The organism is Oligoflexia bacterium (assembly GCA_034439615.1).
Lineage (GTDB): Bacteria > Bdellovibrionota > Bdellovibrionia > JABDDW01 > JABDDW01 > JAWXAT01.
The window spans coordinates 1-57,671 of the sequence record JAWXAT010000050.1 but is presented as its reverse complement, the minus strand read 5'-3'; the positions used below and the strand labels follow the sequence as shown (position 1 = coordinate 57,671).

General features: G+C 38.4%; 57 protein-coding genes (1 of these 57 running past the window's edge). 24 read left to right on the top strand and 33 right to left on the bottom strand.

Annotated features, from left to right (window positions below):
- The 3 genes in view from SGI74_12400 to SGI74_12390 are tightly spaced (at most 14 nt apart) and all read left to right on the top strand, a layout consistent with a single transcriptional unit that may run on beyond the window.
- Positions 1-632: the 3' portion of a CoA transferase subunit A gene (locus SGI74_12400; GenBank protein ID MDZ4678297.1), read on the top strand. It extends 70 nt beyond the left edge of the window; the window shows 632 of its 702 coding nt (coding positions 71-702); its start codon lies off the left edge, out of view; it ends in the stop codon at positions 630-632.
- Position 633: 1 nt separating this feature from the next.
- Positions 634-1,290: a CoA transferase subunit B gene (locus SGI74_12395; GenBank protein MDZ4678296.1), complete on the top strand. Its 657-nt coding sequence runs from the start codon at positions 634-636 to the stop codon at positions 1,288-1,290.
- Between the two features lie 14 nt (positions 1,291-1,304).
- Positions 1,305-2,297 (top strand): Crp/Fnr family transcriptional regulator, encoded by a 993-nt coding sequence (locus SGI74_12390; protein MDZ4678295.1) that lies wholly within the window; start codon positions 1,305-1,307, stop codon positions 2,295-2,297.
- 5 nt (positions 2,298-2,302) lie between these two features.
- Here the strand turns inward: SGI74_12390 and SGI74_12385 are convergent, their stop codons facing one another.
- Positions 2,303-3,706 carry a hypothetical protein gene (locus SGI74_12385; protein ID MDZ4678294.1) on the bottom strand — a complete coding sequence of 468 codons (1,404 nt, stop codon included), beginning with the start codon at positions 3,704-3,706 and terminating at the stop codon, positions 2,303-2,305.
- A 114-nt stretch (positions 3,707-3,820) separates the two neighbouring features.
- The gene (locus SGI74_12380; protein MDZ4678293.1) at positions 3,821-4,441 is read right to left on the bottom strand and encodes a hypothetical protein; all 621 of its coding nucleotides are present in this window, start codon (positions 4,439-4,441) and stop codon (positions 3,821-3,823) included.
- Positions 4,442-4,500: 59 nt separating this feature from the next.
- On the opposite strand from SGI74_12380, the gene SGI74_12375 reads away from it, so the two are divergent.
- Entirely contained in the window at positions 4,501-5,076 is a 576-nt protein-coding gene (locus tag SGI74_12375; protein ID MDZ4678292.1) for a hypothetical protein, read from the top strand.
- 33 nt (positions 5,077-5,109) lie between these two features.
- The gene (locus SGI74_12370) at positions 5,110-5,790 is read left to right on the top strand and encodes a hypothetical protein (GenBank protein MDZ4678291.1); all 681 of its coding nucleotides are present in this window, start codon (positions 5,110-5,112) and stop codon (positions 5,788-5,790) included.
- Between the two features lie 6 nt (positions 5,791-5,796).
- Here the strand turns inward: SGI74_12370 and pyk are convergent, their stop codons facing one another.
- The 9 genes from pyk to argS form a co-directional block, all read right to left on the bottom strand.
- Positions 5,797-7,272, bottom strand: coding sequence for a pyruvate kinase (gene pyk, locus SGI74_12365; protein MDZ4678290.1), 1,476 nt, complete (start codon positions 7,270-7,272; stop codon positions 5,797-5,799).
- A gap of 51 nt (positions 7,273-7,323) precedes the next feature.
- Complete coding sequence (locus SGI74_12360; protein ID MDZ4678289.1) at positions 7,324-8,964, bottom strand: hypothetical protein; 1,641 nt, start codon at positions 8,962-8,964, stop codon at positions 7,324-7,326.
- Between the two features lie 159 nt (positions 8,965-9,123).
- A complete protein-coding gene (locus tag SGI74_12355) occupies positions 9,124-10,140 on the bottom strand; it encodes a thioredoxin domain-containing protein (GenBank protein ID MDZ4678288.1) in 1,017 nt (338 codons plus the stop codon).
- A gap of 63 nt (positions 10,141-10,203) precedes the next feature.
- A complete protein-coding gene (locus tag SGI74_12350; protein ID MDZ4678287.1) occupies positions 10,204-13,224 on the bottom strand; it encodes a hypothetical protein in 3,021 nt (1,006 codons plus the stop codon).
- Positions 13,224-14,462, bottom strand: coding sequence for a hypothetical protein (locus SGI74_12345; protein MDZ4678286.1), 1,239 nt, complete (start codon positions 14,460-14,462; stop codon positions 13,224-13,226). Before SGI74_12345 ends, SGI74_12350 begins: the two co-directional genes overlap by 1 nt.
- A 206-nt stretch (positions 14,463-14,668) precedes the next feature.
- On the bottom strand, positions 14,669-15,511 hold the full coding sequence (locus SGI74_12340; protein MDZ4678285.1) for a hypothetical protein: 843 nt from the start codon (positions 15,509-15,511) through the stop codon (positions 14,669-14,671).
- Positions 15,512-15,581: 70 nt separating this feature from the next.
- Positions 15,582-16,415: a hypothetical protein gene (locus tag SGI74_12335; GenBank protein MDZ4678284.1), complete on the bottom strand. Its 834-nt coding sequence runs from the start codon at positions 16,413-16,415 to the stop codon at positions 15,582-15,584.
- Positions 16,412-17,092, bottom strand: coding sequence for a tetratricopeptide repeat protein (locus SGI74_12330; protein MDZ4678283.1), 681 nt, complete (start codon positions 17,090-17,092; stop codon positions 16,412-16,414). Before SGI74_12330 ends, SGI74_12335 begins: the two co-directional genes overlap by 4 nt.
- 96 nt (positions 17,093-17,188) lie before the next feature.
- Positions 17,189-19,000 (bottom strand): arginine--tRNA ligase, encoded by a 1,812-nt coding sequence (gene argS, locus SGI74_12325; GenBank protein ID MDZ4678282.1) that lies wholly within the window; start codon positions 18,998-19,000, stop codon positions 17,189-17,191.
- 160 nt (positions 19,001-19,160) lie between these two features.
- Between argS and SGI74_12320 the strand changes: the two genes are divergently transcribed.
- On the top strand, positions 19,161-19,433 hold the full coding sequence (locus SGI74_12320) for an HU family DNA-binding protein (protein MDZ4678281.1): 273 nt from the start codon (positions 19,161-19,163) through the stop codon (positions 19,431-19,433).
- A 55-nt stretch (positions 19,434-19,488) separates the two neighbouring features.
- Here the strand turns inward: SGI74_12320 and SGI74_12315 are convergent, their stop codons facing one another.
- A complete protein-coding gene (locus SGI74_12315; GenBank protein MDZ4678280.1) occupies positions 19,489-21,078 on the bottom strand; it encodes a GYF domain-containing protein in 1,590 nt (529 codons plus the stop codon).
- 2 nt (positions 21,079-21,080) lie between these two features.
- Positions 21,081-22,679: a ChaN family lipoprotein gene (locus tag SGI74_12310; protein MDZ4678279.1), complete on the bottom strand. Its 1,599-nt coding sequence runs from the start codon at positions 22,677-22,679 to the stop codon at positions 21,081-21,083.
- 134 nt (positions 22,680-22,813) lie between these two features.
- Between SGI74_12310 and SGI74_12305 the strand changes: the two genes are divergently transcribed.
- Positions 22,814-24,004: a vitamin K epoxide reductase family protein gene (locus tag SGI74_12305; protein ID MDZ4678278.1), complete on the top strand. Its 1,191-nt coding sequence runs from the start codon at positions 22,814-22,816 to the stop codon at positions 24,002-24,004.
- 5 nt (positions 24,005-24,009) lie between these two features.
- On the opposite strand, the gene SGI74_12300 is transcribed toward SGI74_12305, so the two are convergent.
- Positions 24,010-24,537, bottom strand: coding sequence for a hypothetical protein (locus tag SGI74_12300; GenBank protein ID MDZ4678277.1), 528 nt, complete (start codon positions 24,535-24,537; stop codon positions 24,010-24,012).
- 177 nt (positions 24,538-24,714) lie between these two features.
- Between SGI74_12300 and SGI74_12295 the strand changes: the two genes are divergently transcribed.
- A complete protein-coding gene (locus SGI74_12295) occupies positions 24,715-25,848 on the top strand; it encodes a hypothetical protein (GenBank protein ID MDZ4678276.1) in 1,134 nt (377 codons plus the stop codon).
- Here the strand turns inward: SGI74_12295 and SGI74_12290 are convergent, their stop codons facing one another.
- The gene (locus SGI74_12290) at positions 25,849-26,196 is read right to left on the bottom strand and encodes an STAS domain-containing protein (protein ID MDZ4678275.1); all 348 of its coding nucleotides are present in this window, start codon (positions 26,194-26,196) and stop codon (positions 25,849-25,851) included.
- A 96-nt stretch (positions 26,197-26,292) separates the two neighbouring features.
- On the opposite strand from SGI74_12290, the gene rsmI reads away from it, so the two are divergent.
- The 3 genes from rsmI (at position 26,293) to lptD (ending at position 30,354) form a co-directional block, all read left to right on the top strand.
- Positions 26,293-27,183 (top strand): 16S rRNA (cytidine(1402)-2'-O)-methyltransferase, encoded by an 891-nt coding sequence (gene rsmI, locus SGI74_12285; protein ID MDZ4678274.1) that lies wholly within the window; start codon positions 26,293-26,295, stop codon positions 27,181-27,183.
- Positions 27,184-27,272: 89 nt separating this feature from the next.
- Positions 27,273-28,040, top strand: a complete 768-nt coding sequence (locus tag SGI74_12280) for a 3',5'-cyclic-nucleotide phosphodiesterase (protein ID MDZ4678273.1) — start codon at positions 27,273-27,275, stop codon at positions 28,038-28,040.
- Between the two features lie 31 nt (positions 28,041-28,071).
- Positions 28,072-30,354, top strand: coding sequence for an LPS assembly protein LptD (lptD, locus tag SGI74_12275; GenBank protein MDZ4678272.1), 2,283 nt, complete (start codon positions 28,072-28,074; stop codon positions 30,352-30,354).
- A 2-nt stretch (positions 30,355-30,356) separates the two neighbouring features.
- Here lptD and SGI74_12270 read toward each other — a convergent pair whose 3' ends face one another.
- The 9 genes from SGI74_12270 to ffh form a co-directional block, all read right to left on the bottom strand.
- Complete coding sequence (locus SGI74_12270; protein ID MDZ4678271.1) at positions 30,357-30,830, bottom strand: hypothetical protein; 474 nt, start codon at positions 30,828-30,830, stop codon at positions 30,357-30,359.
- 17 nt (positions 30,831-30,847) lie between these two features.
- On the bottom strand, positions 30,848-31,255 hold the full coding sequence (locus SGI74_12265) for a YraN family protein (protein ID MDZ4678270.1): 408 nt from the start codon (positions 31,253-31,255) through the stop codon (positions 30,848-30,850).
- Positions 31,203-31,832: a ribonuclease HII gene (locus SGI74_12260; protein ID MDZ4678269.1), complete on the bottom strand. Its 630-nt coding sequence runs from the start codon at positions 31,830-31,832 to the stop codon at positions 31,203-31,205. Before SGI74_12260 ends, SGI74_12265 begins: the two co-directional genes overlap by 53 nt.
- A gap of 31 nt (positions 31,833-31,863) precedes the next feature.
- A complete protein-coding gene (gene rplS / locus SGI74_12255) occupies positions 31,864-32,250 on the bottom strand; it encodes a 50S ribosomal protein L19 (protein MDZ4678268.1) in 387 nt (128 codons plus the stop codon).
- Between the two features lie 45 nt (positions 32,251-32,295).
- Positions 32,296-33,585 carry a tRNA (guanosine(37)-N1)-methyltransferase TrmD gene (gene trmD / locus SGI74_12250; GenBank protein MDZ4678267.1) on the bottom strand — a complete coding sequence of 430 codons (1,290 nt, stop codon included), beginning with the start codon at positions 33,583-33,585 and terminating at the stop codon, positions 32,296-32,298.
- Positions 33,572-34,123 (bottom strand): ribosome maturation factor RimM, encoded by a 552-nt coding sequence (gene rimM / locus SGI74_12245; GenBank protein ID MDZ4678266.1) that lies wholly within the window; start codon positions 34,121-34,123, stop codon positions 33,572-33,574. The genes trmD and rimM overlap by 14 nt, the downstream gene beginning before the upstream one ends.
- Positions 34,107-34,352: a KH domain-containing protein gene (locus SGI74_12240; protein MDZ4678265.1), complete on the bottom strand. Its 246-nt coding sequence runs from the start codon at positions 34,350-34,352 to the stop codon at positions 34,107-34,109. The genes rimM and SGI74_12240 overlap by 17 nt, the downstream gene beginning before the upstream one ends.
- Before the next feature lie 3 nt (positions 34,353-34,355).
- Positions 34,356-34,613, bottom strand: coding sequence for a 30S ribosomal protein S16 (gene rpsP, locus SGI74_12235; protein MDZ4678264.1), 258 nt, complete (start codon positions 34,611-34,613; stop codon positions 34,356-34,358).
- A 108-nt stretch (positions 34,614-34,721) separates the two neighbouring features.
- Positions 34,722-36,071 (bottom strand): signal recognition particle protein, encoded by a 1,350-nt coding sequence (gene ffh, locus SGI74_12230; protein MDZ4678263.1) that lies wholly within the window; start codon positions 36,069-36,071, stop codon positions 34,722-34,724.
- Between the two features lie 220 nt (positions 36,072-36,291).
- On the opposite strand from ffh, the gene gspC reads away from it, so the two are divergent.
- The 12 genes from gspC to gspN all read left to right on the top strand — a co-directional run bounded on the left by gspC (position 36,292) and on the right by gspN (position 49,573).
- Positions 36,292-37,290: a type II secretion system protein GspC gene (gspC, locus tag SGI74_12225; protein ID MDZ4678262.1), complete on the top strand. Its 999-nt coding sequence runs from the start codon at positions 36,292-36,294 to the stop codon at positions 37,288-37,290.
- A 17-nt stretch (positions 37,291-37,307) separates the two neighbouring features.
- Positions 37,308-39,671, top strand: a complete 2,364-nt coding sequence (gene gspD / locus SGI74_12220) for a type II secretion system secretin GspD (GenBank protein ID MDZ4678261.1) — start codon at positions 37,308-37,310, stop codon at positions 39,669-39,671.
- Between the two features lie 6 nt (positions 39,672-39,677).
- Complete coding sequence (gspE, locus tag SGI74_12215; protein MDZ4678260.1) at positions 39,678-41,366, top strand: type II secretion system ATPase GspE; 1,689 nt, start codon at positions 39,678-39,680, stop codon at positions 41,364-41,366.
- Positions 41,366-42,580: a type II secretion system inner membrane protein GspF gene (gene gspF / locus SGI74_12210; protein ID MDZ4678259.1), complete on the top strand. Its 1,215-nt coding sequence runs from the start codon at positions 41,366-41,368 to the stop codon at positions 42,578-42,580. Before gspE ends, gspF begins: the two co-directional genes overlap by 1 nt.
- A 134-nt stretch (positions 42,581-42,714) precedes the next feature.
- Positions 42,715-43,140: a type II secretion system major pseudopilin GspG gene (gspG, locus tag SGI74_12205; protein ID MDZ4678258.1), complete on the top strand. Its 426-nt coding sequence runs from the start codon at positions 42,715-42,717 to the stop codon at positions 43,138-43,140.
- Complete coding sequence (locus SGI74_12200) at positions 43,106-43,729, top strand: prepilin-type N-terminal cleavage/methylation domain-containing protein (protein ID MDZ4678257.1); 624 nt, start codon at positions 43,106-43,108, stop codon at positions 43,727-43,729. The genes gspG and SGI74_12200 overlap by 35 nt, the downstream gene beginning before the upstream one ends.
- Positions 43,726-44,214: a prepilin-type N-terminal cleavage/methylation domain-containing protein gene (locus SGI74_12195; GenBank protein MDZ4678256.1), complete on the top strand. Its 489-nt coding sequence runs from the start codon at positions 43,726-43,728 to the stop codon at positions 44,212-44,214. The genes SGI74_12200 and SGI74_12195 overlap by 4 nt, the downstream gene beginning before the upstream one ends.
- Positions 44,204-45,022 (top strand): type II secretion system protein GspJ, encoded by an 819-nt coding sequence (locus SGI74_12190; protein ID MDZ4678255.1) that lies wholly within the window; start codon positions 44,204-44,206, stop codon positions 45,020-45,022. The genes SGI74_12195 and SGI74_12190 overlap by 11 nt, the downstream gene beginning before the upstream one ends.
- On the top strand, positions 45,019-46,233 hold the full coding sequence (locus SGI74_12185; protein MDZ4678254.1) for a type II secretion system protein GspK: 1,215 nt from the start codon (positions 45,019-45,021) through the stop codon (positions 46,231-46,233). The genes SGI74_12190 and SGI74_12185 overlap by 4 nt, the downstream gene beginning before the upstream one ends.
- Positions 46,234-46,248: 15 nt before the next feature.
- Positions 46,249-47,907 carry a pilus assembly protein PilM gene (gene pilM / locus SGI74_12180; GenBank protein ID MDZ4678253.1) on the top strand — a complete coding sequence of 553 codons (1,659 nt, stop codon included), beginning with the start codon at positions 46,249-46,251 and terminating at the stop codon, positions 47,905-47,907.
- Entirely contained in the window at positions 47,907-48,602 is a 696-nt protein-coding gene (locus tag SGI74_12175; protein MDZ4678252.1) for a hypothetical protein, read from the top strand. Before pilM ends, SGI74_12175 begins: the two co-directional genes overlap by 1 nt.
- 35 nt (positions 48,603-48,637) lie before the next feature.
- Positions 48,638-49,573: a type II secretion system protein GspN gene (gspN, locus tag SGI74_12170; protein MDZ4678251.1), complete on the top strand. Its 936-nt coding sequence runs from the start codon at positions 48,638-48,640 to the stop codon at positions 49,571-49,573.
- A 20-nt stretch (positions 49,574-49,593) separates the two neighbouring features.
- Here the strand turns inward: gspN and SGI74_12165 are convergent, their stop codons facing one another.
- Positions 49,594-50,124 (bottom strand): flagellar basal body-associated FliL family protein, encoded by a 531-nt coding sequence (locus tag SGI74_12165; protein ID MDZ4678250.1) that lies wholly within the window; start codon positions 50,122-50,124, stop codon positions 49,594-49,596.
- Positions 50,125-50,294: 170 nt separating this feature from the next.
- Between SGI74_12165 and SGI74_12160 the strand changes: the two genes are divergently transcribed.
- Positions 50,295-51,278, top strand: a complete 984-nt coding sequence (locus tag SGI74_12160; GenBank protein MDZ4678249.1) for a L,D-transpeptidase family protein — start codon at positions 50,295-50,297, stop codon at positions 51,276-51,278.
- A 2-nt stretch (positions 51,279-51,280) separates the two neighbouring features.
- Here the strand turns inward: SGI74_12160 and SGI74_12155 are convergent, their stop codons facing one another.
- The 8 genes from SGI74_12155 to SGI74_12120 all read right to left on the bottom strand — a co-directional run bounded on the left by SGI74_12155 (position 51,281) and on the right by SGI74_12120 (position 56,955).
- Positions 51,281-51,766, bottom strand: coding sequence for a single-stranded DNA-binding protein (locus tag SGI74_12155; protein MDZ4678248.1), 486 nt, complete (start codon positions 51,764-51,766; stop codon positions 51,281-51,283).
- Positions 51,767-51,874: 108 nt separating this feature from the next.
- A complete protein-coding gene (locus SGI74_12150; protein ID MDZ4678247.1) occupies positions 51,875-52,207 on the bottom strand; it encodes a hypothetical protein in 333 nt (110 codons plus the stop codon).
- A gap of 2 nt (positions 52,208-52,209) precedes the next feature.
- Complete coding sequence (locus SGI74_12145; protein ID MDZ4678246.1) at positions 52,210-52,410, bottom strand: hypothetical protein; 201 nt, start codon at positions 52,408-52,410, stop codon at positions 52,210-52,212.
- A gap of 13 nt (positions 52,411-52,423) precedes the next feature.
- Complete coding sequence (locus tag SGI74_12140) at positions 52,424-53,200, bottom strand: rhomboid family intramembrane serine protease (GenBank protein ID MDZ4678245.1); 777 nt, start codon at positions 53,198-53,200, stop codon at positions 52,424-52,426.
- A 5-nt stretch (positions 53,201-53,205) separates the two neighbouring features.
- Positions 53,206-53,622: a methylmalonyl-CoA epimerase gene (mce, locus tag SGI74_12135; protein ID MDZ4678244.1), complete on the bottom strand. Its 417-nt coding sequence runs from the start codon at positions 53,620-53,622 to the stop codon at positions 53,206-53,208.
- Positions 53,619-54,107: an HIT domain-containing protein gene (locus tag SGI74_12130; protein ID MDZ4678243.1), complete on the bottom strand. Its 489-nt coding sequence runs from the start codon at positions 54,105-54,107 to the stop codon at positions 53,619-53,621. Before SGI74_12130 ends, mce begins: the two co-directional genes overlap by 4 nt.
- Before the next feature lie 6 nt (positions 54,108-54,113).
- Positions 54,114-55,028, bottom strand: coding sequence for a signal peptide peptidase SppA (gene sppA / locus SGI74_12125; protein MDZ4678242.1), 915 nt, complete (start codon positions 55,026-55,028; stop codon positions 54,114-54,116).
- A gap of 112 nt (positions 55,029-55,140) precedes the next feature.
- Positions 55,141-56,955, bottom strand: a complete 1,815-nt coding sequence (locus tag SGI74_12120) for a 30S ribosomal protein S1 (protein ID MDZ4678241.1) — start codon at positions 56,953-56,955, stop codon at positions 55,141-55,143.
- Between the last annotated feature and the right edge of the window lie 716 nt (positions 56,956-57,671).

Below are 57,671 nucleotides of genomic sequence, written 5' to 3'. Positions count from 1 at the left end.
GCGGAGGTTTTGGTCTTTGTGGAATTCCTGAAAATCTAATCGCTGCTCTTAAACGCAATGGTTCAAAAAATCTTACCTGTGTATCAAATAATGCAGGGGTTGTTGATTTTGGCTTGGGCTTGGTGATGTCAAATAAGCAAATCAAAAAAATGATCTCAAGTTACGTTGGTGAAAATGCATTATTTGAAAAACAATATCTCGCAGGTGAACTTGAGGTTGAATTTAACCCTCAAGGAACTCTCGCTGAACGTATTCGTGCCGGAGGTGCTGGGATTCCAGCTTTTTATACACCCACCGGCGTAGGTACTCTTGTCGCTCAAGGAAAAGATCATAAAGAATTTGATGGTCGCACTTATGTTTTAGAACGTGCTTTAAAAGCTGACTATGCATTTGTGAAAGCTTGGAAAAGTGATGAATACGGAAATCTGATTTATCGAAAAACAACTCGCAATTTTAATCCGATGATGGCGACCGCTGCGCGCATTACAATTGCAGAAGTTGAAGAAATTGTTGCTGTGGGTGAATTAGATCCAGATCAAATTCATACACCTGGCGTTTATGTCAAACGGATCATCAAGGGTGAAAATTATGAAAGACGCATTGAAAATCGCACAGTGCTAGAGAGGAATTAAAATGCTCACACGTGATCAATTGGTAAAACGAATTGCCCAAGAAATCCAAGACGGATTTACCGTAAATCTAGGGATTGGCATCCCTACTCTTGTTGCCAATCATATTTCAAAAGACCAAGATGTAGTTTTGCAGTCTGAAAATGGAATTTTAGGAATGGGTCCATTTCCTACAGAATCTCAAATTGATGCTGATCTTATCAATGCAGGTAAACAAACAGTTACGACTATACCTGGGGCTAGTTTTTTTTCATCCGCTGATTCTTTTGCCATGATTCGTGGCGGACACGTTGATTTAACTGTCCTTGGGGCTATGCAGGTTGATGAAACTGGATCTCTGGCTAACTGGATGATACCTGGGAAAATGGTCAAAGGCATGGGCGGCGCTATGGATCTCGTTGCCGGTGCAAAACGAGTTATTATTGCAATGCAACATTGCGACAGTAAATCAGGAGAAAAGAAGGTCTTAAAGAAATGCACACTACCTCTAACTGGCATTGGAGTGGTAAACTTAATTGTGACTGATTTAGCGGTAATTGAGGTTACAAAACAAGGGCTAGTACTAAAAGAACATGCTCCTGATGTAACAGTTGCGCAAGTTCAAGAATTAACTGAGGCAAAACTTATTATCGCAAAAGATATTCGCCCAGTAAAAATTTAAAGCGTAAAGGCACCATGGCATCACATCTAAAGCAGCTTAAGCAGGGCGAGATCCTGTTCAAAGAGGGCGATGCTCCTGACAGCATGTATGTTGTCAAAAAAGGCCGTCTCATTGTTTTCAAACCCAAAGGTACATCTGAAATAGAACTTGCTGAAGTAAGAGCAGGTCAAATGATTGGAGAAATGGCTTTCTTTGATCAAAAACCTCGTTCAGCTTCAATCAAGGCAGCAGTTGATTCTGAAGTAATAGAACTCCCCTTCAAGGCACTACAATCGCAATTTGATCAGTTTCCTGAATGGCTCAAAGCGATGACAAAAACAATTAATGATCATTTGCGCGAAGCCAATAAACGAATTAAAAATCTTGAACAAGTTCAAAACACAGGTGCTAAAGCAAACTCACTTACGCCCTATCAGGCCAATAAACTTTGTGCAATTTTGATGTTTGTTTCACATAAATGGGGAACTCCCGTTGAAGGTGGAGGCATTGATGTAAAGCCGGGGCAACTTCGAAAATTTACAATTCAAGTTTTTCAAGAAGCCACAAGCAAAATGCAAGTACTCATGGGAATTTTGCAAGGCATGGGTATGCTCAAACAAGAAGATTTGGGTGAAGGAAAACAAAGAATCACACTTTTACAACCCGAAGCTCTCTACGGATTTGTAGAATGGTTTAATGATTATCTTTTTACCGAAGAATCAAAACGCGTCACTGTTACAAATGACGAACTTCGAATCTTTAGAGCTGTTATTCATTTTGCGAAGAAAAAACAGCCTGACGATAAAGGCCAAACAAAAATCAGTCTTGTCGAAATGCAAAATGAATCAATGAAAGAGTTAAGTTATCTCGTAGGTATTAATGATGTGAATGGACTTGTTCAAAAACAATTGGTTTCAGATAAAATTTCTGAAAAAGACGGTACATATATAAAACTTGATCTTAAAGAATTAGAACGTATTTATCCGTATTGGCAACTTTATTATGCGCTTGGTGTAGATGTAGGTTGAATCCTCTAATTTTTACTTCGATTTCCGTGTGAATATATTAAATCTAACTGCGTCGAACAAGATTCAAATAATATTTCTTTTCTTATCCTGTCACGTATGTTTTTTTCAGCCTCCTTCATATCAATAATGGTTATATTTTCAGAAATTTGGTCTGACGTTGTATCCCATTGTTTATTTATAATCGCGAGTGCTTGAAATAATTTATCCTTTGCCAAATTTTTAGGATCTATTCGCATTGCTGAAAAAAACGCATTAAGTTTTGAATCTGGAAGTTTGGCTTCAATTAAAAACTGACCGATAGCCTCTCCCAATTCGATTGAATAACTTAAATCAAGCCTGGCGTCTTCTGCAATATCTGAAGGGCTTGAGAATGGGTAGCCTTCCCACCCGGCTGAAGGAAGATATGGTCTCCCAAGAATGTGCATAAGATTCATACTATTTCGCCCCTCAACTACCGGGGCAATAGAACTTTCACTATAGAGAAGTTCAAATACTGGTTTTGTAACCGATCCAACTGTGACAATTAAAATCTCACCTCTTTTTATTTCTTTTAATTTAATAGAGAGTTCTGCATTGAGAATATCCACAACCTTAACTTTTTGGGCAAGTGAGGGTGAACTTCGTAGGTATTTTTTAAGATCGATTTTATCTAATGTTGCTAACGAATTAAAAACAGGAATCACAACACCTTTTGTAAAAAGCTCAGGTGAATTATCCATAGCCCATAAGATCCCTCGGGCATAAGTGAACACCTGTTTTTGGTTCATAAAATGCCCATAAGCAGCAGCTAAATCAATATGCCCAATTTCGCGATAAATAGCGTTGAGACCATCAGTTTTTTTTGCCAATCCAGGGGTATGAGACAGTTGTTCTTTAATAAAAGCTAGTGGATCATTTGAATGTGGCAATTCATATGAGTAGCCCATATTAGCTAAATGTTTTAACGACAAACTTGTGAATTTGCCCGATGGCATAATTTTGATTACAGTTGATGGTTTTGACCATTTAAGAGGCTGTAATGTTAAAAGTGTATCCACCCTCAAATCTGTCGGATACCTATGATTATCATCAGCACCTAGAATTGCTAATTCTACTTTGGGAAACAATTCACTTTCTAACATAAATTTTTGCTTCGCGATAAAAACAATATTTTGATCAATAAATTTTTGTATGCTTTCACCATCCGGATTAAATGGTGGAAATAAAAAACCAAGTTGTTCTTTTGTCTTTTCTGCATACACAATTTCTAATTTTCCTTGATAACCCAATTGTCTAAGACGATTTGCTACTATAGCGCCTGCAGCTTGATGGCCATTGCCAGGAGATGCAGAAATACCAATTCGAATTACAGGTAATTTTTTAATATTCCCGAGCAAATCAATGGGTGTGGCATAGCCTAAAAGCGGCACAAGGATGCTTAAAAAATTGACAATCAAGTAGGTTATATTCCCCTTGATTCGAGTACTTAGCTTCATAACTAAAGTATGAGCAACTCACATGCCATGGCCTCGTTGTGACTGAAGCTAATTCCCTAGATATTTCAATTTCACACTGATAAAGAAATTGAATTTTGAATCACTGCGGGTTGAAACCGCTCTTAATTCATAGTCGTTTAAACTGTACTTATAAAATCGAATAAGCCACTTATCCATGGTTTCAGAAATATTTAATGATTCATTGAGATTTGTTTTAGTTGATGTGATGACTAATGATTGCGGGCCTTTTAACGAAAACTCATAGGTTGTTAAACTAGATTTAATTCTATCATTTGTTGCTAGGCTAAAAGCATTTACGAATTTAGAAACAACTACAGAATTTTCATTTTCCGATAGTTTTGTACCACAGATAACCTGCAGTGCACTAAATTCCGTTTCTTTAAAATGAATGCTCCCTAGTTTATTTTCATAATCTTTTCCGACAAGATAAAACTCTAAGGCACCAAAACTATATTTCCCCATAGGCAATTGAGAATAAGGATATTCAGGAGTCCCAGCAATTATGAGTGGAATTGGATTGTACGCTTCTTCACATTGTTTAACTTGGTTTAAATTAATTCCATTTCCTCTAGTCTCAACGCCATTTTTTACACCACTTTTACAGCCCAACATAAAAACCAAACTAAATAAAATTATGGCGATTCGCATAAACCCTCCGTGGTTATGAATATTAGAGAATTTGTCTCAACTCCTGTCAATCACAAGTCATGTTTAACTGTGGCCCTGATTTTGCTAAATTAAGAAATCCTATGAACTTTTGTCATTATCTCAGCGGTGTAAGAGCTTACGCATCCACTCTTCTTATCTCCATGGTAAGTCTTACTGGTTTGACTAATTGTGCACCACAAAATCTGGGAACACCCCTTACGAATTCACATGGTTATTCACATCAACCATCTTTTGCACTCTCGCTTGTTGATGAAGCAAAAAAGATCGAACATGCAGGAACACAAGATGATTTATGCGAAACAAAAAATAAAGAAACTCGAAATTTTTTAACACATGTAATTATGCAAAAATCTGAGGAAATAAGTCTGTTTATGAAAACTTATGTTCCAAAGCACTATACTAAAAAAACATTTGGTCCAACGTCATTACTAGTACCTAACAAATTTCCAGAACATGAAAAATCTAGCTGGCAAGAAGTTCCAGATAGTTGGAAAGATGCTAAAAATAAATATGATCAGATCAAATTAAAACCTATTGATGCTGATTGGATTTCACTAAATTCAATAGTTCGTAGCCTAATACAAGATGACCACGGTCGACTCGTTGATAAATAGAATTATCTACTCACGCCGAAATGGGAAAAACCCATGAGAAATATATTTCGCATTGCCTATGATTGTTATATTCAAAACTGCCGAAATCCTACATGGAACACTAAAGATTTAGCACTTATAAGCCATTACCTCCCCTATCAAGAATTATTAAAAAAACTCACCAAACTTTCTGGTCAAGACTACGATACGGTCTTAGATCAGTTCGCTGAATTGTTAGGCAGCGATATAAAGGAGAGTTTTGGAGTAAAATACAATCAAACTGTAGTACGAACTAAAAAAAATGAGTACACGCTTTATATCAATTCAGGAGATTTTCTCGGATTTGAATCTGAAATCGATATGATTATTACTCGGCACTTCACAACTGATACTCATAAGCTTAATATTATTTGGAATCAAACACCCCCCGTCCAATTTCTTGTCGAAAAAAACTATACATTAAAGTTTTTTAACGAAATTGGAGAAAGAGCTTTTGTTTCTCGAAATGAGCGAATGGTTAGTTTATTTCCTAATACAAGAACAAGTACGATTAGCCATGAAATAGGCCATGTCTTAGGTTTACCAGATCAATATTATCCTGCTTGGGATCAAACTACGTGCGAATACAAATATTATACTGATTTTGCAAACTTCATGTCAGCAAACAGTTCAGGAGTTATGTTACCAAGACATTGGGAACTTCTCGATGAAACCTACCGAGTTCAGAAGAATTAAAAGAATTTATTTTGGGCGACAGCGTAGAGGCATTTCTTTTGGATTTAATTCAGTGGGTGAAAGATCTTTAATAGTATAGACACGAACACTGTTTGTAGTGCCACGTTCCAAGACCGGTAAACCCATCGTAAAAATGATTTTATCACCCTGTTTACAAACACCATAATCCACAAGTGTTTTCTCTAAAGTTTTCATCACAAGATCAGTATCACTATAGGGCGTGATTGGAATACCCTCAATGCCCCATACTAATTCAAGTCTATTGAGAGTTTCCATAATATGTGTCACAGCGATAATTTTTGCTTTAGGTCTAAAACGAGAAATTAATGTGGCGGTTTTTCCTGAGGTCGTAAGACAAACAATAACAGCAGCATTTAACTTCATAGCAGAAAGACAAGCACTCTCAGCTATTGCCTCAGCTACGGTTAAAAATTCATCGCGTAAATTCATTTGATAGTAATGAACGTCAGTTCTTTCTACTTCTCGAATGATTTCATCCATGGTTTGAACACACTTTACTGGATACTTCCCACTCGCTGTTTCAGCTGAAAGCATCACGGCATCTGTTCCATCTAAAACTGCATTGGCAATATCAGTAACTTCGGCTCGAGTAGGTCTTGGATTCTCAATCATAGAATCAAGCATTTGCGTAGCTGTAATAACAGGTTTACCAAGAGCATTACAAAGTTTGATTATTTTTTTTTGCTTTCCCGGCAATAGACTTTGCCCTACCTCAACAGCTAAATCACCTCTGGCCACCATAACTCCATCTGAAAGAGCTACGATATCTTCAAGATTATCAAGGGCTTCAACTTTTTCAATTTTAGCTATAATTTTTGTTCCCTTGGCTTTTCTTTCAATGATCTCTCTAAGCTGTCTAATATCTTTGCCTTGGCGAACAAAACTCAAAGCTACATAGTCCACACCTTGCGATAATCCAAAATCAAGATCTGCATAATCTTTCTCGGTCATCGCCTCAACACTGAGGCGCGCACCTGGTAAGTTCATACCTTTATTGTTTTTTAATTCCCCACCATAAATAACCTGACAATGAACTTCATCGCCTGATATTTTTTCAACTACAAATTCTAGATTTCCATCATCAAGTAAAATGTGTGTATGAGGTTTAACATCTTTAGGAAGTGTATGAAAATCTGTGGCTAAAACTTTTTCATCACCAATATGATTTCCAACTTTAATTATAATTTTTTGGCCGTCAGCAAGTTGGATGCTTCCGTTTTTAACTTTACCAATTCTAATTTTAGGACCTTGAAGATCTTGCAGCAAAGCGATGGGAGCATTTTCGCTTTGAGAAATGCTACGCAGAGTTTTAATAACGTTTTGATGATCAGCGTGAATACCATGACTAAAATTAAGCCGAGCGACGTTAAGCCCTGCTTCAACTAGTTTCATAAGCATCTCAGGAGATTGAGATGCGGGCCCTATGGTTCCTACTATTTTAGTTCGTCGATCAGCAATCAAGATGCGCCCCTTATTAACAAGAAGTATAAGACCCTAAGTGAGTATGTATACTTATGTTTTCTTAGTGGCAAGATCTTGTCGCTCTACGGCCTGTCTTTTTCTGAGCTGTTCAATTTCACGCTCATAGACTTCTTTGACTTGATTGATACGCTGCTTCATCTTAGCTTCAAATGATTCGCGTTCCATTTGTTGATTTTTAACTTGTGAATTGGTTTGTTCACGAAAAAGTTCATTTTGCTGTCTGAATTTCTTCTCAAATTCATTGCGCATTGTATTAAGTTGTTTTTCATACTTACTGGTTGTATCAATTAATTTTTCTTGATGATCGACACTCTCTTTTACCAATTGATTACGAAGTGTGCCGACATCATTGAGGTGTTGTTTTTGCATGTTATTTCTTTGATTAACTAAAGCTTGCTCTGCATCTTTCTTTTTCAAATCTATTTGATCTTCGTAAAAATCAGTCTGCATAACTGTCTTATCAGCATAAATATCTACTAATTTTTTCTTTTGTTTGTCAGTCTGCATTTTATTTACATCTCGATCACGAGTTACATACCCAATTTCTTCGTCGAAATGTTTTTGGTGATTAATTTTTTGTTCTTCAAGTTTTCGACCATATGACGTATTTATAGATTCGATGAATTTGTCATTTCGGCCTTGAACTTCATCAATCTTTTTTGCATAACCTTCATGGGCCTGTGTAGTAGCTTCTCCCCGTCGCTTTTCTAGCTCTACAATACTTTTTTGAAATTCATTAGTAAGATTCTTTTTTTCTGTTTCTTTTTTGCGATTCATTTCAACTTTATCAGTCGTCAGAGCATTTTTTAAATCATGGTTTTCACGTCGAACACTTCTAACTTCTTTTTCAATTCTACTGTCTACGGTTTCACGAAGATTATCTAAATTATCAACGTATGTCGTATTAAGCTTGGTTGATTGCTTGTCTAATTTTTCATGATCGATACCACGTTGTTGTTGATACCCCTCAGACATCTGATCAAGACTTGCCTGATAACGGGCTCTATCGCCAAGAACAGTGTCCTTAAACCTCTCATCAGCTCGCTGCTTTTGAGATTCCAATCGACCTTTAAGATTTTTCTCATTAACTTCTTTTGAGCGCCTAAGATCTCCAAATTCTCTTTCTTTTTCTTTAATATTTTCACCGATCACCGAACGATAAAAATTTCTTTCCTCTTCAAATTTATCTTGATAGCGATTTGCTTGATTTTTTATAGCTTCTTGAGAACCTTCTCGAGATTTCAACTCCATATCACGTGTAGCAGAATCTTTTTTAGAAAGTTCAGATTCCATAAGCTTTGTAAGTCGAGTGTTATCAGATTCATTCTTCCCTTTAGAACGCTCTAACTCACCTAAAAGGGTCGACTTTGTTGTGCGAAGTTGTTCTTCGTCATCTGCCTTTGTTTTCATAAGTCTTTTACGATTGACTTCTTGAACTTCTTGAATTTCTTTTAGATGATTTTGTTCTTTTGAGGTCAGTGCTTCACGTGAGTCCTTGCGGAGTTCTGTGAGTTGTTCGTCAAAGCCCTCTTTTAAACCTTGAATTGTCTCAACATGTTTTCTTTGAAGTTCAGCAATTTCGCGCCTATGCTTTGCGACAAGAGATTGCTCCTTGTCTTCTTTGGCTTCTCGAATATGCTCATTTCTTTGATTTACAGTATCTACTGCCATGCTTTCTCCTCCATGAGAAAGTAGGTAATACTTAAATATCTCTTGTATAGGTTACCATAATCCCTATACCCACTGCAAAAAAGAGAATCATTATCTCTTAAAAATAAAAACGGGTTAGACGAAAGTCTAACCCGTTTTGCTTATACTATTTTTAATTAATTATTTGCCTAGCTGTTCGTCGATCTCTTCTGAGAAAGCTTCAAGGGGCACCGCACCCCTAACAGGATACCCGTTGACGAAAAAAGTAGGTGTGCTATTCACTCCCACTTTTGTTCCGTCTTCCATATCTTTACGAACCTCAGCGACCTTCTTGCCTGATGAAAGACATTCTTCAAAAACTTTTTGATCAAACTTAAGTTGTGTCGCATATTCTTTTAGACTTTTATCATCAAGTTTACTTTGGTTATCAAAAAGTAAATCGTGATATTCCCAGAATTTACCTTGATCTTGAGCACACAAAGAAGCTTCAGACGCTTTCATGGCCAATGGATGAATACTTTCCAGCGGGAAATGTCTGAAAAAAACACGAACTTTATCACCATATTTTTGTTTAATTTCATCTACGCGTTGTCGCCCTCGCGAACAAAATGGACATTGAAAATCACTAAATTCAACGATTGTGACTTTTGCATTTGCTCCACCAAGTGGTGTTCCATTGCCAGTACTGATATCAACTTTTTCAATGGGCTTAGGAATCTTGAATTGAACGTTTGATTTCACGCGCAATTCACCAGCATATTTTTGTCGAGCTTCATACACACGTTGCATTTTAATGATTTGCGGAATGGATTCTTTTTCTTGTTTGGAAAGTCTTTTTTCTTCAATATTTCTTTGCTTTAAAAACTGTTGAATATCGTCTTTTCCAACTTCTTTATCTCGAAGACTATCAAATTGAGAAAATAATTTATCAACTGATGTGCCTTGTTTTTTTGCTTCTTCCTCAAGAATTGTCTGTTGTATGACCTCTTCTGTTGCACGACGCTTTATTTCGTACTCATTACGCTTAAGTTCGGCTAGATCATTCTTAACTTTTCCGAGGATATCCTTCCCCTTTATTTCTTTTCCATTAACGGTAGCAAAAACGACATTTTCTTCGTCATTGCCTCCGCTTGATTTTTTCACACAGCCAGTGAATGCAAAAGATAATACAATGAGGCTGATGATTCCGAATTTCACAATGTCCTCCTAAAAATGTTTGATTAAAATAACCGTATCAGCATACGCGAGGCTAAAGGCATGTCAAAGTGAAAACTCGAAAACTTGTGAGATTGCAGGCAGCTCTTGAATCCTTCGATCAAAGAAACGATCAAGCCAAAGTCTTTCCATCTTTTCAAGTTGAGTTCGCGCAGCACGAGCATTGGAACTATGAGTCATAAATTTACTAAACAGTATGTTAAATTCATGAGCATTTTTGAGTGCTTTACTTACCGAAGCCAATTTTACTACAGGTGATTGTTTTATATCTTCAGTCATATTGTAAAAACCAAGTTCGCTGTTCCAAAATGTTTTGTTAATGAAAAATAGATTATCTACAGCCCTAAAACGAATCAAATCTGAGTTAAAAAGTTGACCAACGCTTAACAGCGCTTCTTCCATGAGAAGTTGATCATCAAGATTTCGGACTCCTACAATTGATGTGTTTTTTTGAAAATTATAACCTTGAGAAAACCCTCCGTCTTGCATCATCAATTTTGAAAGCGAAAAGGCAGTTAGACCTGTAATAAGGCGTTTAATATCAGATCTTGCAGCGACTAAATGAGGTAAAATCTTAGTGCGAAATTCTTTATTTTGAGATTTTTCAGAATCAGAAGTGACCTGATAAAATTCTGCCAAGGCAATGAGTGATTGAGCAATTGCAGAGGTTTTCACAAGCGTAATTTTTTTTGTATTATCTAAATCCACAAGAACAGCTGCTATTTCATTTGACTGAATATTATTCGCGGTTAATCGATTTAATTCAGCAACACTTAATAATTTATCATCAGACGTTAAGATTCTTGCCATTTGATGCTTAATGTTTTGCAAAATGACATTCGACAAACCAATGGTCATTGCAAAAAGGCTATCTTTATCAAAGACATCAAATGCTAACTCTTCACCCGATTCATCACGAAGTTTTAGTTTCCCCAATTGTTTATCAAAAGTAGTTTTTTCCCATGGTTTTAAATACTTCAAAACATGATTGTATCCGCTAAGCAACTCCATTTGACTGCCAACACTAGCGTAGGAATTCGTGTTTATATCTTTGATCAATTCACTTCGTTCATTTATAGAAAAAAATTCTGGAGTCGCAAATACTCCATCTTGCGGATTGTATGAACTGATATCAAAACCATTTGTCGAATATTGGTTTGAAAAAAGTATCGTAAGCGCTGGTGCTTTTTCACCGTTTAAATGTTTATAGCCCATCAATGAAGCAAGCTTACAAATCATTTGAAAAGCAATTGGCAATGCATTGTCTTTTTCTTGTAAGCTATCTAGCTCCAAAGTCGTAGCAGCCAATGATACGCCTAGTACTTTTGCGCCACTTTGAGAAGTACTTCGCAGATATTCAAATTTTCCAGATTTATAAGAAAATTGTAATCCGCTTTTTTCAAGTAAAGGTAAGTCCTTGCCATCTTTAAAAAACCACAATGGGGCATTTTTATTAACTTGTTCTAAGTAAATCTGCTCAGCCGTACGGCTATCTGGCTTTACCATATCTACGATTTTCTTTCGAAGATGTAACTTGAGCTCTCGACCAACAGGCAATAGCGCGTTGACGACTCTAAGTTGAGCGGTTTTAACTAAGCTTTCTCCAAAGTAAGCCTTAAGACGTGAGATTCCTAATGCGGGATCAGGCTCAACAGCACCAGCGACAAATAATTTAATTTCATTTAATGCATTTTGTCGACTCTCATAGACAAATGGATGCCAAAACTTACTAAGTTTTGGATTTTTAACTAATTCAAGATCTTCAGGTGATTGGTCAGTGAGGCTTTTTCTAATTGCATATGGATACAAAAGTCTCATTTCAAGACCCATCCAACTCGCGATTAACGCATTAAGTTCTACTTCTGGGGCGCTGTCAACTTTGAGTTCTGAATTAAAACGACGTGCAAAAGTTTTAATATGTGATTGAGTTATTAATTTAATAAGCCATTGAGTTTTGATTTGCTCTAGATCTTCCCAGCGCTCTTTATCCACACCCTGTTTATTTTCAAGCATCAATGTCGCTTGTTGAATTGGTGTCATGAATTTATAGTCATCTCTCCTTGTCAAAATATTATATTCTGAATTTGACATTAATTGATTATTAGTGATGAGCGCAAGGAGTTCAGAGTCATTATACGATTCAAATAAATTCTTTAGTTGTTGCGTGAATCGTAGACGTCTATATTTATTCTGCCACAGATCAACAACCACAATGAGAGCATCATTCTCATTTTGAATACTTTCTGTTTTTTCAGCTAAATCAATTCCAAAACTAAGATCTAACAGCAATGCATTTTTCATCTCAGCATCTAATGATTGCAGTAATTCTAAATTAGTAAGTAATCCGCGCATAAATTCTTTAACAGGATAGTAATTCTTCTGAAGATCGTTTTTGTCTTTATCCTTGTCATATACGGAATTATCTCTTAGGTACAACAAGCCCTTCATATCTGGAAGTTCCCGCACTAGTTTTGTAATTTTATTTATTCCAAATTCAGTTTGTGAAGTTTTTTGTATTTCAAGATGTTTAAGAAAATCATCAATTCCGTTGATTATAGAAGTAACAATTAGCGCAGGTGATGATTGAGCAGTTAACCCTGCCTGATTGACCTGCGTTTTTTCGGCTGCATTAATCGCAACTTCTTTTACTTTAATCACAGCAACTTTATAATCATCTAAGGCTTTTTGTGCATAGGGGTATGCAAGCTCTACATAGGGATTTCCTGGCGGATTCGTACTTGCAGACATTTTTGTTGTTGAACCATTCCATGAATAAAAAGAATTAAAAATACGACTCCCCATTGCCAATAGTCGTTCATTTTCAATTAAATGACCCGTCTCTAGTAATTGCTTGGAAAGTCCTAACCATTGACTACTTGGAAGATATATTTCTGAAGTGATTTTTTCTTGTCGTAATGGACGATAACTTTCCAAAAATTTAACTGGTGTATCTGAAAGTCTAGAGCCGAACACTCGCTCTACTTGAGGACGCGTTGGCGGCTCTGAGCGTTTTGAACAACTCAACGAAGCAAGGATTAAAAATAAAACAAACCCCACCTGTTTCATCAAAAAAACATCCTTAAATAAAGTTGATTAGTTATTTGTGAAGGATAGTTTATCGCATAAAAAGTATTCCCATAGACATAACCCAATATAAATGGAACATCATACGCTTTTTGTTGATACCAATTTACTGTATTAAACTCTACTACACCTTTGAGCTGATGAGTTTGGGCTGTGCTGTCATCGCTCAGGGCTCCATAGTTCCAGCCATTTTCGCCAGCATACCAGTCAGGATCTTTTTGTGTATAATCGTAATAAGCACCAACTTCGAATTGAGGAGAAATCGTATAACGAGTTCCCCCTTCAAGAAAAATCGAATTCCCCGTCTTTCTTTTTACATTCTCTTTTCGTTCAGGCCCCGGGAGTAAATCATCAGTACTGGCAGGTACTCTCAAATTAACACGGTCTTCAATGTTAGCATGATACCCAACCGAAGATGCCAAAGTTAGCCTTGGTAATATTTTAAACTCATGAATCGAATACGCACCCACGGCTGGTTGTCCGCCAGTTGCTAAGTCAACCAAATCATCTGGGTCATCTTTTTGACCTGTAGGAACTTGCACGTAGGGCCTTACAGATAGGCGAAGATTTTTTTTCTTATAATATAAATAATTAGCAGAAGCTTGAACATCACCGATGGCTGTGTAATTGACGTTTCGAACAGATTTGTAGCCTTTTTTAATAAGTGTGGCTTGAAAGAGTGTTGGAATTTCTGCCACACTGTTTTTTGCTTTTAATAAACCATTCTTTAAATCTTCGTTGAGATCACCGGTGTGATCAATAATATCTTGGATATTACTTTTACCACTCATAACTACCTGAACAGTATTTTGATAATGCACAATAGGAATACCCACCCCTACTGAAACATTTTTTGATAAACCATAGGTCAACATGGGCGTAAAATAATCAATTACTGGGTTTGATTTAAAATCAAGAGTACCAAAATAAACTTTATTCCCTAAATCATGAGAAAAAGAATTCAAGGCGTTTATAAGTATTTGCACTTCATCATTCATGCGCGCTAAACGCTGACTTGTAAGATCAATGTGATAACGGGCACTGACACCCTCAAGAAGTCCTGATGAATTATAACGATCACTTAGGCCAGAATAACTTCCATAAATAAATTTAGGACTCCACACATTTTTTGGGAGTAAGTTTGTGCTTTCTAAATCAGCCCCTACCGACTGACTCCAAAGGCTTAAAATGATTACGAAAATTATTTTTCTGATACCCATAATTCGAGGGAAAAAAGAGCACAGCGCATGCCAACGAGCAGTGCCTATATTTGATTTGGAGCTCAGAAAATGGGCCCTATACGTGTTTAAGCACAAAGCCTTAATTATTCGATATTATTATATAATTCCTCATACTTTGGACTCAAATTGATGGGGGCACAAGAGAGCATTAGGAATTATTTCAATCAGGATCTGTTATTTTTTCATTAAAAGGGTTTGCCCAGGAGAATATCAGAAATCGAAAAGTCCTTTAATCTTACAACTCGTGGGTCTGTAATATTGTAAACACTTATAATATGAGCTGCAATGAGGGACTTGTAGTTTTCACGAGTTACTTGGGGAGGAAACTTTGAATAGCGAGCTTTATAATATCGCGCTTGTGTTGCCTCTAATAATTCAAACTCTGTTTGAAAAGCATATCTTTCAGTTAGAAAATCAAACAATTCTCCACTAATTTCAACTACTCCATCACTTGCTTTACGAATTAAATCTGGAGGGAGTTTTTTTAATAACACCGTTAACTGCCGCTCTAACGAATAATTAAAACGCACATGTGAAAGTTCGTGAACCAGAGTGCTAAAATCATTATTTTCACTCGTAATCACTCGGTTTTGAACAAAAACCGAGTATCCAGGCTGTACGCTTGAAAAGTCAGCCTGTTCTGTAAATTTTTGATTTAAAGTATTGCCCACATTCATTCTTCTAAAAGCTAAATTTGTAGTTGTATAAGCTCCATCAATATCTAATTCTTCTGGAATTTTTAATTCTTTTCGAAGTTCAGCAGTGAGTTGTCTTACCTGAGTATTTTTGCGAATGAGTGCTACTTCTAATATGCGCTTAATGTTCATTGGAATTAACGGATCGTCAATCATTCTCAAAACCATTTCGCGTAATTCAGGCAATTCAGTTAATTTTTGTGAAATCACCTCTTTTTGTGCCGCAAGAATTTGTACACAGGTTGCACCTTTTGCTTGTGTAAACGAATAGCTTACAAACGCAAGTGTGACAAAAAAAGTTAATCGAATGAACACTTTATGAACACTAAACACGTGTCAAATACTCCAAAATGAATACCAATGTCTTCTATGATTTTAATTTCAAGTTGCATGCCACAAATTCTTAAGGAACTTCTTCATTTTGGTCAGGTAAGCCAATTGTTTTTGCTCTGTAATAACGCCTTAAACGAGCATTGTCTTGTTCACTAGCAATTTGGCGTTTAGTTTCAATTTTTTGAATTTCAGCATATGTCTTTAAATCATCAAGCACTTTATCTTGCGTTTCAAGAGCAATGGTTTCTACTGCGTCTTTCCAAACAATTCGATAATTATCGTATTTAAATTGCAATTCATCTGAAGTATAGTGGCTTAAATGTTTGACTAAATTCATGACCGTTTCAAATTCAGATGCTTGAAGTTCACCATGGGCACGTCTACCAACAGATAATAACCCACCAATCCAAGAAGTATAACCTGAACGAATTTTTTGCTGCCATGTAGAAGATCGATCTTTTACAATTAAAGAACCAGCCACAACCCAAATCGTGGTTTTAGAGCGATTTGTAGAAAGTAAAAACTCTCCGCCATCTGTTTCAATTTCACCATGGGGAGTTTTAAGTGTAAGAAAATGAGGTGTTTTGAAATAGCCAATCCCTTGAAAAAATTCAAAAGCCGGTTCACTTGCCAATGATACAAATGACTTTTCAGCAAGGCCTATACTCACTGAATTTGCCATGAGCTTTACATGACCTTTTGTGAATGTTTGTATATCTAATGGTTCAATAAACTTAGCTGGCAAAGTTTGAACAACCTGAAGCTGACCATTTTTTTCTATATCCACGGCACCCGTAATAATTCGCACAGAAACGTCAGCACGAACTTTAATATCAACAACAAATGATATCATCACAATAAACACACGAAAAAACACAACCATATGTTTTCTCACTGAGTTCATAAATTAAGTTCCTTGATATATTTGCGAGCAAGATTTGCTGAATTTGATTTATCATAATTATCAATTACAACTTGATACATCTCAACTGCTTCTTCAAGTCGCTCTTGTTTTTCAAATATTTTACCTAATCGCAAAAGTCCATAGCCCGCAAATTCAGTCTCAGGAAAATGCGTTAATACATAGTCGATCATCTTCACAGCGTTTTCTTGTTGATCAAGATAGAAGTAACTTTCCGCTAGAAGATGACCTGCCTCAGGCAAAGCTGGATGATCTGAATACTTTGAAATAAAATCATCTAATATTTCTGACGCTCTTAAAAAATCCCCTGCGCTAAATATCTTTCTAGCTTTTAGAAATAAGGGTGTTCCGGGTTGTGGTAGAGGAATTTTTTTATATTGGGGATCCGAAACAACACTTGCAATTGAACGTGTGACATCTGTCCACTTGGTATGGTTGTTGATTTTCAAACCCGCAACGACCATGGCATCTTTATATTCACTAAAGCTCATTTGAAGTTTTGCAAAATGACGGTAACTACGATTGAGACGTTTTTCTAAACTTGCAACGCGATGTTTTTCAAACTCAACGCCATTATAATACGTTGAGAAATAGCCATACACTCCGGCCCACATCACCAGCAGAGATAAAACCCAAATAACCATGACCCTGGTGGCCATTGAAGAGTCTCCTTTGTTACTGTCTAACTCTTCGGCATGGAGGGATCTAAGGTTTAGGGATCAGTGGCTTTTTTTAACTGCGGATGGCCTTAACTTTTACATTGCTTCTGGTGTTTGAACTCCTAAGAGCTCTAGACCTCGACGAAGTGCAAGGCGAGTGGAATCAACAAGCAATATGCGAGAATTTTGAACTTTCAAGTCACCTTCAAGAATACGATGCTCATAATAAAAAGCGTTAAACGCTTTACTTAAGTCTAGGAGGTATTGCGCAATCCAGTTTGGTTTAAGTTGTTCATAAGAGAGCCTTACAATGTCATTGAATCTTCCTAAAGTTCGAATTACTTCCAATTCAAGCTTCTCAGTTAATTCTAAAGCTTCATCGATTTTGGGAAGTTCTTTGTTCCATTTACTAATAACACTACAACACCTCACGTGTGTGTATTGAACATAGGGCCCCGTGTCGCCGTTAAAATCTAAAAGCCTGGTCCAATCAAAATCTATATTTTTAACCCGATCATTCATCAAATCATTAAACACTACGGCCCCCGTTCCAACAGCCCTAGCCACTGATTCGGGGTCTTTAAGATCTGGATTTTTTTCTTTAATGATCTGCCTAACGAGTTCAACAGCACGATCAAGAACATCTTCTAAAAAAACAACATTGCCGCGTCTGGTTGACATTTTTCCATCTTTAAATCGATAAAGTCCAAATGGGACATGCACACAATCTTTTGCCCAATCATGCCCCATGAGCTCTAAAACCTTAAAGAGCTGCTTAAAATGCAGACCCTGTTCTGCACCTACGACATAAATAAGTTTTTGCGCTTTAAGAATATCATGCCGATAGCTTGCAGCGGCAATGTCGCGAGTCGCATAAAGAGTTGCACCATCAGATTTTTGAATTAAACAAGGAGGCATATTGTAAGCGTCAAGGTCAACGATTTGCGCACCTTCACTCATCTTAAGTAAGCCATTTTGACTCAGCGATGCTACAACTCCAGGTAGTTCTGGCTCATGAAATGATTCACCACGAATGAGATCATGTTGAATGCCCAAAAGTTCATAGACTCTATTGTATTCAATAAGTGAGATATCGACGAATTTCTTCCATGTCTCTTCTATGCGTGTGTTAAGAGGATCTTTTTTTGACTCTGAACTTTGTCTGTTCTCAAGTCGCAAAAAATAATCACGTCCATAATCTTCTAAAACAGGTTCAAATTCCGCAAGGGCATGAAAAACAACATAGAGGGCATAGAGATAATCAAATGAAGTATCAGTTTTTGTTTCGATATCGCTAATAAGTTTAGCCCAAAGATCGTCTTTAAAACCATTTCCAATGATTTGAGCTGAATTTGTCATGGCCATTTTGAGAAGCTGGGTCTTATTGAGATGAGCCCAAGCTAATTTGCCAAATTGCACTCCCCAATCACCCAAATAATTAATGCCGATTGTTTTATAACCCATGGCTTTATGAATGTTCACCAACGCTTGCCCAATAACAGTAGAACGTAAATGGCCAATACTCATAGGCTTTGCAACGTTTGGTGATGAGTAGTCAAACACAGCGGTTTTACCAGCACCAATATTAAGATTGTCCCCTAACTTTAATTTTTTGATTTGGATTTCATCAAAAACAGTTTTAATCCAGAATTTTTCATCATAGAAAAAATTTATGTATCCTCCGATGTTCTGAGCTTTTTTAAAACCATGGGGTAAGTTTTTTTCAAATTTAAATGCATATTCTTGAGCAATAATCATAGGCGACTTGCGCAATAACTTTGACTGCGCAAAACATGGAAACGCCAAATCTCCGTGAGATGCATCTTTGGGGGTTTCGAGCAGCGTGACAATCTCTTGTTCTGATTGATTGAGCTCAGAACTCAGTTGCGTTGCTAGAATTTTTTTCATTTTTGTCAACATAGTTTTTAAATTGTACTCGACTTTAAAATTTTTTGTTTAAATAATATTTTTTCTAAAAACAACTTGACCCTTTTTAAAAAAATCATTAGTTTCACTCTTCGTCACCACACAATTTAGCACGTCACAAAACACCTAACGGAGGTTCTTAATGAACAAAGCCCAACTCGTCGAAAAAATCGCCACTGAATCAAAAATTACAAAGGCTCAGACCGAATTGCTACTCGACAACACCATAGAAATCATCAAAAAAACAGTAGCCAAAGGCGACGACGTGAAACTAGTGGGTTTTGGAACATTCAGCCGCGGAAAACGAAAAGCACGCACAGGTAGAAATCCGCAAACAGGAGCAGCCATCACCATTCCTGCGAGCCGCGTTCCACGTTTTAAGGCTGGTAAAGAATTTAAAGAACAAGTGAATTAAGCAATTAAGTAGTATTGATAAGAATTTTGTTGAAAGCCGCTATTATGAGCGGCTTTTATTTTTTAAGACGTTTTATATCTTTTTGAAGTTGTCCAAGGCGACCCTTGAATTGATCTACATTGACTTCCGCACTAGCTATTTGACGTCCTGTTTTAATGTTCTGATCATAGTTTTTAGCAATCTCGAAAAGTTCTTTATTGAGCGTTTTATAGCGCATCAGTTGATCAGGGTATGCATACTTGTTATAGGTTCTTTCATTAACTTCTTTTACAAATTGAGACTCTTTAACATGCTGCTTACGCCAAATATTTAATGAAGCCGCCCATTTTTTCTTAAGTAAAGCATTGTTTGAGCTTTTTACTTTTTTATATTGGGCAGTCATGGTGCTGTAACTTTTTGTTAAAAATCCCACACCGCGATTTAATTGCTTTTTTTCGTTTAGGGCTTGTTTCACGACGGATTTTTTGAAAACCGCTAATTTTTTCTTAAAAGCAATGTCTTGAACGCCTAGATTAATTTTTGTTTGTGCCAAAAGAGTTCCGGCATTAGCTGAAGCCTTATATTCTCCCGGCGGTAGATTTTCAGCCGCCAAATCAATAGAAGGCATTTGCCCAGCAACAACAGTTATTTTTTTCTTAAGTGAAAATGTCGGATACTTTAAAATTGCACCTAGCTCTGCAGTTATTTCAAGATCAATAACTGCCCCACCTTGTAAATTCGTTTCAAAAAGTAATTGAGGCTTAGGACTCGTGGGCTTTAAAACCACAATTTTTAGGCTTGGTGGTACTTCTACTGGATTTTGAACTTCAGGATGTACGGGCACCTGAACACTAGGCACTTCAACTTGTGTTTTTTGGCTTGCCACAACACGCTCGGGTATACCGGGAGGTGCAACTTGTTCTAAACTCTGCTGATAAGCCTGTACCCCGGCAAAAGCAAGTGCCATCCCAAAGACTGCACCGCTAGTAGCAATGATGAGACGTCGTCTATGATGAAGTTTTGGAGTTGAAGGCGTTACATCTTCATTTGCAATTGTTTCTAAGTTTGATGCTACCGCAACATTTTGAGTCTCAACTGCAGACGCTGTTTTTTCATCATCAAAAGCAGTTGTAGCGGCAATTAAAGGAGCTTCCGTTACAGTTAACTCTGGAGAAGTTAATGGGGGTGAACTTAACTCTGGCATGGGTCCCTTGGCGTGATCCATGGGGCTTCTTCGTTCAAATTCTTCGATGCTCCCGAGGGAACTCCATGTTTTAAGACCTTTTTGCCATGCATGATCGTCGTACTTCACCTCACCCCGTGCGAGTTTTTCAATAATTTGGTCAGGTAAGTGAGGGCCACTTTGAATATAATTTTCTTTACCTTCTGCATTTGTATGTTTCACAAGCAGAATCCAGCCGTTTACATCTTGATCATTTGGAATATCGGGCTTGCCGGATGTTTGAGTAATAGATTCAGCCCTTCTTTCAAACTCCGCACACTCTGCAAGTGGTACCCACCGCGTAAGCCCGGGTCTAAAAACTAAATCAGTGTAATTCAATTTACCAGCTTTAAGCCGACTTTGAATTTCATCTATAGGATGAGGGCCATCAGCCTTACCATTGACAACTACGTACCAAATCTTCCCATTATTTTCCGTAACCATGCTTATAACCTCTCATTTTTGCTACGCTGTTTGTCAGGCACTGAGCGCAAGCTGTTTACAATAGCCATATAAGATTTTAAAAATCGCGGAGTATACGCAACGGGAAGTCGAAGCCACCTTTGAAGTTCTACAATATTTAAAACTCCACTGTGAAAACTCGAATAAATTTTATTACCCAAATGAGCTCCAAGAATTTGACTTGCTTCAGCGTAATCCATTGATTTCCAACCTCGTCGTTTCGTACCAAGCTTAAGCATATCACCAGTTTTGTAAGATATCTGCTCTCTCAATTTTTGATCTAATACTAACAACGTGACACGATGGTGGGTTGGTAAATCACTCATCATGTTAAATTTTCTTCGATTGTTCATCACCTTGCTTGAAAAAAAACCAATAGCCTCTATCCAAATAGAAGGAACAAAGTCTTTTGGGAATTTATAATGTGATCGTTTTTCCCCCCTCACCTTGGCGTGTATATACTTTCCCGCAAGAGAGGCTGCATGGTTGACCCCAAAATTTGGAAAATAAAATGTTGGAGGATTAGCAATGAAGAAGTTTTTTTCTTGTTTAATAAGTCTTTCCACCCACATAAGCTCTGATTTACTAAGATGTTTGCTTAAATGTGCGGCTAAACGAGCATCACCTTTTGGGTAAACATTGAAATCAAAAAATTTCCCATTGAGCTTCAATAATTGGCGAATCATTTCAATAATATTTGTTAATGGCTCACTGTAATCAATTTTATCACGAATATCATTAACATCTCGATCAATTGAATTTTCTAAAAAATTTAAATACGCCTGCCATTTTAGCCAAGGAGGAGAATTCACCACACAATAAGCGTCTGTGCGAAGTTTAAGTACATCTACTTTTTCTTCAAGGTTTTTTTGAGCAAGCTTCCAGTATAGAGTTTCAGAATTTTGAAAGACAGTGACAAATCTTGATTGATCGGCTTTTCCTAAAATACTCTTTGTCAGTCTTGGTAAATGACGACTAGCTAAATGAAGATCTCCATAGATAACATAGATGAGTGATTTCCCATGAAGTTTACGTAACTGAGCAATTTGCGAAGCTGAATGGCTATCTCTTAGGAGTAAATCTTTTTTCTTTCGATCATGCATTGTCTGATTAATCCCATAAACCTCAAGGCCATGTTTTTTAGCCAGATCAAATAAAATCTTATAATTCTCCCAAGGGAATCCCCATGAACCAAAATAATTTATTTTCTTTAAAAAAGTTTTGTCATCAATTTTACCTTGGAGATATTTTTGAATAAAAATTTGATGACGAGAATCAATGGCCTCTAAAGCCAAGACAACAGGGCGTTTGTTTTTGACAAGTTCACGCAAAATGCGCAAATGAGTACGTTGGCTTTGTGCAAAGGGATGAAAATCGCCTCCAAAAACTATGTCTGCTTGGCGAACAGCCACGAGTAATTCTTTTTTATTTGAAATTTTTTGATAATTTCTAAATTCACGTTTATAGGCACGATAATAACTAGCAAGTGAGGGAGCTTCGGGGCCTTCAAGTCGGTGCACTGAAGCCTTGAGCTGCTTCAGTATGATGCGTTGCATTTTTAAAAGCTGCTTTCGTGGCGTCACAATTCCCTTCCATAAGAACAACAAGCCTTAGTTAAATTGTAAATGGCACAAGCCCTTTTAATGAAGCAATATTTACCTAGACTTGAGGCTAAGTGCTTGATTCTTTCATATCTTAGCTTCATTATATGACTCCTATGGCAACTCAAAATCGTTGGATCACATTAGGCGCAGTATTTCTTTTCATCGGTCTCATTCTCAGTGGATATTTGACCTCCCATCACTACGACCTTCTCTACGGAATGAGCGGGACTAAAAGTGTTTGCAACGTGAGTTCAACACTTGATTGTGATGCTGTAAACACGAGTAACTATAGCGAATTATTTGGCATCCCCGTGGCGCTGATTGCTTTTATGGCTTTTCTTGTTCAGTTACTTTTACTTTTAGGCATTAGAGCTTTTGATGAAGAAGAAAAAAGAAAATTGGCGCGCTATTATTACTATTTAACTTTAGGAAATGTAATTTACAGCGCGTTTTTAGCCATAGTCTCAACATTTTTATTAAAAATATATTGTCTCTTTTGCATCGGTCTCTACATTGTGGCCGGTGTAAGCTTTTTGTGCGGCTACAAACTTACACGTTTAACTGGAGCAAAAAAGTATTTCGCTCAGGATCTGCGTTCACTTTTTAAATCAGCAGATGCAGGTGGTGCACGAGGCGTGTTATTTGTACTTTTTATTATTCCTATCGGTAGTGTGCTTGCACATGGGATGCTCACACAAGGAATCAAAGACCTTACTCCAATGATCAATCAAAGCCTGGCTGATTGGAAGTCAAACACACAATACAATTTCAGCATCACCAACGCACCAGAGATGGGTAACAGCTCCGCACCAATGCAAATCGTTGAATTCGCAGATTTTCAATGCGGACATTGCAAGCGTGCTGCGCCTTCAATACATGCTTTTACAAATGCACATAAAAATGATGTTCGATTTATTTTTCAAAATTACCCTCTAGACCCTAGTTGCAATCCCAATATGAAAGGCGCAGGCGGGCATTCACTTTCTTGCTCATTTGCCAAAGCATCGCTTTGTGCCCATCGCCAAAATAAATTTTTCGCTGCTCATGATTGGATATACGAAAGACAAGAAACATTAAATGCTCAAATGATTGATACTATGGCAGATGATCTAAAGCTTGATAAAAATCAGTATAAAACTTGCCTTGAAGATCCATCGGTTATGAACGAACTTGCAAGCCAAATTGAACGAGCTCGATTAGCAGGTCTTGAAGGCACTCCGACAGTTTTTGTAAACGGCAGACTGTTACCAGCAGGTTTTATGATTCCTGTTTTAGAAGCAGCCCTTAAAGACATAAAGAAATAATTTATTTAGAAAAGTTCTGACATAATTAATTTAATCATATCGTCAAGAACAACGGAAAATGATTTTCCAAAAGATCTAAATGCCTCGTTGATAATGAAGCATCCTAGAATAACCATCGTTGAAAGTATAAGTGCTCGGATAACCCAAATACTACTTCTCGCATCTTGAAGCGATATCTCAGCTTCAATCGCTTTTACTCTTCGTAATGTTGCTTTAAGATCATTCCAATTTTCATGGGCTTTTTGTTGAATTTCGTCCTGTTTACTTTGTGGAGGGCTAGTCAAATTAGGAAATGTTTTTTTAGCTTTAATGGCAGAGATAAGTTCTCGTGCATGATCAAAGAGACGTTCAGTTTTTGCTTTATGCATCACTACGTGGGCTTTTCTTTTTTGGTATTCACTAATCTTTACGACAGCATCTTCGTATCTTCCTTCAGCAACTGCAGATAAAGCTTCATGCTGAAAAACACCGATTTCAGCATATGTACCAACTACAAATTCATATTTTTGCTCAGTGCTTTGTGCTTTAGCCACAAGAGACTCCTTTTATCACCGATTCCTTTATCGGAACACACCACACATTTATAAAGTACAAGACCAGCCACTAGACATCAGTCTAGAAGTAAATTTTTATTCGTTATTTTGTCTAGTTTATAAGACTTAGGATCTGCTAGACTATGTTCAGTATGACCTTCACGGAGGAGGGCAAACATGTCAAATACTGATAATAAAATTAAAATAAATGGTGCAATGCCGGCACCACCAGATTTCTTATTAACAAAATTCATTGTCGATGAGCCTATACATACTTTCGTGCAATCTCAATATGTTGAGAAACAGCCATCCACTGTAGATTATATAATATATCAATCAGCAATTGAAGATCGCAAACAAGCCGAAATAAGTTCGGCTGAGATTTATTCAAAATATCTTGAACTTATTAATTTTAATGAAAAACTATTAAGAATTATTTCAAATTACAAACGTTATAAAATCCGCGCTAGACAAGTTTACAACCATGCCAAAATTAGCGACCAGATATTAATCGACAATCTCGATCTTACAAGAAAAAGCTTAGTTTCAACTGAAAGAGCAATGAACACTCTTCAAATTGAAAATGAAACACTTCGAATTTCTATTTCAGCTCACGAAGAAGCATTTAAAAGTGTTACGTCAAAACTTGGCCAAGCTGAAGCGACCATGGAACAAGCCAATACACAATTTCGTAATTTGGCAGAAGAATTTAACCAACGTAATTTGCAACTCGATGAAGCACAGCGAACAATAAATGCATACACTACCCAAATATCACACATGGGCGATGCAATGCGTGAAATGCAATCAAGATTTTCTCAAATGCGAGATGAAAACTTACTCTATCAAAATCAATTACGTGAAGTTCAAATCAGAGAAGCAGGCATTGCGGCACTCAATTCCGAACTCACGAATTCTGCTACAAAGGCACAAAAGCAGATTCATGAATTGGATGATAAACTTACACATGAAAGAGAAAATTTTCGTTCTAAAATTTCAGCATTAGAACAAGAAAACTCACGACTCAAAGACAAAAGATATGCAGAACAACTCATCGAAAAATCAAAAAAGATACAAGAACAACAGCCCGCACAGTCAAAACTAAATATCGCTGATGAAAAACTTCTAGACAGAAAAAATCTTGAGCAATTTATGAACCGATGGACAAAAATCATCGATGAATTAAGCGCACAATCTAGCCGCATTTCTCACACTCTTTCATCAGATGAAAATGAAGAACGCGATAACTCAAACTATGCGATTACTGAGCAGCTGATTTCAGAGCGTGGCGATTTACAAATTATTGATTAATTAAATCGAAATTTTGTCATTAAAACTGGTTAATGCTGCTTTTTCATCATCAAATACTTGAAATGCAGCCTCATCATCAGTCGCTTTAAAAACTTTTCGAAATTCAGATTTCACATTACAAAATTTTGGCGGAACTGGACTACTTTTAGAGAATTCACGTAGTGTATTTACAAACGCCCCGATTCCACTAGAACCTACGAAACTTAAGCCTTCTAAATTAAAAACCACTTTGCTATTAGTCAAAATATCTTGGCATGTTTCACGAAAAGGCTCAGCTGTCTCAAAATCAAGACGTCCTTTGAGTTCAACTACAGTGATATCACCGTTTTTTCTAATCTTTGCTTGCATACTTCTAAAACCTCCTACCAAGTTCACATACGCTTCATTGACCCGTTACATATACCAGTATAGGCTGGAGATAACTTTTAACTCAAGGTGAGAATAATGAAGTCCACAAAGCCAAAAGAAAAGAAAAACAATTCCAAGAACTTACAGGGAACACTCTTTGTCGTAGCAACCCCCATTGGCAACCACCTAGACTGGACTGATCGCGCAAAACAAGTCTTAAAAGCAGTGGATGTTATTGCTGCAGAAGATACTCGAGTACTCAAAAAAGAATTAGCCAAGGTCGGAATCAAACCTCAAAAAGTGTTCTCGTATCATGATCATAATGAAGATGCCTCCACCAAAGGGCTACTAGTATTATTAAGTGAAGGTAAAGATGTTGCACTCGCCTCTGATGCCGGTACCCCACTGATAAATGACCCTGGTTATAAAATAATCAATGCTGCGAGAAGTGCCGGGTATACAGTCATTCCTGTTCCAGGCCCCAGTAGCCTGACAGCGGCCTTAAGTGTCGCGGCGTTAGGTGGGAATACTTTTTTCTTCGGCGGATTTTTACCCTCACAACGTGGAGCGCGCCAACAGCTTTTAAAACATTATAAAAGTTTTTCTGAAAACTTAGTTTTTTTTGAATCTCCTCATCGATTGAGAGAAATGCTGGATGATGCAGAAGAAATCTTTGGCGGAAAAACACAAACCGTTGCTTGCCGTGAGCTCACAAAAGCCTATGAAGAGGTAAAAGTTCAAACTCTATCAGAAATCAGAAATCATTTTCAGGTGAACGAACCTCGCGGAGAATTTGTCATCTTATTTAAAGGTGCAACGCCTGAACAATTAGGTTCCACTGATACAGAAAAAGCAGTCTCAAAATTACTCGGCGAAGGTTTTTCGGCATCAGATATCTTAGAACGGTTACAAACAACAACTGCTCTCTCACGCAAGCAACTTTATGATCTCATCACTCGTTTAAAAAAGTTGATTGATCCCGCATAAAGGTCAAATGTCGCAGCGTTTAAACATTTGACAATAGCCCTCTTTCAAAGCCTAATAAGTCGAGGGGAAATTACAAAAAATAAAAGCCGATGAAGATACGCATCTTAGGTTGTCATGGCGGAGTAGCACCAGGTTATCGAACATCTTGTTATATGGTGAACGATCGCTTTTTAATTGATGCAGGCTCTGCAGCCTCCGCCCTTTCCCCAAGAAGACAAACTGAAATCGAAGATATTTTCATTACACATCCCCATATCGATCACATCAAAGACATTTGTTTTCTAGTAGAAAATTCGTTTTATGAACATCGTGCAGTACTCAACATTCGTAGTACAGCTGAAATTCTAAACAGCATTCATAAACACATGCTCAACGATATTTTATGGCCAGATTTTTCTAAGATTTATGTCGATAAAGAACATAAAAAAGCACTGATCAAATTCATTCCCATTGAACAAGGTATGGTACATGAAGACCTCACCATACATTACATGCGCGTGAACCATCCAGGTGAAGCAATTGGATATGTGTTAGATGACGGAAAAAAACAAATTGTTTTTAGTGGTGACACTGGCCCTACACAAGAATTATGGGATATTGCCAATCGCTGCAAAAACCTACAAGCCGTATTCACAGAAATTAGTTTTCCAAATGAAATGGAAGCCATGGCAAGAGTGAGTGGGCATTTCACCATAGATCAATTGTTAGGTGATCTTGAAAAATTAAACAATAAAGATGTCCCCATTTATATCGCTCATTTCAAACCTCGTTTCTTTGAGGAGCTGATGGACGAGTTTCATCGTTTGGCACCCAAACGAATGCACTTACTCCATCAGGAAGATGAGTTTGAATTCTAGTGAACTAAGTCGCAGTTTATATCTTTTTTTGATGATCCTCTTCATTGGTAGCATCACTACAGGGGCCCAAACTCCTTCTGTTTTTGTGGATGCAGATCAATACACGAGTAAACCTGGCCAAATCGCAGATCTTGTCGGAAATGTAAAAATCATCAGAGGTGTTGAGCAACTCACTTGTGACAGAGCTACCATCAACTTGATTACCAACGATGTCATTGCTGTTGGAAACGTTATTTACATTTCACCTCGTGAATATATGAGAGCCGAAAAAATGAATTACAATTTCAACACTCAAAAAGGTGTTGTAACCAATGGCTTTATACAAATGGGTCAAGAAACTATTGAAGGTGAAGAAATTCATAAACTTGGCAATGATGAATATGAAGCAAGATATGCGAGCTACACATCTTGTATAAATTGCCCAGCGGCATGGAAATTATCAGGTACAAAAATTAATGCCACACCAGGGGCGTACGCATTTATTAAAAATCCCGTGGTTCGTATTTATGGCGCCCCTGTTTTATGGCTTCCCTACATGGTTATTCCCATTAAAACACAACGCCAATCAGGCTTGCTGCCACCCTCTTTTGCCTTTAGTGAAACTGATGGATTCACTCTACAAGAAAGTTTTTTTTGGGCAATTAGCCCCAGCAAAGATTTAACTCTTACAGAAACTAGTTACAAAAACCGTGGTTACAAAACAGGTGTGGAATATCGATTTTTAGCAGATGAAAATAGTGGGGGTAAATTTAATGGTAATTTTATTAATGACGGTGTTTATGCAAATGACATTCGTTATCTAGAACCCGACGAACGATACTCCCCCAATACAGCACGTGCACGAGAATATGCTATACCTCGATATTCATTACATTATGAGCATCATTTTGAGCTTCCCGATAACTATACAAACAACCTAAATATAAATCTGATTCGCGATTCACGCTATGTTTACGATTACCCACATGACATTAGTGGTAACGGCGAAACAGCACTAGAAAACCGTTTGAGTGTGACAAAAAATACAGAAAATGCACATTTATCAACTGACATTTCACTTTATCAAAGTCTTATCAAGTCTGACCCTATCGGTGAAAATGATACTGCCATTCACCGAATGCCAGAGCTTAAATACGGGTTTTTACCTAAAAATATTTTTAATTCAGGCTTACTCGTGGGTTTTAATGCAAATTATCTTAACTTGGCTCGAGCAAATACTACGTTTGATGCTACTCGTGATGAAAAAACATCGGGTCATTATCGTACCGGGCAAAGATTTATTGTGAGCCCACGAGTGATATACCCTTTGAGCGTTGGAAATTATTTAGATTTGCTCCCAGAAATTAATTATGAAGAACTTTACTATCAATTCGGATATTCAAAAAAACCAACAGCAGTGCGTCGTTATATTCGCACAAGCATTCAAGCAAAAACAAGATTGAGTGCAATTTTAGGAGAAGAAATTGACCCACGTGCAAATCGGTACAAACACAACTTTGAACCTGATCTGACACTTACTTATGTACCTTATATTGAACAAGACAACCATCCGTTCTTTGGTAAAAAGCAAAATGAAGAATTAAACTTCACCAGTTCACAACCCATTACTGAATATGATCAAATTCAATTTGATTACAAAGATCGTCTCGTAGATCGCCAAGTACTTACCTATGGTTTGACAAATAAACTCACTCGCAAAGCCTATAAAGACACAGGCACTGAATATCGAGAGATTATTCGTCACCGCTTGGCTCAAAGTTATGACGTTTTCATCTTAACTCAAGCTGACCCCCTCGATGACGAAGGTAAGGTTATACCCGTCATACGAGAACCCTGGAGTGAAATTCAATCTCTACTCTCAGTACGTCTCGATTATTTCACTGCAAATTCTGATGTGAGCTATTACGTTTATCAAAACGTTGCTTCAAGTTCATCAAGTATTGGTTTTCGCAATAAACACGGCGATGGAATTGCATTTGGTTATGCTCAACGGCTTTCAACATTTCGTGATCCACGCACACAACTTCCTACAAAACGAGTGGATACTTCCACTCGCTCTGAAGCTATGAATTTAACAGTTTATTTTATATCAAAATATTTAGATGTTTCAGCAACACAAAATTTCGACATTAACAGTCATAGCTTCACTACTCAGACAATTGGTGGATTACTAAAACCACCAGGAAAATGTTGGGGTATTCAATTTACGTACGAGAAAAATCTTGGCGGAGGTAATCCCCGTTATATGATCCAACTTCCTATATTTTTTGGAGAAGGTAAACAAACCACCTTAAGTAAACCTTCAGGTGTTTGATCTTAGAATTGCATGTGAATTAAATTAACACCAATGCCCACTGAACCTTGTGCGTTTTGTGGCACAATTGGATAAATAGCAAATCCTTTATATACTTGTTGTAGCAATGATCCACTGTCAGGTGAATTTGAATCATTACCCTCAGGAAGTGGAGTGTTCGGATCAAACGGATCACCCTCACTTGGCCCTTGCTCTACTTCAACTTCTTCAATGTCGTCTACACCGTAGGTAACATACAAACCCAATAAAATTCCTGCGTACAATCCATAACTAGATCCTCGAGCAACAGCATTCATGTTCTCGCCAGGATTAGATGTGAATGCTAAAGTTGCAGCACCCACAAGAGTTCCGGCAAGTGTTCCATATATCACACTTGTAATAAATTCTTTGCCTGTCGCTGCTTGAGCAAAAGATGTATGCAGTAATATAATGCAAAAAAATAATCTCAATGTCAGATTCTTAAATGTTTGTACCATCAGACTTTATTTTCGACTTAACATTGGTCATAAAGCAAAGGCAAATTGAACCATCTTATGCCGCATTCAGTCACCACCACTAGACCACAGCGCATTTTAGCAAATGAGCGACCCTCACGTTGCCATATCCAAGTCGCAGCTCGTTTAAGTCTTTGGAGTTGCACTCTTCCCACAAAGTTCAAAGCAATAGAGTTCTCTAAACTTGTCTTATGTCGAGTTTTAACTTCGATGATGAGTAAGGTGGAATCAAAACTTCCGATGATATCGATTTCACCAAAGGGAGTTCTTAGATTGCGCTCGCGTAAACAAAAACCCTGGTTTTGAAGCAACTCGATGACAAGCTGTTCACCACGTCTACCAAGTTCAACTTTATTATTTGAAATCCAGAAATTCTCTGACTCCAGAAAAGAGGCGCCTGTGGACAATGCTTGGTCCAAGCTTTTCGATGGCTTGACGGTGCTGGAGCGTCCCGTACCCTTTATGTGTGGCAAATTTATAACCCGGGAATTTTTCATCAAGCTCCATCATATGTATATCGCGCTGAGTTTTTGCAAGCACACTGGCAGCACTTATGGGCAAACAACGAAGATCCCCTTTGATCAAAGTTTTTTGAACCCAATGACCTTTGATTGTTTGATTTCCATCAATCAAAAGCAGCTCAGGCTTTAAGCTAAGATTCTCTACAGCTCGCTTCATCGCAAGCAAGCTTGCATGAAGAATATTGATTTCTTCAATTTCTTCAACAGTGCCAATACCAATAGCCCAGCATACCGCTTCTTCTTTGATACGTACTGCAAGTTCAAATCTTTTCTCAGGAGTCATTAGTTTAGAATCAGTGAGACCTTTGAGACTGTAATCCGGACGCACAATAACGGCCGCCGCATAGACAGGCCCAGCAAGACAACCGCGTCCGGCTTCGTCAACACCCGCTGTTAATTCCACGCCAAAAGTTACCCAGTCAATAGGTTTTAAATCTTCTTTCAAAGAAGATGCCTTTTTCATAGAAGCGAGTCTCGATGTTATAAATTAATTATTATTTTGCGACAGCAGCAGAAGTAGGAACTGAAACAGCCATTTCAAGTTCGCTGTCCAAACGAGCTGCCTTACCTTCAAGTTGACGAAGATAATAGAGCTTTGAACGTCGTGTTTTACCACGTGATACAACTTCTACGCGGTCAATTGTTGGTGCATAATATGGGAAGGTTCTCTCAACACCAATTCCGTTTGAAATTTTACGTACAGTAAAACTTGAACTGAGCCCACCAGCTTTTGTTCGAATAACAACGCCTTCGTAAATTTGAACGCGTGATTTTTCGCCTTCAACAATTTTCACATGAACCTGAACGGTATCACCGGCGCGAAATGCTGCCATAGGTGCAGTTTTAAAACGTTTTTGAATTAAATTCTTAATGAGATCCATGTGAGTTAAGCTCCTAATTTATATTATAAAATAGCTGAGTGAAACTTAGTAGCATGGACCCAATACCCGGTCAAGAGTGATACTTACAGCTGACCTAACACTTAAATGCCTAAAACCATCGCCAGCCCTACCTCGAATGGGGTCTAAAATATAATCCATACGCCGAACCAGGGTATTTTCAAGCCCCCAGCCAGTGCCAAATACCAAGAATATCGGCTCTTTAAGTGCTTTTTCTCGAATTTCTGGATACCCGATATTTTGAGGCCCCATGACCTCTCGAGCCGATGTGGCGACAAGTTTTGTGCCTTTAACTCCCCAATCCTCAAGGGCAGCTTCTATGCTGGGAGCAGTTTTTGTATTAATCAGTGAGTCTTTTCTAACAGGATTATATTGAGTACCTCTCCCCGATTGCCAATGGGCAAGTACTCGTCCGACGAAGGCTAATTGTTCTTCAGCGGGGGTGATTATATAAAACTGGTCAATTCCGTAGGTACGACAAGCCCGAGCAATGTCGTGAATATCTAGATTTGTGACATTTGTGGCAACCACTTCACCTGTTTTATTGTAAACGGGGTAATGAATAAGACCCACGGCAATATTTTTTCTCAGCGGAAGCACCTCTGATGCTTTTAGAATTTCATCTTTTGTGACTTCAGCCTTTGTCAATAAATCAGGTCGCTTATTAAGTGTTCTTAAAATTCGCTGTGAGCGTTGCCATTCTTTGATTTTTTGATGATGACCAGAAAGTAATACTTCAGGAACCTGTTTACCTTCAAATTCTCTAGGCCTTGTGTACAAAGGCTGTTCTAAAAGATTCTCCTTAAATGTTTCTTCAACAGGTGAGAGATCGTTACCTAAAACTCCAGGCATAAAACGCGCCACCGCATCGATAACAACCATGGCGGCTAACTCCCCGCCGCTAATCACATAGTCACCAATACTTAATTCTTCATCGACATAGTTTTCAATAAAACGTTCATCTATTCCACCATAGCGGCCACAGATTAGAACAACTTGATCATAATCAATTGCTAAGCGTTTAGCTTTTTCTTGAGTAAGTACTGGCCCCTGAGGTGAAAGATAAATTACGCGTCGACGTTTGTCTGATTGGATTTTATCTAATGTAAGTTTAAGCATCTCAGGAAGCATAACCATTCCGTCACCACCACCAAATGGACGATCGTCAATGGTCTTATGGGCATCTGTTGCGTGATCACGTAAATTCCAAAATTTTAGTTCGATTTTATTTGAAGTGATAGCTTGGCCGACGATCCCCTCTTTAAATGGAGATTCAAACATTTTAGGAAATATGGTCATGACATCAAAGCGCATCATTAACCTCAAGTAAACCAGTAGGCAAATTCATATGAATTTCTTTTTTCTCAAAATCAGTTTTTACCAAGAACTCTTGAACTAATGGAACCAAAGCTTTTTTTTGTGAATTTATTAAATCAATAATTATTATATCTTGAAAGTTTGTGCTCTCAAATCCTGAAACTGTGCCGACTTCTAAACCATTATCGATGACTTTAAACCCTAAAAGTTCTCGTAAAAAAACGGCCTCACCTTTTTTTGAATTTAAGAGTTCCTCTAGAATACTCACTTCACTACCCTTAAGGGCTTCGCTAGAATTTCGATCATCAACACCTTTAAGCTTTAAAACCAGACGATCATTACGAAAAGTTTTTGTGATTACTTCGATGGGCTTTGATTCATCGCCATTTAAAACAATGAATTCTAATTGTTTATACCAAGATGCTTCACCAGAAAAAAGATACACTTTTACTTCTCCCTTGAGTCCATGGGCTTGTACGATTTTTCCAATTTTTATGAGGGGATTTTTACTGCGCAAATTTTTATTCGATAATTTCAAGCACGCTGCGTTTTTTAAGCTTCGTGCTCGCAGCATTCAAAATGGTTCGCAAAGAACGCGCGGTGCGACCTTGCTTACCGATAATTTTACCTAAATCTTCTTTTGCTACTTTGAGTTCGTATACAGTGGTTTGTTCACCCACCATTTCAGTGACTTCAACTTGATCGGGCAAATCTACCAATGACTTGGCCATAAAAATCACAAGTTCTTTTAAATCAGTGATGTCCATTGATTATTGAGCCTGGCTTGAGCGAAAATCTCTGATTAATTTCGCTACTGTTTCTGAAGGACGAGCACCTTTTTTGATCCATTCATCAATAGCTGTAAGATCAAGTTTCATACGCGTTTTCATCTCATCACGGCAGGGATTGTACCAGCCAACACGTGCTAAAAATTTGCCATCGCGCCATCGGCGTTGATCAGCAACGGTCACACGGTAGAGTGGGGTGTTAGTTTTTCCTGCACGAGAAAGTCGAATAACAACGGCCATGAAATTTAGTCTCCTATTTTGCGCGTTCCAAAAAGACGCGTCGAATCTAGTTCATATTAAGCAAAAGCGATTAAATACAACATTTTAAGTCATGACTCAAGGAATTTCCTAAAAGGGCATCCCGCCACCGGGAAATCCACCAGGCCCGCCTCGTTTGCCTCCCGTTTTAGTCATCATTTGCATCATCTTCTGCATTTGCTCAAATTGTTTAATAAATCTATTAATGTCACTAACTTGGGTGCCACTACCCCGCGCTATTCGAGCACGTCTTGAGCCGTTTAGAACCTCATGTTTGGCACGCTCTTTTGGGGTCATACTGTTAATAATAGCTTCAATCTTTTTTAATTCTTGATCAGGGGGCGACATGTTCTTAAGTTGCTTAGACATTTGCCCCATGCCAGGAATCATTTTCATGATCCCCTCTAATGGACCTAGTTTTTTAATCTGTTTAAGCTGATCTCTAAAATCTTCAAGGGTAAATTGGTTTTTACCCAATTTTTTGGTCATTTCCCGTGATTTAGCTTCATCAAAAACCTCTGACGCCTTTTCAACTAATGACAAAACATCACCCATATCTAAAATGCGACTTGCTATGCGCTCTGGGTGAAACGGCTCTAAGCCTGAAACTTTTTCGCTGGTTCCGATAAATTTAATGGGTGCACCGGTAGTAGCTTTAATCGAAAGAGCTGCACCACCTCGAGCATCACCATCAAGTTTAGTGAGTACAACCCCTGTGATTTGTAATTTTTCATGAAAACCTTGGGCAATGTTAACGGCATCTTGTCCGGTCATGGCGTCAGCTACAATAAGAATTTCACAAGGTGTGAGATTTGATTTTAAACCGACAAGTTCATTCATGAGTTCATCATCGATTTGAAGGCGTCCGGCTGTATCGATAATTAATGTGTCTTTACCGTTTGCTTTTGCGAATTCTTGTGCTGCTTTACAAATTTCTAGGGGCTTTTGTTTACTGTTAGAATCAAAAACATCTAATTGGTTTTGTTTTCCTAAAGTTTTTAACTGTTCAATAGCAGCAGGTCTGTAAACGTCAACGGGAACAAGAAGTGGTTGACGTCCCTTTTTCTTGATTAAAAAAGAAAGTTTTGCAGCGGTTGTGGTTTTACCCGCTCCCTGAAGACCCACTAGCATAATAATGTGCGGGCTGTGGCCAGAAAAATTAAGACCTTGGTTTTCACCACCCATGAGATTCACGAGTTCTTCATGAACGATTTTTACAATTTGTTGACCGGCGGTAAGACTGCCAATGACTTCTTGGCCAAGGGCTTTTTCTTGAACATGAGTGATAAATTGTTTTACCACTTTAAAATTCACATCAGCTTCTAAAAGACCTAGTCTGATTTCTTTAAGTGCTGCTTCCACATTTTCTGTGGTGATTTTTCCCTGACCTCGGATTTTTTTAATACCCGACATTAATTTATCAGAAAGATTCTCAAACATTTTGGCCTAACTTTCTCACTTAAGCTGTGCGTCAAATTCTCATTCTCTAAGTTCTGGTCATACTCTTTCAATTCGAGTGTGACAAGCTTCATAATGAGGTCCTAATGCTAAGCATTATTTTGAAGTACTTTTTGAAAAAACACCACCCTTCTTTCGGGGTTTAAGTTAGACTTAAACGTGGAGAATCAAGGATGATATCGACCGCCCTCAGGCACTTACAATGAAATGGCTCAAGCGTTTTTTAAATAAGCAAAATGAGCCACAAGTTTTAGGTAGCCAAAAGCTTCAATCGACCGAAGTAACTTCTATACTTCCTATTAAGCCTAATCGCTTTAGACAACTTCCATTTAAAAAATATATGCCACATGCAGCAATCGGAATTCTTGCACTCATGGCGGCTGATTTAACTTCCGTTAACTTGAGATCCCTTATGCTTCCCAAGGGAACAACTACTTCAAAAAAATCAATCGGCCCTGTGACTCAATACAAGCCCCGCTCAAATTATGACGATATACTTGCGAGAAATATTTTTAATAGTGATGGGTTAATTCCAGACGTCATGGTCGCAGGTCAAAGTTCATCTGACCCTGGAGTGGCTCGCGAATCAGCGTTACCACTTGTACTTATGGGAACCATCGTTCATGCAAACCCCGGAAAATGTGTGGCGACAGTTCAAGTCAGTGGCAATGCAGAAAAAGTTTTGCCTTATATTCCAAATGACGAAATTGAAGGCATGGCTACACTCATGAAAGTGGAACGTAAAAAAGCATTTATTAGAAATCTGCAATCTGGTGCCTATGAATATATTCAAATTAAAGATGAAGTTGTCTTTGCATTTACAAAAAAGACAGTAGCGGTAAGTCAAGATGGTCCTATTATGAAAGAAAGTGATACTAATTTTGCTATCACTCGTTCAGATTTAGATATGCAGATGAACAACTTGCCTGAACTACTCACTCAAGCTAGAGCCGTGCCCAACATTGCGCCTGGGAGTGGCGGAAAAGTCGATGGTTTTAGAATTGTCGACATCCAAGATAATTCAATATTTAGAAAACTAGGAATTAACCCCGGCGATGTCATCAAGGGTGTGGACGGAGAAGCATTAGATAGTCCGGCCAAAGCAATGGAACTTTATAATGGTCTTAAAAATAAATCGAATTTAAAGCTTTCAATCGAACGTAATGGCAAGACAGAAACTTTTAATTACAACATCAGATAATGAGCAAGGATCAACATATGCGAAACACACAACTTGCCTTTTTCACAATAACATTCGTGGGAATATTTTTACTCACAAATTTAGTGAGTGCACAAATCCCCCCACCACCTGGACAATCTAATAATCTAGATAACTTTTTAGATGATGAAGAATTTGATGGCCCCCCACCTGGGACTTATCCACCTCAACAACCAAATCAAGGCCCGCCGGGAACATCTTTTGGTGATCGCAAAAGTTTTGGAAATACTCCTTCGTCAAATGCTCCTGATTCTGGAAGTGCTGCAAGCCCTTCTTTTAAAGGGGCGTCTCCTTTACCTCGCAGAAATAGAAAAGAACCACCCAATCTTTTAGCAAAACAACCAGTTAATATGTCAGAGGCGCAAGATAAAGATATCACCGATGAAAACTTTCCTGATCTTATCGATAGCTTTGATTACCCCAATGCTGAGATCACAGATATTGTTAAAGCGATTTCAGAACTCACGGGTAAAAACTTTATCGTTGATCCACAAGTGAGAGGCAAAATCACAATCATAGCCCCTACCCGCATCACTGTAGCTGAAGCTTACAAAGCATTTTTGTCAGCACTCGCTATTAACGGTCTTGCTGTAGTGCCCTCAGGAAAATTTTTAAAAGTAAAACAAGCTGCAAATGCAGTACGTGACAATCTTGATACTTATTCTGGTACTTATTCGCCAAATACTGACACCATGATCACAAGAATTGTGCAATTACGTTATATTCAAGCAAAAGAAATTTACAATAGCCTTGGGCCCTTGTTGCAATCACGTCTTGGCGAGATGCGCCCTTATGAACCCACGAATACTTTAATTATTTCTGATTACGGAAGTAATATTGAACGCATCATGAAAATTTTAAGACAACTTGATGTGCCTGGGTTTGAAGAACAACTTGAAGTTATTCGAATTCGCTATGCGAAATCTTCTGATATTGCAAAGCTAGTTGATCAGATCATTAATAAAGGTAAATCCACTCAAGGCCAAGGCAGTTTCACAGCAGGTATTCCGCGATTCACGCCCCTTGGTAGCTCACAAAGCCAAGGCAATGAAGCATTCTCGATGGTTATTCCTGATGACCGCACAAATTCTTTAATCGTCGTGGGTAATAATCAAGGCATTGAAAAAATTAGAAAACTTGTAGCAAAACTTGATTTCAAAGTGAGACCAGAAGATGCCGGCGGTGTTTATGTTTATTATGTTAGATACGGAGATGCCGAAAAAATCTCAACTACACTTTCAGGTTTAGCACAAGCAGCAGCGCAATCTTCAGCAGCCCCCCCAGGCGGAGCGCCCATACAAAAAGCTTCAGTTTTTAGTGGTGATGTAAAAATTGTTGCTGATAAAACAACCAACAGTCTTGTAGTTACAGCAAGTAAACAAGATTATGAAGTTGTTCAAGCCATTCTCTCTAAACTCGATGTTGCTCGTGATCAAGTTTATGTTGAGGGAATTTTTATGGAACTTAACGTCGATAATATCAAACAATGGGGCATTAGTTACTACGCACTTGCTGGTAATAGTTTAGCAGGACGCGCAGGTTTTTCATCACTTCCACTTGCAAATATTATTAACCCTCCACTTGATTCTGGTGAAGGTGCGGTCTTAGGTTTTGGTGCGGGCGAAACTGTCAATATCACTCCACCCGGCGGTGGAACAGCCATAGCACTTAAGAGCCTCACTGGTTTTATTAATTTTCTTTCAACTTTAGGAACCACAAATATTTTAAGCACTCCTCAAATCATGGCACTTGATAACGAAGAGGCTGAGATTGAGGTGGGTGAAAAAGTTCCGACAAGTTCTTCTTCTTCAACGGCTGCCAACGGAACTTCAACCACCAGCGTTCAACGTGAAGATCTCACTATTAAACTTAATATCAAACCTCACATCAGCCCAGGGTCAAATACGATGCGACTTGAAATCAATCAATCAATTCAAGGTGTATCAGGAAGATCAATAGGTGCTGCCAATCTTGCACAAAATGCTATTGCGACAACAAAGCGTCTAGCAAAAACAAGTGTGATGGTACGTAACGGTGACACCATAGTGCTCGGCGGTTTGATGTCAGAAGATGAACGTGTTAAGAGCACAAAAGTACCACTCTTAGGTGACATTCCAATTATTGGGTGGCTCTTTAAAAGTAAACGTACTGAAACTTCTAAACAAAATCTTTTGATGTTTTTAACTCCTAAGATTATTCGCAATAAAGAAGATGCCGCGAACAATTTAACTGAAAAACTCACTGACCGCGTTAGATTTATCGAAAGAAATCTTGGTGGACGTGATAATCAAGGTGATGCGATGGATCAGCTAAAACTCAAACGTGATGGAAAAACAGTTCCATTAGAATCAAAGGGAAATTAATTTTCAGTGGCTATTGATAGTATTGGTGCTCTTTTATTAAAAAATACTTCACTGACTGAAAATCAGTTAAATGAAGTATTGTTATTGCAAGATCCCAATGGTGAAAAGCTTGGCGAAGTTTTAGCCAAGAAAAACATCACCTCCCCTGACGACATGCTCAAAGCACTTTGTCTTCAGCTTCACGTAGATTATATGAAAGATATTCCTATAAACGATATTCCCGTAGATCTTGTACGTGATATTCCAATTAATTACGCTAAACAGTATGAAATACTCCCTTTTAAAAATGAAAATGATCACGTAAAAATTCTGACCTCAAACCCCTTAAACTACAAAGTGCTCGATGACATGCGCGTTTTATTTAATAAGAGAGCTTTGCCCATTGTTGTCACGAGTAGTAGAGTTCAAGACGCCATTAATAAAGTTTATGAAAAAAGTACCGCTGCGTTTGAAGGCCTTGAAGGAATCGAAGATGGCGAAGCCTATGATTTTGATGAACCCATTGATCTACTTGAAGCTGGCGATGACGACGCCCCCGTTATTAAACTCGTAAACTCTCTTTTATTTAGAGCGGTAAAAGAAAAAGCCTCAGATATTCATATCGAGCCTTACGAACGTGATCTCGTTGTTCGTTTTCGCATTGATGGTGTACTTTATGATATTTTTAAGCCGCCAAAAAAACTACAAAGCGCAATTACTTCACGTATTAAAGTTATGGCCAATCTCAATATCGCTGAAAAACGTCTTCCTCAAGATGGTCGCATACCTATTAAAATGGCCGGAAAAGACATTGATATTCGACTCAGCACCGTCCCCACAGCTCACGGCGAACGACTTGTTATGCGTTTGCAAGATAGAAGTAATGTTATTTTAGAACTCCCACAACTTGGCTTTCATGATCAAAGTCTTCAAAATATTTTAGACCTGGTAAATAAACAACATGGAATTTTTCTTGTCACCGGCCCCACAGGTTCTGGTAAATCAACAACGCTCTACGCCTCTATTATGGCCATCAATAGTATCGAGAGAAACATCATTACTGTTGAAGACCCTGTGGAAAATCGAATTCACGGTATTGGGCAAATTCAAGTAAACAGCAAAATTAATCTCACCTTTGCCAACGGGCTTCGCGCAATTTTGCGACAAGATCCAGATGTCATAATGATTGGAGAGATTCGTGACCTTGAGACAGCAGAGATTGCAATTAACTCATCACTCACTGGTCATTTAGTTCTCTCAACCATTCATACAAACGATTCAGCAGGGGCAATTCCTAGATTAATCGATATGGGTTGTGAGCCATTCTTGGTTTCAAGTAGTTTAGTAGGAATATTAGCTCAACGTTTGATTAGAGTGTTATGCCCCCATTGCAAGGTTGCCTACACACCTACTGATGCAGAACTTGCCAGCATTGAAGCTTCACGCGTAGATGCCGATGCAGGGCGCGTACATAAAGCTGTAGGTTGTAATCAGTGTAATCAAAAAGGTTATGTCGGAAGAACTGTAATTCATGAGCTCTTAAAAATTGATGAAGGGATTCGACAATTAATCTTACAGAACAAAGACAGCGGAACAATTAAGAAGGCCGCACAAGCAAACGGCATGAAAACATTCAGAGACGATGGCGTTAAAAAAGTCTTAATGGGTATCACAACCATTGAAGAACTTCTCAGTACGACGCAAGAGGATGAATAATGCCTGCATTTGAATACCGAGGGCTCAACAAAACCGGCAAAAATATTAAGGGTAATGTTGAAGCTGAAAATATTAAAAGTGCAAAAATAAAACTCAAACGAGATGGCATTTACGTCATCGATATCAAAGATAAAAAAGCTCAAGAGGCAAAGAAAAACGCATCGTCTTTTAGAATCGGCAGTGGTGTAAACGTTGCTGAGATGGCCATGATGACGCGTCAACTGGCTACACTTATAAAAGCACAAATTCCGCTCGTAGATGCACTCGCAGCTCTTGTTGACCAAGTTGAAAACGAAGTTTTAAAAGGTGCTGTCAGCGATATCAGACAAATGGTCAATGAGGGTTCAAGCTTTCACAGAGCTATTGGGAAGTATCCGAAAATATTTCCGGTAATATACATCACCATGTGTGAAGCTGGCGAAGCCACAGGCACACTTGATCTTATTTTAATTCGTTTGGCTGAATTCACAGAAAAACAAAATTCACTTCGAAACAAAGTAAGATCAGCAATGATGTACCCCATGCTTATGGGTTTTTTTGGATTTGCAGTTTTAATTGTTATTTTTGTTTTTGTTATTCCGCAAATTACAAAAGTGTTTGAAGAAATGGAAAAAGCACTTCCCTGGTACACAGTACTTCTTATTGATGTCAGTAATTTCATCGCAGAATATTGGCATGTACTTACCATGAGCATCATCGGCGCTATCATTATGTTTGTTAAATGGAAATCATCCCCTACTGGCCGCACTCATTGGGACGGTATGAAGATGAAAATTCCTATATTCGGAAAACTCATGCGCATGGTTGCTGTTTCACGATTTGCAAAAACACTCAGCACATTGCTTGCGGGGGGTGTCCCCATGCTCAACGCCTTTGATATTGTTAAAAATGTCGTTGATAATAAAGTTTTTGAAAAAGTTATCAACGAAGCTCGCGATAACGTCAGCGAGGGTGAAAGTGTTGCAGGCCCTTTAAGAAAATCAGGGGAATTTCCTCCCATAGTAATTCACATGATCGCTATCGGTGAAAAAACAGGGGATCTAGAAAACATGCTTGCCCAAGTTTCTGAGGCCTATGATTTTCAAGTAGAAAACGCAATTAGCGGACTCACAAGCCTACTTGAACCCATCATGCTCATCAGTATGGGTTTAATTGTTGGCTTTATCGTATTTGCGATTCTTGTTCCTATCTTAGAAATGTCAACGATCGCTTAACTTCCAAATACAATTCCAACCGCACCTACTTAATGCGGCGCATAGCGTTTTTACCAAGCATGCTCTTGACCCGACGATAAAGTCAGTAGAAACTAGGATCTCGTTTTACACCTTTTGCAGGAGGACTAGTTGTTATGAAGAAGTTCTTAAAAAATAACCGCGGTATGACACTCATCGAAATCATGATCGTACTTGCTATCATCGCTGGTATGGCAACGGTCATCGTGTCACAAGTATCCAAACAATTTGCTAAAGCAAAAGTGAATCAAGCTAGAATTCTGATCAGCGAAGTTGGAAAATCTCTAGATCAATTTTACACCGATTGCGGATTTTACCCCGACTCCGGCCAAGGAATAAACGCACTTCTCCAAGCTCCTGGAGGGCGCACCTGTTCAAACTGGGGCCCAGAACCTTACCTTAAAAAAGCTCCCAAAGACCCTTGGGGTGGAGATCTTATTTATTCCAGTAGCGATGGACTCAAGTACACCTTAAGATCATTAGGTGCAGACAGACAAGAAGGCGGAGATGGAGTTAAAACCGATATCTCCAGCGACGACTAGAACCCAAAAAGGCTTCACCCTCATTGAGTTAATGATCGCCATTGCGATCATTGCTTTTGTGGTGGGAATCGGAATTCCAAAACTTGGAAGATCAACGGGCAGCCAATTCAAAACGGTCGCCCGTAAAATTATTGTACTCAATAAAGAACTACATCATTACGCACGTCTTAAAAATAAAACCTATAGACTCGTCATGGATTTTGGAGATGAAACCCATGGCTCAACCTTTTATGTTGAAAGTGCGGCAGGCTCTCAACTTATCGTTTCACAAGATGAAAATAAAAATTTTAGCCGTAAGAATAATGATGGAAAAAAATCTACTGTTTTTTCTATGGATCAAGAGGTTTTAAAAAAACCGATTAAACTCCCAACAGGGGTGAAATTTGAAGATGTAGAAACAGAGACTTCAATTAACCCCATCAAAGAGGGAAAAGCCTATATTCATTTTTTCCCCCAAGGACTCGTGCAAAAAACCGTAATCCATCTTCATGGTGGAGACAAATTTAAATGGTCACTCATTGTGAATCCATTAACCGCTGAGACAACTATACGCGATGAATATGTGAAGCTTAAGGATATCCAACAATGAAGACTTCAAAGGGTTTTACACTTATTGAAGTTTTGATGTCGATACTGCTTTTAGCAACAACAAGTGTAATATTGTATCAAAGCTGGAACGGAAGCCTTCTTGCCGTACGTAAGGGTCGCACCTATAGTACCATTGCACTTCTTTTACAAAAAAAAGCTGTGGAATTTGAACTCGAAACAAAAGATAAGACTGTTGATGACATCAAAGATGAAGAAACCGGTGATTTTGGAAGTGAATATGCTGATTATAAGTGGGAAATAAAAGCTAAACCTTTCACAGTACCCTCGTTATTTCCAAAAAATGCAGATGGCGAAAATCAAAATGAACTCATGACTTTAGTCATTAAAACTTTAACTGATTATTTTGAAAAAGCGGTTCGAGAAATACAAATCACCGTTGTTTATTCACATGGTACAAAAGTTCAACGACATTCCCTAAGTACAATATATATTGATTATAAAAAGGAGCTACCCGGTGGCTTCTAAAAAAGGTTTTACACTTTTAGAAGTATTAATTTCAGTCGTAATCCTATCAATCATCTCAACTCTTACCGCCATGAGTATTCAAAGAAGCACACGATTTAAAGGAAAAATTGAAAAAGACATAGACGAATATTCTTCAGTTCGAGATGCGCTAGTGATTATCACGCGCGATGTAAACCAAGCATTTCATTGGTATGACATCTCTGAAGAGATTAAGAAAAAAATGATTGCAGATGCCAAAGCCGCAGGCAAAGAATCACCCTTTGGTAATAATCAACAAGTTGGCCCAGCTATCCCAACTGAAAAATTAACTTCATTTATTGGAGCTCCTGATTCACTTTATCTAACAACACTGAGTCATCAACGAACTCTCACCAATGCCGCTGAAAGTGATCAAGCCGAAATTGGTTATTACATCAAGAGTGTGAGATCAGTGAAAGATCAAAAATCCACAAAAGCACTTGTTAGAAGTGTTTCAACATTACTAGATGATGACGTCACTAAAGGTGGAAAAGAAACCGTACTGCTTGAAGATATAAAGAGTCTTAAATTTAAATATCTTGGTGGCGACAATAAAGATTGGGTTGATACATGGAAAAGCACTGGCACTGATGAGAGTCGTTCTCAAGGAAAATTTCCAAATGCTGTAGAAATTAATCTCACTGTCGGCAAAGACAAAAGAGAGTTTAAACTTTCAACCGTTGCGGCAGTGCATATGCCCAACAATGAACCACCTGGAACAAAAACTGAGGCAAGTCCCGGAGCCTCCCCCGGAATATCTCCAGGCACACCACCCGGACCAACGCCATGAAAAAGCAAGCACCTCTTAAAAATCAAAAAGGTATTGCAATGCTCATCACCTTATTTTCCATCATGATCATGACTTTTTTGGCCGTTGAAATTAGTTACAGTACACGTGTTGAACTTTTAGTTGGAGCATCTCAGGTTGATAGGTTAAGAGCCTATTATTTAGCAAAATCAGGCGTTCAATTTAGTCTTTTAAGAATTAGCGTTTATAAAACCGTCATGGCTAAATATGGCGAACAACTTGGAGCAAACAAATCACAACTTGATATGATTTGGCAGTTTCCTTTTGCATGGCCACCTATGCTCCCTGGTGATGCCAGCACTTTTGATAAAGATGAAATTCAAAGTACTATTAAAAAAAGTTACATTGACGGAGCATTTGCAACAAGTATTGAGGGCGAAGGTGCAAAAATTGATATTAATGATCTTGGCTCCCCTTCAGAAAAACTCAGACAATCTGTTAATGCTCAATTAGTGCAAATTTTAAAAAATCGTCTAGAAGCTGATGATGACTGGGCGAAAGATAATCGCGATATCAGGCCACAAGAGATTATAAATAATATCGCCGATTGGATTGACGAAGATAATGTTGGTCTCAGTGGTGGTGATGAACAATCGGGTTACAATAGTAATGATCCTCCGATTAAACCCGCAAATCGTTCACTAAAAACAATAGCAGAACTTCACATGGTTAAAGGAATCACTGATGAGCTTTATAATATTATAGCCCCTCGAGTGACGGTATATGGAACAAAAGGCATCAATGTAAACCTTGCTTCTCAAGAAGTATTAATGAGTATTGATCCGCAAATAAATGCTGAACGTGCAAAATTAATTATTGGAAGACGAAATGATCCCCAAATTGGAGGACCATTTCAAAGTGAAGATGATCTCAAAAGTTTTCTCTCTTCAAAGGGTGTAATTCCCGCAACCTTCAATCAAAGTCCAGTTATTCCGCTCATATTTGACGCAGAATATAACTTTCGAATCAAATCCACAGGAATATATAGGCGTGCGCAGCGTGAAATCATTGCGATAGTCTACGACTTTGATAAAGTAAAGGGAGGGCTTGCGAGTCAATTGGCGACACCGACTCCGTCTCCATCACCTGGTAATACAGGAGCTGGGGCAACACCGACTCCAACACCCTCGCCAAGCCCAGGTCAGCAAGGAAGTTCTGGCCCTCCGCAGATTATATTCTGGCAGGAGTTTTAATTAAGCAAGGATCGCATGCGTACAGTCGGAATCGACATTGGCAGTTTCAGTATCAAAGTTGCCGAAGTTGAAAGCTCACTAAAGACAGTCAGGGTTCGTGATTTTTTTGAAATTGCGCTAACTCACGAGCCAGGTCAAGACCTTCGTCTTGAAAAAATTGAAGCTCTTCGAAAAATTGCAGGGCTTTATGATCAATCAACTCACCGTTATATCGTAAGCCTAGGCTCTGAACATAGCGTTCAGCGTATATTGACGTTTCCGTTTCTTGATCGTAAAAAAATTCACCAAAGTTTGCCCTTTGAGCTTGAAGACGTTATCCCCTTCTCACAAGCTGATGCAGTTTTTGATTTTCGTATAATTCAGCAAAGAGAAGCGTCATCACAAGTTTTAGCTATTGCTGTGCCTAAAAAATATTTACAAGAAGTTTTAACACTATGTGAAGATGCGGGTCTTGACCCAGACATGGTTAGTCTTGATGGGACTGCTCTCTCAAATCTTTTTGAAGATTATTTGTCTCCTCCTACCCAAGTTATTTCCCACGATACCAGTGTGGGTGTAAGTAATGCCGAAATTATTATTCACATTGGTTATTCAAAAACACTTGTGAACGTTATGCGTGAAAAATCTCTCATTGCAAGTCGGGCATTATATTTTGGGGGAAAAGATCTCACAAATGCTGTGAGCCGCGCCTATCAGCTTCCGTACCTTGAAGCTCTTAAAGGTGTTTCAGAAACAGGTTTTATTCTGACCAGTCACGAAGGTGCTACTGAAGATCAAATAGCTTTTAGTAATATCATAGCTCTTACACTTTCAAATTTGGTCATCGAACTTAAACGCACGATGGTAGATATCAAAGCTGATTTGAATGTGAATTTCACATCCGTTTATATAATGGGCGGAATGAGTCGTCTTTTAAATCTTGGCCCCTATCTTACTCAACAATTAGAAATACCGGCAAATATTTACAACCATTTGGGCAAAAATGCCGTCAGTGATATTGCAGTGAGTGAATCCACTGATAAAACTTCAGCAATCGCCATAGGTCTTGCACTTGAAGGTGTTAGGCGCCCTAAAAATCCTGCAATTAATTTTCGTAAAGGTGATTTTTCAAAACGAAGTCAAAATTTCAAATTCTTGTGGGAGCGCTATAAAGAATTAGCTTCTGTTGGAGCAGCACTATTTATAGCTTTTGTTGTGTATAGCTCCATGCGGGTGAGTTTTATTGAAGATAATTTAGCCGCAGTAGAGACTGCACTTAAAACACAGGCTAAAAACCCATCTATTAATATTTCAGGCAGAGATCTCAAACCAGAAAATCTTAAGCGTTTTATCAAAGCAAAAAGTGAAGAAATTGATAGCAAAAAAGAAGTCGTAAGACTCAGCCAAATGGTTTCAGCACTTGAGATCGTTAAATCTATTTCTCAAGCAGCGCCTCAAAAAAATGTGATCACACTTGATGTTAGAAATTTCAATGTCGATGGTGACAAACTCGTTTTTGAAGGGATAGTTAATTCAAAACAAGAATTTGACACTCTACAAAGAAATCTTACACAAATTCCATCAATTAATAATATTACAAGTGGACAATCACAGTTAGCTGCTCCAGGAAAATTCCCATTTTTATTAACCATGAATCTCACACGAGTGCCATCAAGTGATAAAGGTGGGAAATAATGGAAACATTTAAAAATATTTTTGAGAATCTCAAAGAACAATTAAAAAATGCATGGGCTGCACAACAAGAGAGTGCGTTGTTTATCGCTATCAAAGAAAAATTTGAAGGACTCCCACCAATGGCTCAAAAAGTCAGTGTTTGGAGTTTAATGACATTTTCTATTCTAATAATAATGTGGTGGCCTCTTTCAAATCTTTTGACTGCAAATGATCTGAACGTAAGTTTTGAAGAAAAACGCCAGCTGTTGCGTGATCTTGTTCGTATAGAACGCGACTTAGCAAGTGCGCCAAATGTTTCTTCTCCACCAGCGCCCACTGCTCTTAAAAGTCAATTTGATCAGCGCATTGCGGGGGCCGGTGTTTTGCCTGAACAAATACTGGGGCAAGAAATTCCAGAATCACCCTACTTTGGAACCAATCAAAGAGGTTATCAGTACAAAATCTCTAAATTAACTATTAGACAAGCAATTGATATCGCCTACGAACTAGAACATGCTGATCCGAGCCTTAAACTTTCTAGCTTTTCAGTAACTGCCGATGCTGCGGATCCTCATTATTATTATACAACTTTTAAGGTGATTAATTTTGCACCTAAAATCGCTGCAGGCTTTTCGAGTGGTGCACTAGCAGATGCACTAAAAAAATCTGGTTCAAATTCAAAATCAGCACCTGCTGAAGATAAACAAGAAGAATAGGACGCTACGTGATTTCAAAAGTTTTAAATTCTTTTATGAGCATCTTTAGATACCATAAAAGTAAAATCATGCTCCTGAGTTTTTTGTATATATTTTTTTTATACCTTCTATTTCCATTTAATGACTTAGGTGATTTAGTCGCTTCAAAAGTTTCTGAACTCACTTCTGGTCAAATTTTTATTAATTTTGACACTTTAGATCTAAGCATTGTTCCCCAACCAGGGCTTGAGCTGACAAACGTTAATGTTGAAACTGCATTTACATCTCGGTTAACTGCAAAATCACTCTCAGTTGCACCTAACGTTGCAGGGCTTTTGACTTTTAAACCAGGTGTAAGTATTTATGCTGAAGAACTCCTTGGTGGAGACATCAGCCTCTCAACCCGCGGCAGTGGTAAAACAGCAGCAGGTAAAACAAAACAAAAACTCAATATTGAATTAGAAAACTTAAATTTGGCAGAAATCGTAAAGCTCACACAAATGCCCATTCGACTCACAGGCGATCTTTCAGGAAGTGTTGATTCAAATTTTGATATTGATTTTACCGAACAACCCTCCGGGACAATTCAACTTGAGGCCTCAAAAGTTATAATGCCAGATAGTAGTGTAAATACAATGATGGGGCCGCTGAGTTTACCAAAACTCATATTGAATGATATTATTTTTGAGTCTAAAGCGGACAAAGGTATTTATGAAATTTCAAAATTTATAATTGGCAAGCCTGGCGGCGACTTATACGCCAATGCAACTGGGCGCATAGATTTGAAAGTATTAAAATCAGGAACAGAAGTTTATTCTCAGCTAAATCAGTATGATCTCACTGTCAAATTTCAAGTGGGTGAAGCGTTTAAACAAAAATTAGGAATATTTTTAAGTTTTTTAGAAAAATGCCAAGCATCAACTAATTCATACTCTTGTCGTTTCGTAGGACAAAACCTATATGGCCCACCGTCTATCACTAAAGTTCAATGATAGACAAACCTACACCCAAATTATTGAACGACAAATTCTCCAAAATATATTTCTTTAATTGAGCCCCGACTGAGCATGCCATTAAGGGCTGTTATAATTTGATTCTTTAAAAAAAGTTTTCCTTGGATTGTTTCAATATCTTCATAAGTTTTTGCATTTAGAATTCTCACAATTTGATCACGAGCAATGGGGCTTTGATTCACCACCTCTTCGTAACCCTCTTCGCTGAGCATTTCTAATTGAATGGTGGTACGCACCAATTTACGCGGTCGACCATCTAAATTCACAGTAAAGGGCTCAAAGCTGTAAAGCACAGGCTTATCTTCGCGAATATCTCTATCTTCGCCTAACCCTTGGGTCTCGGTTTCTTCTGTGATTGTAGGCCTGTGGTAGGCAATTTTAATCGTATAAATCATGAAGGTCCCACCAATCATGACTGCTAAATTAAGACCTACAAAAATACCCATTAAAATTTTTGGTAATTTCTCACGCAGTCCAGGTTTTGGTACTGCTACGACTTCATCTTTTGGACCAGTTTTGCCTTGTGCCATATTTCACCCCTCTACAAGCAGGCTATAAAGACCAGTTAGACTCTTGACTTTAGTATAGCCTAAGTTCACGCTAATAAATACGAGAGAAGAAGCAAAAAGTTAAACAGAGTTTTGCATTTTTCGCTGAAATAATTGACACTTAAGTAACGATGCATAACGAGGAGTCAAAAGTGCCAAAAGCGCTTTTAAAACTGTTTTTAATGCTTATTTGTTTTACATTTTCTGCGACAAGTTTTGCAGTAATTGACGAACTTAAAGGCAAATCTCCTGCAGGACTTTTGCGACTAGGCGATGGTGTTTTATTCCCTCCTTACGCACTCGTGGTTGATAAATCAAAAAAGAAAATTCATGTCATCGACAATACCTCAGGAACCCCCATTGCTCTTGAAACTTATGACTCTGATCTGGGTAAAAATGCTGGTGATAAACTCTCACAAGGTGATCATAAAACCCCTGAAGGAATTTATTTTCTTGAGACAAAATTAGAAGGCTCTAATCTTGATGCTTTCAAATATGGTGTACGTGCCTTCACTACAAATTATCCCAATTTCTTTGACCAAAAATTAAGCAAAGGTGGTAGCGGTATTTGGCTCCATGCTATTGATGATAGCGTTACATTAGAGCGTGGCAGTCGTGGTTGTGTTGTTGTTAGAAATGACACTATTAAAAAAATCAGCCAATTCATCACGCTTCGTGAAACTCCGATAATGATTTTCGATAAAGTAACGTGGCTGCCATCTGCAGTTGTCAAAAAAGAATCTGATATGATTTTAAAATATCTCTCCGCATGGAAACAGTCATGGGAATCAAAAGACATCAATAGTTACATACAGTATTATGCTGATGATTTTAAGTTTGGAAAAATGAGCCGCAATCAATTCAAAAAATACAAACAAGGATTAGCTGAAAAATATCAAGAAATTAAGGTCTCACTGAGCATGCCCGTTATCTATGAACACAAAGACTATATGGTTGTGCGTTTCTTACAAGATTACACGAGTACTGACCACGCCGATTTTGGTGCAAAAACTCTTTATCTCAAAAAGATGAATGGTCGTTTTCTTATACTCAATGAAGAATGGCGCGAAGCAACAGACCCCAATACCAAAGCTCTATTGGCAGGGAATAACCTCTGCTGTCAAACGCACAATTAAATTTAAAAAGGAATTTCTTCGTCTGAATCAAACGCGGGTTCAGGTACGAAATCAGAACCTACTTCGGATCCTTTAGGTGGAACTTGGCTTTCACCGTCGAAATTACGCGCACCACCTGCACTAGCGCCGGCACTGGCCCCTGCACTTGCTCCGCTTGAAGCTCCTAAGAATTGAACTGTTTGCGCAACTATTTCAGTAGAATATTTTTTCTGACCTGTAGCTTTATCATCCCATGAACGGGTTTGAAGGCGTCCTTCAACATAAACTTGACGGCCTTTGCTTAAATGTTGACCACAAACTTCGGCCATTTTTCCCCAAACAACGATGCGATGCCATTCTGTACGTTCTTGTTTTTGACCTTGTTTGTCTGTCCAATTTTCGCTTGTAGCAATACTGAGGCGTGCAACAGCCTGACCACCAGGAGTGTAACGGACTTCCGGATCTCCACCCAAACGCCCAACAACGATAACTTTATTTACTCCCGACATAACACCCCTCCCATAAGGATTTTAATCCGATGTGAAATATGTGAGCACTCTACGCCCTATGACAGGTTATATAAGTGGCAGGCCTAGGGGCCGTCAAGAAGAACCCACTTATTCGTCAAACTGAACTTCAATAATAGTTGATTTCGATTCTTGTGATTGTGAACTTGGTTTTGCTTTGGCCTTAGATTTGGCTTTGGGTTTTACTTTTTGAAGTTGTGGTTTAGCCTGAGGATTCTTTTTTTGCGTTTCTTGATAACCGATAAAACTATAATGTTTTCCGTAATAACGGCCGCGCTCATTGGTTGGCCCACCCACATCAGGGTCAACGTGACAATAAGCGCACTTCTTACCTTCTTTAATGGAATACCGTGGCATGGCGCTTACTTGGCTTTCTAACAACCAGCTTACACTGACTAGAAAGCCAAGAATAAATTGAATCAATTTTAGGCCTGTTCTCCTAAATGAGGAACCGCTAATTCAACGGCTTCATCTTCGTCATCAATTTGAAGAAGTTGGGAGTTTTCTGATTCATCAGTTAATGAACTCAAAAAAGTCTTAAGTTGATCTTTGGTGATTACATTGTGCTTGAGATTCCACTCAACCATACGTGAGTCAAATTCAGGGGGAGTCATAGTTTTTGACATTTTGTACCTCTCTTTAATTCCAATATTTAGGCTTATCGTTTTCATTTAAATCTTCATTCTTGTTAACGACAAGTTTTAATTTTCCGGTTCCTTTTTTCGAAGCCTTCGATCTTGTACCCCGGTTTTTAAACCAAGGCCATAAAACCAAGAAAGCAAAACCCGAAACCAAGCCACCGATATGAGCTAAGTTGGCCACCTTACCCTGAATTAACCCATTGTTCAAGACTAAGACCACTTCAATAGCACCTAAGATGGCAACGAATACCTTGGCTTTCATGGGGAAAAAGAAGAAGAACAAAACCGTTCTTTCTCCAAAAACCAAACCATAAGCCACAAGTAGCCCAAAAATCGCAGCCGATGCCCCAACAACAGGCACTGAAAGTACTTCTGCCTTACCTGAGATGATGGAATAAATTAATACCGAGAACATATATAAAAAGGCAGAACCTACGCCACACACAAAATAATAGAGCGTGAAAAATCTAGCACCCCAATGGCGCTCTAGCTCACTGCCCATCCACCATAAAAGGAGCATATTGAAAATGACATGCATGGGGCCTGAGCTATGAATAAAAAGATAGGTAACGGGCTGCCAAAGATAAAAATCTTTTAAAACATTATAAGGAGTTAACCCAAACCAATGACTGATTTTAGGGTCAGCTAAAAAATACTGTTCAATAAGAACAATTCCGACAAACCATATGACCACATTTGCGATGATGAGCTTTTTTACAACCGGTGTGATCGGCATAATTTGTTGAAAATCGGGTGTGGAATTTTTATTTCGCAAGTGATCTACCCCTGTTTTTCGCTTAATTCCACAAGTACTCCACCTGTGGCTGAAGGATGAACAAAAGCAACGCGACAATCATGAGCACCACGTACGGGTACTTCATTGATGAGTCGCACTTGCGCATTTTTAAGTTTCAAAAGTACGCCATCTATATCTTTTACTCTAAGACAAATGTGATGAATGCCTGGACCCCTTTTAGATAAAAAATTTGCGATCGTACTCGTGGGGTCTGTTGGTTCAAGTAATTCAATACAGCTTGAGTTTTTTAATGGGAGCATGGCGACTTTTACTTTTTGATCAACAACTGTTTCAGTATCAGGCCTTGAAGGCCAACCAAGCGCTTGCCAAAAAGCATAACTCGGAGCTGCGAGGCTCTCAACTGCTATGCCGATATGATCAAATTCGATATCAGGGCTCATACGAATAAAGGTAACAGCTTTTCATATGTTTGCTCAATACTTTCGCTGATGACCTTTGTGCCTCCGACTACGGGCATAAAGTTAGTGTCTCCATGCCAACGTGGAACTAAATGATAATGCAAGTGGTCAACAATTCCAGCACCCGCATCTCGCCCTAAATTCATCCCGATGTTCATTCCATTGGGGTTATAGACTTTTTTAAGTGCTTGATGTGCTTGTTTTAAAAGATCGTGTAACTCCTTGAATTCAGCAGAATTTAGCTCTTGAAAATCAGATGTGTGTGAATGAGGAATCACCATGATGTGGCCATTATTATAGGGGTATTTATTTAAGATAATTGAAGCGTGAGTGCCCTTATAGATGACCAAAGATTTTGGGCTCACACCAAGTTTTATGGCAGAGCAAAATACACAGACACCCTCTTCATCACCTTTTGAAGCTTTTTTGATGTAAAAAAATCGCCATGGAGCAAAAAGTATTTTCATATAATTTTAGCGAGCACCTGGCATGAGATACAAAGGTTGACCAATAAGATCAAGACCTAGTGATTTTCTCAAAACTTTTCCGTACATCTCATCTTCGTCATCTTGACCAAAAAACATATCGATAAATTTTGGACGCTTTGGAGGAGGAAATACCATTTCTGGTTTGCCCTTAATACCTGCAAGTTTGCCTGCTAATTCTACAGCTTCATGAAGACCGCCTAAAGAATCAGCCATACCGACTTTAACAGCTTGCTCACCACTAAAAATGCGTCCATCAGCGAATTTATTTACCTCTTCGACTTTCATTTTTCGGCCCTTAACTACTGCTTGTCGAAATTGATTGTGCACATTATCAATCATATCTTGAATCACAGCGCGTTCAGGGGGAGTCATTGAACGGTACTCATTACCAATGTCTTTAAAACTTCCACTTTTAACCACATAACGTTCAATTTTTGCCCAATCATAAAGTCGACTTAGGTTTGCAAATTCCATAATCACACCAATACTTCCGGTGATGGTTCCTGGGTTGGTCACAATTTTTTCACACGCCACAGCGATGTAATACGCACCACTGGCAGCAACACTCCCCAGACTCGCTACAACATGTTTTCCCATTTCTCTGGTTCGTAAAATTTCATCATAGATTTCTTGGCTGGGGCCAACGACACCACCAGGTGAATCAAGGCGAATAACAATAGCTTTCACATCTTCATCTTCGCGGTACTTATGTAAAGTTTTAATGAACTGACGGCTATCAATGATGATGCCTTTAACATCTAGAATCAAAACTGAATTGCTCGATACTACAGCTGTTTTTTCACCAAAGGCCGTGTACATAGCCGCGCATATTCCGATGAACATGAGAACCATAAAAACGCCGACTAAAGTAATCGCAACAACCCAGGGATTTTTTTTCATTTAGGATCCTTCACTTACTAAAAAAATTAATTATTCACTCAATAAAACAAGAGCCGTTGAGGTTGTCAACGGCTCTTGCACATCATTACTCGTTGTAAATAGGCTGCGCTGGTTATTCGTCAGATTTGCCTGGTTTAAATTGATCACCGAAAAGATCTCCCAAACTTGTTTTGGCAGTACTCTTTCCACCGGCATGCTTTTGAATTTCAACGCGATCACCTTTAACAGAAACCTGTTTTGCTGAAAGACCGATTTTGCGAGCATCTCTATCAATAGAAATAACTTCAGCCCTAATCATGTCACCTGGTTTTGCCACATCTTCAGTTTTTTCAACGCGTTCCGTTGAAAGCTCACTGATATGGATCAAACCTTCAATTTCAGGTTCAAGTTCAACAAACACGCCAAAGTCAGCAGTTTTTGTGACTTTAACATCGAGCTGAGAACCAACAGGATACTTGTTTGAAACTTCAGCCCAAGGATCTTTATCAAGTTGCTTGATACCAAGGCTAAAGCGTTCATTTTCCATATCGACTGAAAGCACAACAGCTTTAATCACATCGCTCTTTTTATAAACTTCAGAGGGGTGATTTACGCGTTTAGTCCATGAGAAGTCACTGATGTGAACAAGTCCATCGATACCTTCTTCAATGCCGATAAAAACACCAAAATCAGTAATAGATTTAATTTGGCCTTCAATGATTGTGCCTGAAGGATATTTGTCTTTCAATGCAACCCAAGGATTCACTTCAAGTTGTTTCATTCCAAGGCTGATACGACGATTGGCGGTATCAACATCAAGAACTACAACATTTACTGTGTCATCAATTGCCACAATTTTTGAAGGATGTTTCACACGTTGAGTCCAGCTCATTTCAGAAACGTGAATGAGGCCTTCTACACCTTCTTCAAGTTCTACAAATGCACCGTAATCAGCGAGGCTGACAATTTTGCCAGAGAGTTTTTGACCGATTACATAACGTGCTTGAACATTTTCCCAAGGATCAGGCTGCAATTGCTTGAGGCCTAAACTTACGCGTTCACGCTCTGTATCGTACTTTAAAACTTTTACTTTAATCTCATCACCGATGTTGAGCATTTGTGAAGGATGCTTCACGCGGCCCCAGCTCATATCGGTAATATGGAGAAGTCCGTCCATACCGCCTAGGTCAATGAATGCTCCGTAGTCAGTGATATTTTTTACGATACCATCAACAATTTGGCCTTCACGGATTGTCTCAAGGGTTTGATGCTTAAGATGTTCTCTTTCTTTTTCTAAAAGTGCACGACGTGAGAGAACAATGTTTCCACGTTTTTTATTAAATTTAATAACTTTAAATTTAAGTCGTTTGCCGATGAATTGATCAAGATTACGAACGGGTCTGAGATCAATTTGTGAACCGGGCAAGAATGCTTTTACGCCGATATCAACGCTTAAACCGCCTTTAACTTTTGCAATGACGGTTCCTTCAACAAGTTCTTCACGCTCGCATGCTTGACTGATGTCATTCCATGCTTTGAGCATATCTGCTTTGTCTTTAGACAAAACAACCATGCCATTTTCGTTTTCAACTTTGTCGATGTACACCTGAACAGTGTCGCCAACAGCAATGTTGGGTTTACCATCTGCAGTGTGAAATTCGCTGAAAGGTATGAGTCCTTCAGACTTGTAGTTGATATCAACAAGTACGTAGTCAGAATTTACTTCAAGTACTTTTCCGGTAACAACATCACCGACGTTGAAATCACGTTCTTTTACACTTGCTTCAAAAAGTGCCGCAAATGAATCGCTGCCTGATTGTGCGCTTGTTTTACCTTCGGCTAATTCTTCAGCTTCGAGTTGTGCTAAAACGGCGCGACGTGCGGTTTCGGATTTTGAAAATTTTTGTCCCTTTTTATCGGGGGCTTCACTAGGTGCATTCATACTCATTAATTCTCTTTTCACATTATAGGGGTAATGAAACACGAAATTGCGTTTCTGAGGGTCTATAATGTTGAACTTGCATTTATACTTGGGCTAAATCCGCTAAGTCAAAGGGTTTTAAGGGGAAATCAGGAGGTAATTACAGCTAGTATGGTCAGGGCTTACCTCTATGCCACAAATTCGTGTCGAAAGCGCTCGGTATGACAGCCAATTTCATGATTTGCATGACATTTGAGATGAGGCGTGCGCCGATATGATCGCTTGGAATTTGATTGAGCTTTGGTTTTAGGAAGTTGGCTTGTGATTGAGCTTTGGTTTTTAGGCAGATGTAACGCAATTTAGGTTTGAGCCATCATGATATTTAGATTGAATTTTCTTGGATAGCTACAAGTGGATTCTAAAGGTGGCTAAGGAAGAGGGTTTGAAATAGAGCTGCAGATCCGTACAGTGTGAAATGATTTGAGGTTCGCGCTGTTAGTAGTTGCGCAAATTTATCGAGAAAACTTGAAAAATGATGGGCGCGAATATTTAAGCACGGATATTTGCGCGAATATGTAAGTACGAATATGTGCGTACGAATATGTGCGTACGAATATTTAAGTGCGAAAATGATGAGCGAAAATATTTTTTAATGGCGCAACCTGAAACATAATTTTACCGCGATGGCTTGGAAATTGATGGGCATGAATATTTTTTCATTTTAATATTGACGTCTTTTTCTA

What these genes read in the sequence shown, in the direction of transcription:
- sppA (MDZ4678242.1), bottom strand. Translation starts at nt 55,028, where the DNA reads ATGAAAAAAAATCCCTGGGTTGTTGCGATTACTTTAGTCGGCGTTTTT.
- ffh (MDZ4678263.1), bottom strand. Translation starts at nt 36,071, where the DNA reads ATGTTTGAGAATCTTTCTGATAAATTAATGTCGGGTATTAAAAAAATC.
- SGI74_12175 (MDZ4678252.1), top strand. Translation starts at nt 47,907, where the DNA reads ATGGAAACATTTAAAAATATTTTTGAGAATCTCAAAGAACAATTAAAA.
- SGI74_12320 (MDZ4678281.1), top strand. Translation starts at nt 19,161, where the DNA reads ATGAACAAAGCCCAACTCGTCGAAAAAATCGCCACTGAATCAAAAATT.
- SGI74_12315 (MDZ4678280.1), bottom strand. Translation starts at nt 21,078, where the DNA reads ATGGTTACGGAAAATAATGGGAAGATTTGGTACGTAGTTGTCAATGGT.
- SGI74_12305 (MDZ4678278.1), top strand. Translation starts at nt 22,814, where the DNA reads ATGGCAACTCAAAATCGTTGGATCACATTAGGCGCAGTATTTCTTTTC.
- SGI74_12375 (MDZ4678292.1), top strand. Translation starts at nt 4,501, where the DNA reads ATGTTTAACTGTGGCCCTGATTTTGCTAAATTAAGAAATCCTATGAAC.
- SGI74_12390 (MDZ4678295.1), top strand. Translation starts at nt 1,305, where the DNA reads ATGGCATCACATCTAAAGCAGCTTAAGCAGGGCGAGATCCTGTTCAAA.
- SGI74_12240 (MDZ4678265.1), bottom strand. Translation starts at nt 34,352, where the DNA reads ATGGACATCACTGATTTAAAAGAACTTGTGATTTTTATGGCCAAGTCA.
- SGI74_12370 (MDZ4678291.1), top strand. Translation starts at nt 5,110, where the DNA reads ATGAGAAATATATTTCGCATTGCCTATGATTGTTATATTCAAAACTGC.
- rsmI (MDZ4678274.1), top strand. Translation starts at nt 26,293, where the DNA reads ATGAAGTCCACAAAGCCAAAAGAAAAGAAAAACAATTCCAAGAACTTA.
- SGI74_12145 (MDZ4678246.1), bottom strand. Translation starts at nt 52,410, where the DNA reads ATGTCAAAAACTATGACTCCCCCTGAATTTGACTCACGTATGGTTGAG.
- SGI74_12380 (MDZ4678293.1), bottom strand. Translation starts at nt 4,441, where the DNA reads ATGCGAATCGCCATAATTTTATTTAGTTTGGTTTTTATGTTGGGCTGT.
- lptD (MDZ4678272.1), top strand. Translation starts at nt 28,072, where the DNA reads ATGATCCTCTTCATTGGTAGCATCACTACAGGGGCCCAAACTCCTTCT.
- gspD (MDZ4678261.1), top strand. Translation starts at nt 37,308, where the DNA reads ATGCGAAACACACAACTTGCCTTTTTCACAATAACATTCGTGGGAATA.
- SGI74_12185 (MDZ4678254.1), top strand. Translation starts at nt 45,019, where the DNA reads ATGAAAAAGCAAGCACCTCTTAAAAATCAAAAAGGTATTGCAATGCTC.
- SGI74_12120 (MDZ4678241.1), bottom strand. Translation starts at nt 56,955, where the DNA reads ATGAGTATGAATGCACCTAGTGAAGCCCCCGATAAAAAGGGACAAAAA.
- SGI74_12290 (MDZ4678275.1), bottom strand. Translation starts at nt 26,196, where the DNA reads ATGCAAGCAAAGATTAGAAAAAACGGTGATATCACTGTAGTTGAACTC.
- gspF (MDZ4678259.1), top strand. Translation starts at nt 41,366, where the DNA reads ATGCCTGCATTTGAATACCGAGGGCTCAACAAAACCGGCAAAAATATT.
- gspC (MDZ4678262.1), top strand. Translation starts at nt 36,292, where the DNA reads ATGAAATGGCTCAAGCGTTTTTTAAATAAGCAAAATGAGCCACAAGTT.
- SGI74_12395 (MDZ4678296.1), top strand. Translation starts at nt 634, where the DNA reads ATGCTCACACGTGATCAATTGGTAAAACGAATTGCCCAAGAAATCCAA.
- SGI74_12165 (MDZ4678250.1), bottom strand. Translation starts at nt 50,124, where the DNA reads ATGGCACAAGGCAAAACTGGTCCAAAAGATGAAGTCGTAGCAGTACCA.
- rplS (MDZ4678268.1), bottom strand. Translation starts at nt 32,250, where the DNA reads ATGGATCTCATTAAGAATTTAATTCAAAAACGTTTTAAAACTGCACCT.
- SGI74_12155 (MDZ4678248.1), bottom strand. Translation starts at nt 51,766, where the DNA reads ATGTCGGGAGTAAATAAAGTTATCGTTGTTGGGCGTTTGGGTGGAGAT.
- SGI74_12360 (MDZ4678289.1), bottom strand. Translation starts at nt 8,964, where the DNA reads ATGGCAGTAGATACTGTAAATCAAAGAAATGAGCATATTCGAGAAGCC.
- argS (MDZ4678282.1), bottom strand. Translation starts at nt 19,000, where the DNA reads ATGAAAAAAATTCTAGCAACGCAACTGAGTTCTGAGCTCAATCAATCA.
- mce (MDZ4678244.1), bottom strand. Translation starts at nt 53,622, where the DNA reads ATGAGCCCTGATATCGAATTTGATCATATCGGCATAGCAGTTGAGAGC.
- gspG (MDZ4678258.1), top strand. Translation starts at nt 42,715, where the DNA reads ATGAAGAAGTTCTTAAAAAATAACCGCGGTATGACACTCATCGAAATC.
- SGI74_12350 (MDZ4678287.1), bottom strand. Translation starts at nt 13,224, where the DNA reads ATGAAACAGGTGGGGTTTGTTTTATTTTTAATCCTTGCTTCGTTGAGT.
- gspN (MDZ4678251.1), top strand. Translation starts at nt 48,638, where the DNA reads ATGAGCATCTTTAGATACCATAAAAGTAAAATCATGCTCCTGAGTTTT.
- SGI74_12330 (MDZ4678283.1), bottom strand. Translation starts at nt 17,092, where the DNA reads ATGGCCACCAGGGTCATGGTTATTTGGGTTTTATCTCTGCTGGTGATG.
- pilM (MDZ4678253.1), top strand. Translation starts at nt 46,249, where the DNA reads ATGCGTACAGTCGGAATCGACATTGGCAGTTTCAGTATCAAAGTTGCC.
- SGI74_12195 (MDZ4678256.1), top strand. Translation starts at nt 43,726, where the DNA reads ATGAAGACTTCAAAGGGTTTTACACTTATTGAAGTTTTGATGTCGATA.
- SGI74_12345 (MDZ4678286.1), bottom strand. Translation starts at nt 14,462, where the DNA reads ATGGGTATCAGAAAAATAATTTTCGTAATCATTTTAAGCCTTTGGAGT.
- trmD (MDZ4678267.1), bottom strand. Translation starts at nt 33,585, where the DNA reads ATGATGCGCTTTGATGTCATGACCATATTTCCTAAAATGTTTGAATCT.
- SGI74_12130 (MDZ4678243.1), bottom strand. Translation starts at nt 54,107, where the DNA reads ATGAAAATACTTTTTGCTCCATGGCGATTTTTTTACATCAAAAAAGCT.
- SGI74_12270 (MDZ4678271.1), bottom strand. Translation starts at nt 30,830, where the DNA reads ATGGTACAAACATTTAAGAATCTGACATTGAGATTATTTTTTTGCATT.
- SGI74_12200 (MDZ4678257.1), top strand. Translation starts at nt 43,106, where the DNA reads ATGGAGTTAAAACCGATATCTCCAGCGACGACTAGAACCCAAAAAGGC.
- SGI74_12260 (MDZ4678269.1), bottom strand. Translation starts at nt 31,832, where the DNA reads ATGAAAAAGGCATCTTCTTTGAAAGAAGATTTAAAACCTATTGACTGG.
- SGI74_12335 (MDZ4678284.1), bottom strand. Translation starts at nt 16,415, where the DNA reads ATGAACTCAGTGAGAAAACATATGGTTGTGTTTTTTCGTGTGTTTATT.
- SGI74_12295 (MDZ4678276.1), top strand. Translation starts at nt 24,715, where the DNA reads ATGTCAAATACTGATAATAAAATTAAAATAAATGGTGCAATGCCGGCA.
- rpsP (MDZ4678264.1), bottom strand. Translation starts at nt 34,613, where the DNA reads ATGGCCGTTGTTATTCGACTTTCTCGTGCAGGAAAAACTAACACCCCA.
- SGI74_12280 (MDZ4678273.1), top strand. Translation starts at nt 27,273, where the DNA reads ATGAAGATACGCATCTTAGGTTGTCATGGCGGAGTAGCACCAGGTTAT.